Below are 55,760 nucleotides of genomic sequence, written 5' to 3' on the forward strand. Positions count from 1 at the left end.
ACTTTAGATTCACGTGACTAGATTGAGGCGGTGCCCGAGCACCGCAAGTCAGCTCTCCGCGCTCTTGCGCCGATACGCGAGCAGCAGCGCGATCGTCGAGCCGATGAAGTAACCGGCAGTGGCGCCGGAGATGGCGCGTCCGGCGATGATGGCCATCGCGCGATCGCTGGCGTCGATCGCCGAGATCACCCCGACGGCATATTGCGCCGAGAATACGATGAGGTTGCGGATCAGGGCAGACGCGCTCCCCGGACGGATCATCAGTCCGCTGGTGTGATCGACCTCAAACGGACGAGGCGTCACCACGCCAACGGGCAACAGCACCAATGCTGCCACGATCCAGGCGACCAGCGGCCACGCATTGCTCTGATGCCCGAATCCGATCCGCGAGATTCCCCAGGCGATGAAGACGACCGGCACGATCAGCGCACGCCAGATCGGAATCGTGCGCGGCTGCATTGCCTTGATGCCCTGCCAGACCAGATAGGCGAACAGGATCCAGACCCAGGGCGGGGTGTGGATCAGGATCTGATAGACGAACGTCATGACGACCTCCGGATCACAGCGGCGCCGCGCTCTCGCCCTGCGAGCTCGACAGCTTTGAGGCGAGCGAGGCAATGACGATGACGACCGCGATCAGGGCGATCACCAGCGTGCAGATCGCATTGATCTCGGGCTTCACCCCCAGTCGCACCTCGGAATAGATCCGGATCGGCAAGGTTGCCGATCCTGGCCCCGTGGTGAAGCTGGCAATCACGAGATCGTCGAGCGAGAGGGTGAAGGCGAGCATCCATCCGGCAACGATCGCTGGCGCGATCAACGGCAATGTGACCGACAGGAAGGCGCGGACGGGGGCGCAGCCGAGGTCCATCGCCGCCTCCTCCAGCGAGCGGTCGAGCGAGCCCAGGCGCGACTGCACGACGACGGCGACGAAGCACATCGTCAGCGTGGTATGGGCGATCGTCACCGTCCAGAAGCCGCGCTCGGCGTTCAGCGCGACGAACAGCAGCAGCAGCGACAATCCCGTGATCACCTCCGGCATCACCAGCGGCGCATAGAGCATGCCGGAAAACAGCGTACGCCCGCGAAAGCCCTCGCCGCGCGACAGCGCCACCGCGGCGAGCGTACCGATCAGCGTGGCGATCGTCGCGGACGCAACCGCGACCCGCAGGCTCATCCAGGACGCCTCGATCATGGCCCGGTCGCCAAAGAACTCGTGATACCAGCGCAGCGACCAGCCTCCCCACACGGTCACCAGTCGCGAGGCGTTGAAGGAATAGATGACGAGAATGAGGATCGGCAGGTAGAGGAAGGCGAGCCCGAGCGCGAGCGAGGCGATGTTGAAGCGGGACAGGCGAGAGATTTTGCGCATCTCACCGCTCCTCCAGCTGCCGCCGCTGCAGCCGCTCATAGAGCAGGAGCGGCAGCAGCAGCACCACGAGCAATATGATCGCCGCGGCAGACGCAACCGGCCAATCCTTGTTGGTGAAGAATTCGAGCCATAGCGTCTGGCCGATCATCAGCGAATTGGAGCCGGCGAGAAGATCCGGGATCACGAACTCGCCGACGATCGGGATGAAGCACAAGAGCACGCCGGCGCCGACGCCCGGCAGCGACAGCGGGAAAGTCACCAGCCAGAACACCTGCCATGGCGGTGCGCCGAGATCGCTGGCCGCCTCCTCCAGCGCCGGCTCCATCTTGGCGAGCGTGGCGTAGAGCGGCAGGATCATGAACGGCAGATAGGAATAGACGATGCCGATATACATCGCAGTGTCGGTGGACAGCCACACCACCGGCTCACTGACCAGATGCAGCGCCAGCAGGATCCGGTTGAGCAGGCCGTCGTGCTGGAGGATGTTGATCCAGGCATAGATGCGGATCAGGAACGAGGTCCAGAACGGCACGATCACCAGCACCATCGCGACCGCCTGCCGGCGCTTCGGCAGCCGCGCCATGCCGTACGCGATGGGATAGCCGATCAGCAGCAGCAACGCGGTCGCCGTCACCGCAACGGTGAGGCTGCGCAGATAGGCGAACACATAAAGGTCGTCGGAAGAGAGCAGCTTGAAATTGTCGATCCCCAGCGCGGCAAAGGCCGCCCGGATCGCCGTCCACCCGGCCGTCAGGTCGAACACCGGCTCGTAAGGCGGCTGCGCGATTGCCGTCTGCGACAGGCTGATCTTCAGCACGAAGCCGAACGGCACCAGGAAGAACAGCAGCATCCAGATGTAGGGCGCGATCGCGGCGAAGCGCGCCGGGCGCGCGAATATCCGGCGCGCGCTCATGACGGCAGCACCACGCAGTCGTCCGGCGAGAACCAGGCGACGATTTGCTGGTTCAGGCTATAGGCATCGACATCGAGGCGCGCGCTGTTGGCGACGGACGCCTGCACCACGCCGCCGGCATCGAGCTTCACCTTGTAGGTGGTGGTGCCGCCGAGATAGCAGATGTCGGCGATCACACCGTCCAGCCGGTTGATCGCGGTTTCATGGCCGGCCTCGCTCGCGGGACCACGACGCGACAGCTTGACCTTCTCGGGCCGGATCGCGACTGAAAACCTGCTCTCGCCGACGGGCTGGCGCGGCTCGGCCACCACCAGCGTGCCTGCATCGCGCGTGCCAATGACCAGGCGATGACCGTCGCGCAATTTGGACTCGGCGTCGAACAGATTGACGTCGCCGACGAACTGCGCGATCCAGCGCGAACGCGGCGCCTCGTAGAGCTCGCGGGGGCCAGCGACCTGGGCGAGCTTGCCGGCATTCATCACGCCGATTCTATCAGCCATCGTCATCGCTTCTTCCTGGTCGTGGGTGACGATGATGAAGGTCATGCCGAGCCGGCGCTGCAGCTCCATCAGCTCGCCCTGCGTATTTTCGCGCAATTTCTTGTCGAGGGCTGCGAGCGGCTCGTCGAGCAGCAACAATTGCGGCCGCCGCGCCAGCGCGCGGGCCAGCGCGACACGCTGCCGCTGGCCGCCGGAGAGCTGGTCGGGCTTGCGCTTCTCCAGCCCGTCGAGCTTCACCAGCGCAACCATCTCCGCGACGCGCGTTGCGATGTCGGCACGCGCCATGCCGGCGCGCTTGAGGCCAAAGGCGATGTTGTCGCGCACCGAAAGATGCGGAAACAGCGCGTAATTCTGGAACATCATGTTGATGGGGCGCTGATGCGGCAGCGCCTGCGCGATGTCCTTGCCGCCGAGCAGGATGCGTCCCTCGTCCGGCGCCTCGAAGCCAGCGAGCATGCGCAACAACGTGGTCTTGCCGCAACCGCTGGGGCCAAGCAGCGCAAAAAACTCACCGGCCTTGATGTCGAGCGATACGCCGTCGACCGCGCGGAACGTCCCGAACGTCTTGGCCACGCCCTCGATGCGCAGCAGCGGTTCGCCCGCGGCCGGATGCGCATCTCCAGCCGCATTGGCCGCGGTATCCGTCCTGGGCAACTCGTCAGTCATCGTCCCTGCCAACCCCAATGCCGCCGCACGCTAGCGGCGGATCGGCCTTTGCTCAACCGGTTCGATGCGGATCGTCCATGAACGCAGCCAGCGCCTCACGGTCCGCGGCCGGCATGGTCAGGCCGAGCTTGGAGCGGCGCCACAGGACGTCCTCCGGGAAGCGCGCCCATTCGCGGCCCATGAGATAGCGTACCTCGGCGCCGGTCAGGTCGGGGCCAAAGGCCGGTCCCAGCTCATCGCGCGTCTTCGCGTCGCCCAGCACGGCCGGCAATCGCGAGCCATAGGCCGCAACCAGGCGCCGGGCCTGCGGCTCGGAGAGAAAGCGCCAGCGGTGGCGCGCGAGGTCGATTTCGGTCTCGAAACGATCCCAGGCAAAATCTCCGCCGGGGAGCGCTGCTCTGGCGGTCCAGCGCGGCGACATTGGATAGAACGGCGTCAGCCGCGTCACCGCCTGCTCGGCGCGCAGCCGCGAGGTGGTGACGTCGCCGCCGAACATCGTGAGCAGCGGCGCCTTGCGGCGGCGTGCGTGGAACAGCGTCGTGCCGTCGCGTCGCCGAGCGGACGCGGGCGTCAAATTGACGCCCGAGACCGTGCGCACCACGTCGGTCGGAGCAACGCGCTCGCGGAAATAGCGGCTCACGGCCTCGCAGAGATAGCTGACATCGGCGCCCGACATCGCGACGATTGCGGGATCGCCGGTGAAATCGTGCGTGACCGTGCCGACCAGCGTGAAATCACGCTCGAACGGGCCGGCAAAAATCAGCCGTCCGTCGCTGTTCTGGAACACATAGACGTTATCGGACTCGAACAGCCTGGGCACGACGATCTGGCTCATCTGCATGGCCGCCATGGCCGGCTGCGGCTGCCGCAGCACGGTCTCTGCGACCATCGACGTCCAGCCGCCGGTGGCATTGGCCAGCGCACGTGCCGTGACGACGCGGCGATGGCCGCGATCAACCAGCGCGAGCCGCCAGATCTCGGTCCTGTCGGCGCGCACGCAACGTGCCCCGGTCCGGATCGCGGCGCCGCGCTCGGCGGCATCCAGCGCCGTGAGCACCACCAGGCGTGAATCGTCGACGACGCAGTCGGAATATTCGAACGCGACGCCGAACGGCCGTTTCAGCGCGTTGCCGACCGGATGATGCGTGATGTCGAGGGTGGTCGATCCGGGCAGGCCGCCGCGGTTCGTGAGAGCGTCATAAACATACAAGCCCGCGCGCAACAGCCATGGCGGGCGTTCGTCAGAATGGGCGGGGATCACAAAACTCATCGGCCGCACCAGATGCGGCGCGATCCGGAGCCAGGTCGCCCGCTCTGCCAATGCCCGGCGCACCCGCCAGAAGCGACGCCGCTCCAGCACAGACAAATCGCCATGGATCAATCGCGGTGTCGCCGACGAGGCAGCACCGGCGAGATCGCCCTGCTCGACCAGGATCACCCGCAGCCCGCGGCCTGCGGCATCGCGCGCGAGGCTGACACCGTTCAGGCCGCCACCAATGATCGCGAGGTCGTAATCCGCCATGAAGCCGTCGAGTGGAAGCGAAGCAAACGCGCCACATCACTAGCCGGTCTTGAGCGCAAGCTCCATGGCCTCGACGCGGCCGACGAGGCCGGCATATTTCCCGATGGGCAACGGCTTGCCGAGCAAATAGCCCTGCACGCCGTCACAGCCTTCCCTGGCAAGGAAAGCGAGCTGGTCGATGGTCTCGACGCCCTCGGCGATGATCGACATTTCGAGGCCGTGACCGAGGTCGATCACGGCGCGAACGATCGCGGCCGATTGCGGATTGCGACCGAGATTCATGATGAAGGTGCGGTCGATCTTGATCTTGTCGAACGGGAACGCCTGGAGATAGCTCAGCGAGGAATAGCCGCTGCCGAAATCGTCCATCGAGATACGGACGCCCAGCGCTTTCAGGCGGCGCAGCAATGCCAGGCCGCGATCGAAGTCCTCGATCAGCACGCCCTCGGTGATTTCGAGCTCGAGCCGGCCGGGGGCAAGCCCGGTCTCGATCAGGATCGCATGGACGAGCCCGACCACGTCGCCGTGCATGAACTGCGCCGGCGACAGATTGACCGCAACCTGCATCGGCTTCGGCCACGACGCAGCCTCGCGGCAGGCCTCGCGCAGGATCCATTCGCCCATCTCGACGATCAGGCCGCTTTCTTCCGCGATCGGGATGAATTCGGCCGGCGAGACCTGGCCACGCACCGGATGCGCCCAGCGCGCCAGGGCCTCGAAGCCGATGATCTCGCTCTCGGCGACGCTGTTGCGCGCGATGCCCTGGGGCTGGAAGGCCAGCGACAGCTCGCCGTTCTTGATCGCCTTCGACAGATCCTGGTGCAGCACCCGGCGGTCGCGGATCTGCTGGTCCATCTCGGGCTGATAGAGGCTGATCGTGCCGCGCGATTTCTGCTTGGCGCGGAACAGGGCGGCGCCGGCATTGGCGAGCAGCGAGGCACCGTCGGGGCCGTTGTGCGGGAAGATCGACATGCCGGTGGTGATGCCGGCGCGGACCGCGCGGCCGTCGATGTGGAATTCGGGCGCGAGCGCCTCTCCGAGCTGCTGCGCCAGCGCGAGGCCGGCGTCGGGCTGCTTGCCGTCGATGATCAGGCCGAATTCGTCGCCGGAGAGGCGCGCCACCAGGCCGCCACGCGCGGTGTCCTGGAACCGCTGGGCCACCTCGATCAGCAGCTTGTCGCCAAGCGCATGGCCGAACACGTCGTTGACTTCCTTGAGGCCGTCGAGATCGACGCAAAGGACCGCAAATTCCTCGTCGGTCCCCTCGCAGGCCTCGATCATCTGGTTCAGCGCTTGAAGGAAGGCGGCGCGGTTCGGCAAATCGGTGAGGCCGTCATGATAGGCCATGTGCGCCATCCGCGACTCGGTCTGCCGGCGGTTGGTGACGTCCTCGTGGGTCTTGATCAGATATTGCGGCTCGCCGGCGTCGTTGAGCACCGTGGCGCGCCGGGTCAGGAACAGGCGCAGGCCGTCCTTGGTGGAGATCGGATGCTCCTCGGTGATCATCCCGCGCTTCTTGATCGCGGCCTCGTCGCGCGCGATGATCAGCTTGGCTTCCTTGGCATTGAAGATATCGGAGGCGGTCAGGCCGGTGGCTTCCTCTCGCCTGCGGTTGAGGATCGTCTCGGCACTGCGGTTGGCGAGCAGATAGCGGCCATCCTTGACCTGCTCCACGATCAGCGCCACCGGGATGTTGTCGACCACGAGCTCGAGGAATTTCTTGGTGCTTTCCAGCTCCATCGACAGCGATTGCCGATCGGTGATGTCCTCGAACACCACCAGCAGGAATTCCGGCTTGTTGCTCTCGTTGCGGACCACGATGCGGATCGAGGCCACCATGCGCCGGGCCTGATCGCGCTGGACGTCGACCTCGAATTCGTTGCGATACTGTCCTTCCGGCGCCAGCAGCGCGGCCCGGTCGGTCGCCTCGATGCTCGCCGCCGATTTCGGGCCGAACAGCTCGCGCGCATTCTTGCCGACGACCTGGTCGCGCGAAAAGCCCCAGAACCGCTCATAGGCGCGATTGGCGAAGATGTAGCGGCCGTCCTCGATGTTCTTCGCGGCCACGCAGGCCGGCACGTTGTCCAGCACCGTTTCCAGGAATTGCTTGGTCGAGGCCAGCTGCCGCGACAGCTTGCGCTGCTCGCTGACGTCGAGATGGGTCGCCACCGAGCCGCCGTTCGGCAGAATGAAATATTTGACCAGGATGGCGCGGCCGTCCGGCAGTTCGCTGATCAGGCCGTTGGAGCTTGACGCCTTCTCGTAGAAGTCGTCGTCGGAGACGGCGAGGACGCCGCGCTGGCGCCGCAGCTCGAGGATGTCGTAGCCGGTCATGCCGGTCCACAGGTCCGAGCGCGTCAAGCCGTAGATCTCGAGATAGCGGTCGTTGCAGAAGATGATGCGCCGCTGCGCATCCGTCATCACCACGCCCTGGTTGAGATTGTTCATGGCGGAGGAGACGAAGGCGTTGCGCCGCAACTGCGAACGCTTGCTCCGGCGCAGCGCGGAATGGATCCACAGCGCGATGGCGGCCAGGAACGCGCAGACGACAATGCCGCAGATCAGGGCTTCCCAGATCAGATTGGGGTCGAGATTGCCAAGATAGCTCGGCGGAATAAGGCTGTCCGCGTGGGCACGCGAAGGCGCGACCGCGCTGGCCAGGCACACGACGGCCTGCACAGCAATCGGAAGCATGCTGCCTTCGTGCCAGTTCTTCTCAGCCATCAGCCACCCGCGATTTCAACTGCGGATTGTCTGGCTTCGTGAGTTTGGATCGGGTAAACGCCTGTACGCCCAACAGAAAAATGTGATGCGAAATACGGCAATTGCCCTGACATGATAAATGCTTCCTTAACGGACAACGACCGCGCGACGCGTTTCCCAGGCAAACCGGCCCCCTCTGCAACTTCAACGGGACGTCTGCACGACCATGGATAGGGTCGACTGCGTCGTCATCGGAGCCGGCGTGGTCGGGCTCGCGGTGGCCCGGAAGCTGGCCCAGGCCGGGCGCGAGGTGATCGTGCTCGAGGAAGCCGAGGCCATCGGCACCATCACCTCCTCGCGCAACAGCGAGGTGATTCATGCCGGGATCTACTACCGCTCCGGAAGCTGGATGGCGCGCATGTGCGTCAGCGGCAAGCACGCGCTCTACCGCTATTGCGGCGAGCGCGGCATCCCGCACAAGAATTGCGGCAAGCTGATCGTCGCGACCAATGCCAGGGAAACCGAGAAGCTGCAATCGATCAAGGCGCACGCCGAGGCCAACGGCGTACTCGACATGCAGTTGCTCTCGGGCGAAGCCGCGCGCGCGCTGGAGCCGGCGCTGGCCTGCGACGCCGCGCTGCTCTCGCCGTCGACCGGCATCATCGACAGCCATGCCTACATGCTCTCGCTGCGCGGCGAGGCCGAGGCAGCCGGCGCAGCCTTTGCGTTTCACACGCCGCTGATCCGCGCCAAGGCAGAAACCGGAATGATCGAGATCGAAGCCGGCGGCGAAGCGCCGATGACGCTGCAATGCGGCCTGCTCGTCAACGCTGCCGGGCTGTCGGCGACGACCGTGGCGCGGCACATCGACGGCATGCCGATCGACCGGATTCCACCGGCCTATCTCGCCAAGGGAAACTATTTCAGCTGCAACGCGCGCGCGCCGTTCTCGCGCCTGATCTATCCCGTGCCCGAGCCCGGCGGGCTCGGCGTGCATCTCACGTTGGACATGGCAGGACAGGCGCGCTTCGGCCCCGACGTCGAATGGATCGAGACGATCGACTATGAGGTCGATCCGTCGCGTGCCGACCGCTTCTATCCCGCGATCCGCAAATACTGGCCAACGCTTCCCGACGGCGCGTTGATGCCGAGCTATTCGGGCATCCGCCCGAAGATCGTGCCGCCGGCCGTGGCAACGCAGGATTTCTTGATGCAGGGTCCGCGCGACCATGGCGTCGCGGGTTTGATCAATCTGTTCGGTATCGAATCGCCGGGACTGACATCGTCGCTCGCGATCGCAGACCACGTCGCGGAGCTCGCAGAAATCTAGATCGTTTTCGAGCGACGTGGATATCGGTTCGCGTCAAGCAAACGCGTCCAGGCAAAAGCTGACGCCCGCGCAATTGCGCGGCGCACACCTGACAGCAGGGATGAGCGCAAAGGCTCTCATCCCTGGCTGAAAGGATACGATCAAACTCTACACTGTTACGGGGTTTACTAGTGAAGCGTGTCGCCGGTGTGCTTCAGTCGCTCGATTTGGTCCTTGACCAACAACTTCCGGCGCTTCAACTCAACAATTTGCAGGTCGTCTGTTGAAAGGTGCACGAGAGCTTCGTGCAGTTCGTGTTCGAGAGTTTTGTGCTTCCGTTCCAATTCAACCAGATGTGCCTGAATTGTCATTCGAAACCTCCTCGGTGGGGGTAAACCTTGGATTCGATCCGGGCAGCGAAGTCTACATCACCGATTCGTTCTGTCGATGGGTATCCGTCGTCGCACCGACATTTTTGAAAATTCATATGTAACGAAGCGTGAGTAAGGAACCACGCGGTGAAAAATCCATGATATCAATGTGATTGCGCTACACCGCTGCGAATCGTTCACATATCTTGCGAGAGAGCGGTGCGCGAAGGTCGCAGATCGCTTGCGATCACGCCGCGCAAGGACGATAATTTCCACAGGGCATCCACAGCCTTAATCTCAGCCTATCGGTTTTCGGCCACCGCAAACATGACCAATGAAGACGAGCGTGAGCTCGAAGCCGAGCTCACCCGGTTGCAGCAGGAACACCGAGATCTCGATGCGGCGATCGATGCACTGCATCAATCGCCCGCCCCCGACCTGTTGCGGTTACAGCGGTTGAAGAAACGCAAGCTGTTGTTGCGCGACCGTATCGCCTTCATCGAAGACCAGATCACGCCCGACATCATCGCCTGAGCCGCGAGCAGTCGCGGGTCGCCGCGCATGAATCCGCTTGACTCAAAAAGAACAAAAGAGGAACATTAGTCCCGCCGCCGACGCCCCCCAGGAAACGTCCAGGGAAACGCCCAAGGACAACCCGCAAGGACACCGCAGATGTCAGTCCCTACCCTTCTCGACAACAGCCATTATGAACAGGCCTGCGATCAGGCGATCGCGATGTGCGACGGCAATCTGCGCAGCACCATCAAGGCGCTGATCATGGCCAACGAATACCTCGAAGCCGAGCTGGAAGAATTGAAGGCGGCGATTTCGGCCGGCTGCATTCCCGAGACCTCGCGCAGCAAGATGCGGAGCAAAAGTAGCGCCGCTTGAGCTCAACACTGGAGCAACGCCATGTCGGACGTGACCTACTACGTTGCAATGCCCTTCCTGATCGATGCCGACGGATCGCCTGTCGCGGGCGCCGCCGAGGAATGCCAGAGCTCGACAGCCGCACTGCGGCGCGCCGAGGCACTGGCGCATGGTGCCGGCCATATCGGCGCGGTCGCATTCAGCCGCAGCGGCGATCCCATGACGGGCGAATTCGGTGACGCCACGCTGCTGCGCAAATTCGGCAACGTGCCGGAAGATCTCGCAACGCTCTAAGTCAGCTGCTGACAAGCCTGATTCCGCGGCTCGTGCCGCCGGTGCGCCTTGCGCACATACATGGCAGCGTCGGCTTCCTCCAGCGCGCGGACCGCATCGGACTGCGCACCGAGCGGCGCGACACCGGCGGAGGCGCCCGCGCTCACCTGCTGGCCGCGAAAGACGAACGACAAATCGTCGATCGCCTGCTCGAAGATGACAGCCTTCGCCTTGGCATCGGTCTCGCTGAGATTCCACAACAGCAGGGCAAACTCGTCACCGCCGAGACGGCCGACCACGTCGGAGGCGCGGATCTGCCGTGTCAGCGTCGCGGCGATCGCCTTCAGCACCTCGTCGCCGGCGCCATGACCGAAGGAATCGTTGATCGGCTTCAACCGGTCGACGTCGAGCACGATCAGCGCGCCGCTGGCGCGGTAGCGTTTCATGTAGGCGATGGCGCGCTGGAGCTCGCGCTCGAAGCCGCGCCGGTTGGGTATGTCCAGCAGGAAATCGGTGTCGGCCGCCGCCTCCAGCTCGGCGACGCGCCGCAGCGCCTGGGTGAGCTTGGTCCGCAGGCCGCGGATGGTCGCCTTGCTGTCCTTGCTCGTTTCTTTGGCGGCGCGAACTGCGGGCGCGCGGCGCCGCGGCGCAGCCGCCGCCCGCTTGGGTGCAGTTTTCGTTCGGCGCCCGCTGGCTTTTCGGCCTTTTTTGGCCTTCGCAGCGGTCGCCCTTCTTGGTTTCTTCATGGGCATCCTGCTCAATGAAGGCTTGCGGGGATTCACCAAGACAGGATAGTGCATTCGCTTCTCCTTGCCACCGCCTTGCGAGCCGCCGGCCGGAACCGTTAATCTGGCCTATCTTTCTGTTTTCCGAGCACAATTGACGTCATGACCGCGCCGATCGCCATCATCATGGGAAGCCAGTCGGACTGGGAGACGATGCGGCACGCCGCCGACACGCTCACAGCGCTTGGTGTCACCTCCGACGCCCGCATCATTTCGGCCCACCGCACCCCCGACCGGCTCTTTAGTTTCGCCAAGGGCGCCAAGGCGGCCGGTTTCAAGGTCATCATCGCCGGCGCCGGGGGCGCCGCACATCTGCCCGGCATGGCCGCGGCGCTGACGGAACTGCCGGTGTTCGGCGTGCCCGTCGAGTCCAGGACGCTGAAGGGCATCGATTCGCTCTATTCGATCGTTCAGATGCCCGCCGGCATTCCGGTCGGCACGCTCGCGATCGGCAAGGCCGGCGCGATCAACGCGGCTCTGCTCGCGGCGTCCGTGCTGGCGCTGTCCGATCCAGCCCTGTCCGACCGCCTGGCGACCTGGCGCAAGGCTCAGACCGAGGCGGTTGCCGAGCGCCCGGAGGACAAGGCGTGACTGACGCAAAGCAGGTGAAGCTGAAGCCCGGCGACACCATCGGAATCCTCGGCGGCGGACAACTCGGACGGATGCTGGCCATGGCAGCGGCGCGGCTCGGCCTGCGTTGCCAGGTGTTCTCGCCCGATCCGGATTCGCCGGCCTTCGACGTCGTGCTGAACGCAACCTGCGCTGAATATGCCGACGTCGAGGCGCTCGAGCTGTTCGCCCACGACGTCGACGTCATCACCTACGAATTCGAGAACGTGCCGGCCGCGGCCGCCATGGTGCTTGACGCGCGCCGTCCGGTGCTGCCCAACCGCAAGGTCCTCGAGACCACCCAGGACCGACTGGCCGAGAAGGATTTCGTGACGCGGCTCGGCATCGGCACCGCGGCTTACGCCGACGTCACCTCGGTCGCATCGCTGCGCGAGGCGATCGCCAGGATCGGCCTCCCCGCCGTGCTGAAGACCCGCCGCTTCGGCTATGACGGCAAGGGCCAGGTCATGATCCGCGATGGCGACGACATCGCGAAGATCTGGACCAGCCTCGCAACCAAATCGGCGATTCTGGAAGCCTTCGTGCCGTTCGAGCGCGAGATCTCCGTGATCGCCGCACGCTCGGCCGCCGGCCAGGTCGAATGCTTCGACGTCACCGAAAACGAGCATCGCGACCACATTCTGAAGATTTCCCGCGCGCCTGCGCCGATCCCGGACGCGCTGGCCGAAGAGGCGCGCAGCATCGCCGGCAAGATCGCGACTGCGCTCGACTATGTCGGCGTGCTCGCCGTCGAGATGTTCGTGCTTGCCAACGGCACCGGGCCGAAGGTGCTGGTCAACGAGATCGCTCCGCGCGTGCACAATTCCGGACACTGGACGCTCGACGGCGCGTCGGTCTCCCAGTTCGAGCAGCACATCCGCGCCATTGCCGGCTGGCCCCTCGGCAAGCCGGTGCGCCACGGCGAAATCGTCACCATGACCAATCTGATCGGCGACGAGATCAACGATTACGAGAGCTGGCTGAGCGTGCCGGGCGCGACCGTCCACATCTACGGCAAGGGCGCACCGCGCCCCGGCCGCAAGATGGGCCACGTCACAGAAGTCAGATCTTCAAGAAGCAAGTGAAGGGACCGCAGCAAAGCTGCGATCCCGTTTTTTGGTTAGGCCGTCTTCACGCCCGCGACGGTGCCTGAGGGCTCCTCGCTGAGCCAGCGATAGATCACCCCGCCGAGCGCGCCACCGATCAACGGTGCGACCCAGAACAGCCAGAGCTGCGAAAGCGCCCAGCCGCCGACGAACAGCGCGGGGCCGGTGCTGCGCGCCGGATTCACCGACGTGTTGGTGACGGGGATGCTGACGAGATGGATCATCACCAGCGCAAGTCCGATCGCGAGCGGCGCAAAGCCAGCGGGCGCGCGGCCGTGAGTCGAGCCCATGATGACGAACAGGAACATCATGGTCATCACCACCTCGGTGACGAAGCAGACGACCATGCTGTACTGGCCGGGCGAATGCGCGCCATAGCCGTTGGAGGCGAAGCCCTTGGCGACGTCGAATCCGGGCGCGCCGCTGGCGATCACATAGAGCAGTTCGGCGGCGACAATCGCTCCGCAGACCTGCGCGATCACGTAAGGCAGGATCTGGCCTGGCGGAAAGCGTCCTCCGGCGGCAAGGCCGACCGTGACGGCCGGATTGAGATGGCAGCCCGAGATATGGCCGATCGCATAGGCCATGGTGACGACGCTCAAGCCGAAGGCCAGGGACACGCCGACCAGGCCGATGCCGACTTGCGGAAAGCCGGCCGCGATGACCGCGCTGCCGCAGCCTGCGAATGTGAGCCAGAACGTGCCGATGGCCTCGGCAGCGTATTTCTTCATATCCATGTAGCGTCTCCCCTGATTTCCAAAGATTCCGGAACTATGTCCGTCGCGGCCCCCGTCCTGGCGCCGAATCTCCCAAATCGGGGCCGCGAGAGAGCATTTTCGCCGCATTTAGTGGCTGAACTTGGCCCGAAATCCCGCTTGGCCGGTGGACATCGTGGGTTTTGTCTGATACATCCGCGCGCTCAAGGTTAAGGGCTTGCGCTTTTTGCCGTCCCCCATGGCCTACCAGAATTCAAATCCGATCCACTGAAGAGGATGCCGCGTGCAGGTTCTCGTTCGCGATAACAATGTCGACCAAGCCCTCAAGGCGCTGAAGAAGAAGATGCAGCGCGAGGGTATTTTCCGCGAGATGAAGCTCCGCGGTCACTACGAGAAGCCCTCCGAGAAGAAGGCTCGCGAAAAGGCCGAAGCCGTGCGCCGTGCGCGCAAGCTGGCCCGCAAGAAGCTGCAGCGTGAAGGCCTGTTGCCGATGAAGCCGAAGCCGGTGTTCGGCGCCGGCCCCGGCGGCGATCGTGGCGGCCGCAGCGGCCCGGGTGCAGGTGCAGGTCCGCGCGGACCGCGCTGATCTTGCCGAAGTTGCAGGACTGAGTTTTCAATGACGCGGGCCCCCGGCCCGCGTTATTATTTTGTGAGCAGTGCCTTTCTGGGATGGGGCACTACAGATGCGGCACCAGCGCGAGCGAACCGTAGATGGCCTCCCCTTTCCCCGAGCCCGGCTTGGCGCGGTTGCGCCGGATCTGGCGCCAGCCGCTTGCGCTGACCTTGGTGGGGATCGCATTATGCGGCTGCTCCTTCGACCTGGGCTCGCTGATGCCCGAGAAGGACAAGCCACAGGAAGCGCCCACGGCGGCGGCCACCCCGGATAGCGCAGTCAGCGCCGCCAACGTCACCGAAGCCCAGACCCACACGACAAAAGCCCAGGCACTGGCCAAGTCGGGCGAGACGCAGGCAGCGCTCGACGAGTTCAATCGCGCGGTCGCACTCGATCCTTACAATGCCCAGGCCCTTTATGGCCGCGCCCTGCTCTATCAGAGCAACAATGAGCACGACTTCGCGATCGCCGATTTCGGTGCCGCAAGTGGACTGAATCCACAGAAAGCCGAACCGCTGCTCGGCCGCGCCGTCAGCTATCTTGCCATCGGCAAGGTCAAGGAGGCGGCGGCCGATCTCGACGAGGCCTCCGAGGCCGATCCGCACAACGCCCAGGTCTGGACGATTCGGGGGCAGGCCTATGAGCGGCTGGGCGACAAGACCAAGGCGGCGGCGTCCTACAACAAGGCAGTCAGCCTGCGCCCACGCGATGACGCCGCTCGCAGCGGCTTGGCCCGCGTCGGCGGCTGACGGTCTCTTGGAGCTAATCGGGCGTGGCGCTCTTCGGCAGAACGGCGTGGAACATCGACTTCATGCCCGAGAGCATTTCGTCGGCGACATTGGTCTTCGGCCGTGGCGTGGTCGCGCCGGCATCGGCGCGCAGATCGAGCGGCGGCGCGATCATCGGGACCGGAATATCGGCCGGCGGCGTCAGCCGATTCGGGTCGTCATTGCCGACTGAGGCCGTGTAAGAGGGATTCGCCTGCGACGCGCCGCCATTGCCATAGGCCTCAGGTGACGGCGTCGACACATTGATCGGCGGCGGCAACGGGCGCACCATCGACGGCACCGCAGTCACAACGCGGGGCGCTTCCGGGGTGCGGGAGGCTTCCTGGACGGCAGGCTCTGGCGTCCTCTCGGTCGCCTTGGTTTCAGAAGCCTTGGTTTCAGAAGACCTGGTTTCAGAAGACCTGGCCTCGACGGGCTTGATTTCGGAAGATTTGGCCTCTGCGGCCTTCTCAGCAGCCTTGCCCTCAGGCGACTTGCGCAGGCGCTCGATGGCGGCCCGTGCCAGATCGTTGGCATCGGGAGTCGCTGCCGGGGAAGCCGCAGCCGCCGCCGAATTGGCCTCGACCACCGGCGCGGCGGTCGGCGCAGCCGGGGTGGACTTGGCCACTGCCTTCTCATGGGCCGCGGTACGGCTGTGCGAAGCGGTCTCGCCGGGCGCCACGTCCGCAGCCTTGGACTCGGCAGGTTTGGACTCGGCAGGTTTGGTCTCGGCAGGCTTCTCGGCCGCCGGCTTGTCCGACGCGCTCTTGTCGGAAATGCTCTTCTCGGAGACGCCCTTGGCCTTGACGCCGGGGGCCGGGAGGTTGGCCACATCGGCGGGTTTGCCGCTCTTGCCGGCATCGGCAGGCGCCATCACCGAGGCTGGCGTATCCGCCGCCGGCCTGGCGTTGATGTAATGATTGACGATGTAGGCCCCGATGATCGTCGCGAGCACCGAGGGGAAAATATCCATCGAAATTTTAGCGAGGTATTTCAACATTTCTCGGCCACTCCCCGCGCGATCTGATGCGGGAACTTTGGGGCATTGTAAGGGATCAACTGCGACGGATCGATGGCAAAGGTTACGCGTACCTTGGCTTCAGCTCAATCTCAAGGAACACGATCTCGGTTGCGGTTTCGTTAAGCACGTCGTGTTGGACGCCGGCCTTGCGGAAATAGGATTTTCCGGCCGCAAGCTGCGCCTTGGAGCGCTCCCCATTGGGCGCCACGATGGTCATTTCGCCGGCCACGACGGGAACGATCACGTAGTCCATTCCGTGGGTGTGATGCCCGGTCGCGCTGCCCGGGGCAAGCCGCCATTCGGTCACCCGGACCTCGTCATTGTCGACCTGAACCTCGGACTTGGCCTCGGACTTGGCGGCAAGCATCGGAACCCTCCTGGGGAATCGGGTCAGGGTACGAAAACCATGAACACGTAGACGGCAAATACCACCATATGGACCAGCCCGAACAGGACATTGGTCCTGCCGGTGCCGAAGGTCAGCATGCTCAACAGGAATGTCAGGAACAGCAGCGCCGTGTTCGCGGGGTTCAAGCCCAGCACGAGTTGCTGGTCGAGTGCGTAGGTGGCGATCCCGACCGCCGGGATGGTCAGGCCGATGGTCGCCAGCGAGGAACCGAGCGCCAGGTTAATGCTCTTCTGGAGGTCGTTCTTGCGGGCCGCGGCGATCGCGGAGACGCCCTCCGGCATCAAGATCAGAAGCGCGACCAGAAGGCCCGCAAACGCCGGCGGCGCGCCGATCCTGTCGGCGACGGCGTCCACCACCAGCGAAAACTTCTTGGCGAGGAGAACGACGGCCAGCAGCGAGATCAGCAGCAGCGCGATGCTGAGGGCCAGCATCTTGCCCGACAGATGGGCGGTCCCGCTCTCGCCGTCCACCCGCTCGTGAACGAAGTAGTCCTTGTGCAGGACGGTCTGGGTATAGAGAAACACGCCATACAGCACGATCGTGACGACATCGACAAAGCCGAGCTGAAGCGCCGAATAGACCGGGCCGGGCGTCGTGAGCGTGTAATTGGGCATGATCAGTGTGATGGTCGCCAGTGCAATCAGCCCACTGAGATAGACGTTGGCGCCGGAGACCTGAAAGCCCTGCTCGCGGTAGCGAAGTCCGCCGATGAAGACGCAGAGGCCGACGAGGCCGTTGCAGACGATCATCACCACCGCGAAGACGGTGTCGCGCGCAAGCTCCGGCGCCGGCTTGTCGCCCAGCATGATGGTGGTGATCAGCGCGACCTCGATGATGGTGACCGCGAGCGTGAGCAGCAGCGTGCCGAACGGCTCGCCGATCCGCTCGGCGATCACCTCGGAATGATGCACGGCCGCGAACACGGTGCCGAACAGGATCACCAGCAGGACGATCGCGAACAGGCCGCCGCCGGCCGTCAGGGTGAAGCCGTAGCCGGTGGCGGTGACGATCAGGAATAGCAGCACCGCGAGGGCGGGGAAGATCCAGGACGACCGCGGCATCGGTCCGTGTGCGCTCATGCCAACAATTCCTTCAAGCAATTGGGGGCAGAGTATGCGCGAGAAGATCGCGCGCGTCAGCCCTCAACCGCCGTTGACGAATTGCCGCGCCGTTTCCAACGCCCCGAAATCATCGAGATTTTCGTGTCCCCCGCCGGGAAACCGCACCAGCTGCTTGGGGCCGCGGGCGAGCGCAAACAATTGCTCTCCGAATCTGATGGGAATCACCTGATCGCTGGTGCCATGCATGATCAGAAGCGGCATCGCGACGCGTGCGATGCGCTCATCGGAGTGAAACTGATCGCGCATCAGGAGACGAACCGGGATGAAGCGAAACAGCGGCGCGGCGATGTCGACCGTCGAGGTGTAGGGCGCCTCCAGGATCAATTTACCGACTGGATGCTCAGATGCGATTGCGACCGCAACGCCGGTCCCGAGCGAGAACCCCCACGCCACGATCCGCGCTGCGTCATAGCGCTCTGTCGCAAAGGCATAGGCGGCCGCGGCGTCCCGCAGCAGGCCCTGCTCGCTCGGCGCGCCGGTCGAGCCGGCATAACCGCGATAGGACAGCGCGACGAGACCGGTGCCGTCGGCAATGATGCCCTTGAAGCGGCTGACGCGTCCGGCGAGGAAATCGCCGTTGCCGGGAAAGAACAGCACCACGCGACGGCCAGACCTGGCCGGCGCGTGCCAGACGATGACCTTCTCGCCGTCGGATGTGGTAAGGACGTGCTCCTCAGCCTCCGGAAGCCCCGCAGCGGCCGGCGCCTTGCGCTCGGTCGTCGGGATCGGAAACAGCATGTCGCGCTGCTTCACGTAGAGCAGGACGAGACCTGCGAGATAGCCGGCGGCAACGACGATGGCGATCCATTTCAGGACTGTCATCGCTGCGCCGGCTCTCCGGCTTACATCGCCTTGACGATGTTCTCGGTAACCTTCTTGGCGTCGCCGAGCAGCATCATGGTGTTGTCGCGGTAGAACAGCGGATTGTCGATACCGGCATAACCCGACGCCAGTGACCGCTTGATGAACATCACCGTGCCGGCCTTCCAGACCTGGAGCACGGGCATGCCGTAGATCGGCGAGGTCTTGTCCTCTTCGGCCGCCGGGTTGGTGACGTCGTTGGCGCCGATCACGAAGGCGATATCGGCCTGCGCGAATTCGGAGTTGATGTCCTCGAGCTCGAACACCTCGTCATAGGGCACGTTGGCCTCGGCCAGCAGCACGTTCATGTGGCCGGGCATGCGGCCCGCGACGGGATGAATGGCGTACTTCACCTCGACGCCTTCCTTCTTCAGGATGTCGCCCATTTCCCGCAGCGCATGCTGGGCCTGCGCCACCGCCATGCCATAGCCGGGCACGATGATGACCTTCTGCGCGTTCTTCATGATGAAGGCCGCGTCATCCGCCGAGCCGAGCTTGGCGGGCTTCTGCTCGCCCGAGCCACCGCCACCAGCGGCTGCCGTCTCGCCGCCAAAACCACCAAGGATGACCGAGATGAAGGAGCGGTTCATCGCGTGGCACATGATGTAGGACAGGATCGCGCCGGAGGAACCCACAAGCGCGCCGGTGATGATCAGCGCGGAGTTGCCCAGCGTGAAGCCGATGCCGGCCGCGGCCCAGCCCGAGTAGGAGTTCAGCATCGAGATCACGACCGGCATGTCGGCGCCGCCAATCGGGATGATCATGAGCACGCCGAGCGCCAGCGCCAGGATGACGATCATCCAGAAGTCGAACGCGCTGCCGGTTAAGACCAGACCGACGATGAAGAACACCAGCGCCGCGGCGAGCGCGATGTTGATGATGTGGCGGAACGGCAGGATGATCGGGGCGCCGCTCATACGCGCGGACAGCTTCAGGAACGCGATCACCGAGCCGGTGAAGGTCAGCGCACCGATGGCGACGCCGAGCGACATTTCGACCAGGCTCTGCGCATGGATGTTGCCGGGCGTGCCGATGTCGAAGGCCTCGGGCGCGTAGAACGCGCCGGCGGCGACCAGCACCGCCGCCATGCCGACCAGCGAGTGGAAGGCGGCGACCAGTTCCGGCATCGACGTCATCGGCACGCGACGCGCGATCACCGCGCCGATCGCACCACCGATGGCGATGCCGACGATGACGAGTACCCAGGCGAGACCGTCCGCGGGCGGATGGTTGGCCAGCGTGGTGGCGACCGCGATCGCCATGCCGATCATGCCGAACAGATTGCCCTGGCGCGACGAAGCGGGGCTCGACAGCCCGCGCAGCGACAGGATGAACAGCACTCCCGCCACGAGATACAAAAATGCAGAGAGGTTAGCGCTCATCTCAGGTCCCCATTGATCCCATCAGCCCGAGGTGGCCGCTTACTTCGACTTCTTCTTGTACATCGCCAGCATGCGCTGGGTGACAAGGAAGCCGCCGAAGATGTTGATGCAGGCAAAGATCAGCGCGACGAAGCCGAAGGCGCGCGCCCAGCCCGAACCGCTCGATACGTTGGCGACGCCGCCGGCAAGCAGCGCGCCGACCACGATCACCGAGGAGATCGCATTGGTCACGCTCATCAGCGGCGTGTGCAGCGCCGGTGTCACCGACCACACCACGAAATAGCCGACGAAGACGGCGAGGACGAAAATCGACAGCCGGAAGACGAAGGGGTCGACGACCTGTGCAACATGCTCCATGGCGGCTCTCCTTAAACCCGATTAAGATGATTTGGGCCGGAAGTTCGGGTGGATTACGGCGCCGTCCCTGGTCAGCGCGGTGGCTTTGACCAATTCGTCGTCCCAGTTCACGGCCAGGGCCTTGCTACCCTTGTCGACCATGGTTTCGATGAAATTGAACAAATTTCGCGCATAGAGACTGGAAGCGGACGCCGCCACGCGGCCGGCAACGTTGGTGTAGCCGACGATCTTGATGCCATCGAGGTCGACGACCTCACCGGCCTTGGCACCCTCGACATTGCCGCCGCGCTCGACGGCGAGATCGACCAGCACCGAACCCGGCTTCATCGACTTGACCATCTCGCCCGAGACGAGCTTCGGCGCGGGCCGGCCCGGAATCAGCGCGGTGGTGATGACGATGTCCTGCTTCTTGATGTGCTCGGCGGTGAGCGCGGCCTGCTTGGCCTGATATTCCTTGGACATCTCCTTGGCGTAACCGCCGGCGGTCTGCGCGTTCTTGAACTCCTCGTCCTCGACGGCGAGGAATTTTGCGCCCAGCGATTCGACCTGCTCCTTGGTCGCGGGCCGCACGTCGGTGGCCGTGACGATGGCGCCGAGACGGCGCGCGGTCGCGATCGCCTGGAGACCGGCGACGCCGACGCCCATCACGAACACCTTGGCAGCAGGCACGGTGCCGGCGGCGGTCATCATCATCGGGAAGGCGCGGCCGAAGGCCTCGGCACCCTCGATCACGGCGCGGTAGCCGGCGAGGTTGGCCTGCGACGACAGCACGTCCATCACCTGCGCGCGGGTGATGCGCGGCATCAATTCCATCGCGAAAGCGGACACGCCGGCATCGGCGATCGTCTTCAGCGCGGCCTCGTTGCCATAGGGGTCCATGATGGCGATGACGAGCGCGCCGCGCTTGTATTGCGAAAGCTCGGACGCCTCGGGGCGCTTCACCTTGATGATGATGTCGGCGTCAACAAGCGCATCGGCGCTGACCGTGGCGCCCACGGCGGTGAACTCGGAATCCGGCAGGCCCGATTTGAGGCCGGCGCCCGGCTCGACGGCGATCTCGGCGCCCAGCGCCTTAAACTTCTTCACCGTATCAGGCGAAGCGGCAACACGCGGCTCCGACGGATCGATTTCCTTGGCAACGGCGATCTTCATAGGCCCTCCGGCGACGCGCGAAAAAGCGCGCGCGCAAACTTAGCGTTACTCCCGCAACGTTGGATACCGGTTTTGGGACCGGCTTGGATGCAAATATTATGGGCACCGGCAACGCTGGCGGTGCGGCAGGCGGCAGATCAGGTCAGGAAGATCGCCATCAGGATGACGATGAGCGCGACCGAGGCCGTGCCGTACTTCACCAGCTTGATGAAGCCCTCATAGGTCTGCTCGTGGGCAACGTAGTCGTTGCCGTCGGCCGTGGTGTAGGCCACTTCGCTATGGTCAGCCATGGATCGTCCCCAGTCGAAAGTCGAATTCAAGGCTGGCAATAGCGCAAACAATCGGGCAGGGCAACGGCACGGAAGAGCGGTTTTCCCGCAAATCAGGTCATTTGGAATCCAGATTGTCGCGGATCCAGCGCGCAAGACTCTGCTCGCTGACCTCGCCGGCGGCGAGGGAGAGGATGATGGTCGTCGCTTGCGCAGGATCGGGACCGAAGGCCACCCCATTCTTGTGAAGGAAGATCATCATCGCCGTGAAGGCGATACGCTTGTTTCCATCGACGAATGCGTAGTTCTTCGCGAGCCCGAATGCATAGGCTGCAGCGAGTTCATCGAGCCCGGCCTGCTCATAGCGCCATCTGTTGATGGGCCGCTCCAGCACCGAGCGCAGCATGCCTTCGTCGCGCAATCCCGGCGCACCGCCAAATCGGCGCAGTTGCCGGCTGTGAATTGCGATAGCCTGCTTGCAGGTGACCCAGAGCGGCTCTTGGGGCTCGCTCATTACCTCGCGAGCGCGGCAAGCGTGTCGCGGTACTTGTCCATGATCTCGTCGGCGATTTCCATCGTCCGCTCGAAATCAGGATCGTATGGCAGCGCCTGAAAGCCGCCGCCCGGCAATTCCACGATGTGCAATTGCTGTCCGCGCTTGAGATCGAGCCGCTGCATCAACTCGCGCGGCAGCAGCACACCATCCGAATTGCCGATCTTCTTGATCTCAATCTTCATGGCCTTCCACCCACTGAACCGTCATCCAATGATCTGTGTTGTACATATGTATAACACAGATCGGATGGCGGTTCAACAGATGTTTTACATCGATTCATCCGCAAAAAAACGGCGCTCCGCCACCTCAGCCCATCGCCTCCAGCTCATCGATCATGCCGGCGATGACCGAAAGCCCGCCGTCCCAGAATTTCGGGTCCTTGGCGTCGAGCCCGAACGGGCGCAGCAGCTCGGAGTAGTGCTTGGTGCCGCCGGCGGCGAGCATGTCGAGATAACGCTCGGCAAAACCCTCGGCCGCGTTCTCGTAAACGGCATAGAGCGAGTTCACGAGGCAATCGCCGAAGGCATAGGCATAGACATAGAACGGCGAGTGAATGAAGTGCGGGATGTACATCCAATAGTTCTCGTAGCCCGCCTTGATCTCGATCGCCGGCCCCAGGCTCTCGCCCTGCACCGATAGCCAGAGCTCGCCGAGCCGCGTCGCGGTGAGTTCGCCGTTCTTGCGCTCGGTGTGGACCGCGCGCTCGAACGAATAGAACGCGATTTGCCGCACCACGGTATTGATCATGTCCTCGACCTTGCCGGCGAGCAGCGCCTGGCGCTGCTTTGCGCTCTTGGTCTGCGCCAGCAGCCGCCGGAAGGTCAGCATCTCGCCAAACACGCTGGCGGTCTCGGCCAGTGTCAGCGGCGTCGGCGCCATCAGCGCGCCGTTCTTCGCCGCCAGCACCTGGTGCACGCCGTGGCCGAGCTCATGCGCGAGCGTCATCACGTCGCGCGGCTTGCCCTGGTAGTTCATCAGCACGTAAGGGTGTGCCGACGGCGTGGTCGGATGCGAGAAGGCGCCAGGCGCCTTGCCCGGGCGCACCGGCGCGTCGATCCAGCGGTCGGTGAAGAAGCGCTCGGCGATATCGGCCATTTTTGGCGAGAAGCCGCGATAGGCCGACAGCACCATGTTGCGCGCATCAGGCCAGCCGATGGTATCGGTCGCGGCGAACGGCAGCGGTGCGTTGCGGTCCCAATAAGCCAGTCGCTTCTTGCCGAACCACTTCGCCTTCAGCGCGTAGTAGCGATGCGACAGTTTTGGATAGGCCGCGCGGACCGAGGCGACCAGCGCATCCACCACCTCGCGCTCGACGCGGTTGTTCAAGTGGCGGGAGTCCGCGACATCCTTGAAGCCGCGCCAGCGGTCGGAGATGTCCTTGTCCTTGGTGAGCGTGTTGGTGATCAGCGCGAATGTGCGCTCATTGGCCTTGAAGGTTTTCGCAAGCGCTTCCGCCGCCGCCTTGCGCTTGGCACCGTCGCGGTCCTGCAGGAGGTTCAGCGTCGGCTCGATCGCGAGCTCCTTGGGCCCGACCTTGAAGCGCAGGCTGGAGATGGTCTGGTCGAACAGCCGGTTGAAGGCCGAATAGCCGGTTTGCGCCTTCTCGAGGAAGAGCTGCTCGAGCTTGTCGTCGAGCTGATACGGCTTCTCCTTGCGCAGATCCTCGATCCACGGACGGTAGTGCGCGAGCTCGGCGGCTTGCATCGCGCGGTTCAAAATATCGTCATCGACGCGGTTGAGCTCGAGCGCAAAGAACAGAAGATGCGTCGACGCCGCCGTCAGCCGCTCGGAAACGTCGCCGTAAAACTTTGAAATCGCAGGGTCCACGCTGTCGCCGGCGTGGACGAGGCCGGCAAAGGAGCCGAGACGGCCGGCGAGATCGTCGATCGCCTCATAGCGTCGCACGGCTTCCGCGAGCCATTTTCCGCCATCTTCGTTTGCTGTGCCTGTTGCGAGCTTGCCTTTGTAGTCCGTCTCGAAGGCGACGCAATCGGCATCCATCGTTTCGAGATCGCGCGCCACTTCCGGCGCATCGATCCCGGAATAGAGATCGGCAAGGTTCCACTCCGGAAGCTTGCCGGTCTTGCCCGCAGACTTTGCGGGCGAAGATTTGGAGGGCTTTGCCTTGACGGCAGATTTCTTGGCAGCGGATTGCTTGGTGGCTGGTTTGCGAAGAGCAGTCTTTTTAAGAGCGGTCTTGCTAAGGGCGGTCTTGTTAAGGGCGGTCTTGGAGCGCGAAGTCATTGTGTGGGAAACCTGTGTTCAACAAACGCTGCGGCGGGCGAGGGCATCAAGGTTTAAGAGTGCGTTAATCGGCTTCGGCCAGAGTGACCCGATTCGAGACAGATAGTAGTAGCGTGCGGGGAGCACCATGGCTGCCAGTATTTTGATCGCCGACGACGACGCCGTGGCCCGCCGTCTGGTCGAGAACATGGTGCAGAAATGCGGCTATGAGACGATCGTCGTCGAGTCCGGCGACGCCGCGATCGCAGCCCTCACCGCGCCCGATGCACCCGTTATCGACGCCGTGATCCTCGATCTCGTCATGCCCGGCCTCGATGGCATGGGCGTACTGGCGAAAATCCGCGAGGCGGGCCTCAGCGTCCCTGTCGTCGTGCAGACCGCCCATGGCGGCATTGACAACGTGATCTCGGCGATGCGCGCCGGCGCTGCCGATTTCGTGGTCAAGCCCGTCGGCCTCGAGCGGCTTCAGGTCTCGTTGCGCAACGCGCTCAACGCCTCCGCACTCAAGGGCGAATTGCAACGCATCCGTCACAGCCGCGAGGGCCGGCTGACCTTCTCCGACATCATCACGCGCGCCGAAGCGATGGCGAGCGTGATGCGCGCGGCCCAGAAGGCGGCGAACTCCTCGATCCCGGTGCTGATCGAAGGCGAGTCCGGCGTCGGCAAGGAGATGTTCGCACGCGCCATTCACGGCAGCGGCGAGCGCAAGGCAAAGCCGTTCGTCGCAGTCAATTGCGGCGCGATCCCCGACAACCTCGTCGAGTCCATCCTGTTCGGCCACGAGAAGGGCGCGTTCACCGGCGCGACCGAGCGGCATACCGGCAAATTCCTCGAGGCCCATGGCGGCACGCTGTTCCTGGACGAGGTCAGCGAGCTGCCGCTGACCGCGCAGGTCAAATTGCTCCGCGCACTGCAGGAAGGCGCAGTCGAGCCGGTCGGCGGCCGCAAGCCCGTGAAGGTCGACGTCCGCATCATCTCCGCGACCAATCGCAAGCTTCTGGACCGGGTGAAGCAGGGACATTTCCGGGAGGATTTGTTCTACCGCCTGCATGTGCTGCCGCTGACGATCCCTTCACTCAGGGCCCGGCGCGAGGACATCCCGCATCTGCTGCGGCATTTCCTGGCGCGCTTTGCCGCCGAGGAGAACCGCCCCATCTCCGGCGTTAGCGGCGAGGCCATGGCGCATCTCGCCCAGCTCGACTGGCCTGGCAACATCCGCCAGCTCGAAAATGCGGTCTACCGCGCGGTGGTGATGAGCGAGAGCGACCAGCTCGGTCTCGACGATTTCCCGTTGCTAGCCTCGCATCCGCCCACCGCAACGGAAATTCCGACCGCGCCGCTGATGATCGAGCCGACCGCAGCGCCCTCGCTGGTCTCGGGTAATGAAATACCGATCGTGCCGCTGCCGCTGGCGGGGTCTCTCTCGATGTTGACCTCCACCGGCGATGTCCGACCATTGGAGGACATGGAGAACGAGATCATCCGCTTCGCGATCTCGCACTACCGCGGACAGATGTCCGAGGTGGCGCGTCGCCTCAAAATCGGCAGGTCCACGCTCTATCGCAAACTCGACGAAGCCGGGGTTCCCGGCCATGGCGGAAAAAGCGGCGAGGAGACGCACTGAACCTCATGCGAACAGAGGTTCGCGCGGCCAGACATTGTGCCCGCAACCCGTTGAATTACGGCAAAATTCGGCAGCAAGCCAAACCGTGACTTGGAAGTGACAGAGACCGGGAAAAGCACGCGATGAAGCCGCACAATCCGTTGCAAACAGGCTTCCTTGACGTCAGTTTGTCGTGAGTTGTCCCGGGTAGCGCTGGCCGCAAAAACGGGGCCCGTATATCGTCTGCGTAGGAATCGTTGCGTGCAGGCGTGCGACTTTCGAGGCCGGCGCGATTCAGCCGAAACTCAATCAGGCGATAACGAAAGCTGTTCCACGAGGGGCAGTTCACCCAAGGGGTGCGACACAATGCGTGACTGTTTGAACCACCGTGCAGGCTTCGACCGTGTCTTGATGACGGTCGCGGCGACCTTCTTCACGGTATCGGCCGGCTCGGCGCTGGCACAGGATCAGGCGCGCAGCAGCGCCGCCGAGCTCGCGATCGAAGCCGCGATCCCGCGCCCCGAGCCTGCAAACGTCCCGCCCCCGACCGCATCCGACATCAAGCTCGACGCCACCGCCACCGTCCAGGACGCGCCGAAGGAAGCCACCAAGGAAACTGCGAAGGAGCCCGCGAAGGCCGAAGCCGCTCCGGCCCCCGGGAAGGTCGAGACCAAGCCGTCCGACGTCGCCACGACGCCCGCAGCCGACGCTCCGAAGAGCGAGACGGCCAAGACCGAATCCGCAAAGACCGAATCCGTAAAGACCGAACCCGCGAAGGCCGAGCCCGCCAAATCTGAAGCCGCCCAATCCGAGCCGGCCAAATCTGAACCTGCCAAAGCTGAATCTGCCAAACCTGAATCTGCCAAGTCTGATACCGCAGCAGCACCGGCGGCCACCCCCGCTGCACCTGCGGCGGCAGCAGCGACCCCGGCCGCCGAGCCCGTGAAGGCCGCAAGCAACGTTCCCGCTGCCGACCAGCCGGTCGCCGACAAGCTCAAGGACGCCTTGGGCGCCAAGACTTCGCGCTATCTCGACCGCAAGAACGAGCGCGCCGCCGTCGAGAAGTTCTACGGCGCCCGTGACTTCGCGCCGGTCTGGACCCAAGCCGGCAACCTCACTGCTGCGGCCAAGGGCGTGATCGCACGGCTGAAGGATGCAGCCTCCGACGGTCTTAATCCCGCCGACTATCCGGTGCCGGATTTCGCCGCCGCCACGACGCCCGATGCGCTCGCCGATGCCGAGCTGAAGCTCACCGCCAGCATGTTCGACTATGCGCGCCAGGCGCAGAGCGGCCGCATGCACTGGTCCCAGGTCAGCGCCGACATCCTCTATCCCGAGCATCCGGTCGATCCGAACGAAGTGCTGACCAGGGTTTCGACGGCAGCCGACGCCTCCGCCGCGCTCGACAGCTACAACCCGCCGCAAAAGCTCTACAAGGAGCTGAAGGCGAAGCTCGCGCAGCTGCGTGGCCAGGGCGACGGCCCGGTGATCGAGATCACCGACGGCCCGGCGCTGAAGTACACGCCCGCCAAGGGCAAGAAGCAGGCGGAAGCCGTGATGCAGGATCCGCGCGTGCCGCAGCTGCGCGCCAAGCTCGGTATCAGCGAGAACGCCAACGACGATCACTACGACGCCACGGTCGCCGAAGCCGTGCGAAAGTTCCAGGACGGCGCCGAGATCAAGGCCACCGGCGTGCTCGATGCGCCGACCGTGAAGGCGATGAACAGCCCGAAGCGCGACAAGCAGATCGACACCGTGCTGGTGAACATGGAGCGCTGGCGCTGGCTGCCGCGCGACCTCGGCGCGCCCTCGCTGGGCGATGCCTATGTCATCCTCAACATTCCCGACTACACGCTGAAGGTGATGCAGCGCGGCCAGCAGCTCTGGACCACCCGCGTCGTCACCGGCAAGCCGGGCCAGCACGCGACGCCGCTGCTGACCGAGACGATGAAGTACATCACGGTCAACCCGACCTGGAACGTCCCGCCGTCGATCGTCTATGGCGAATATCTGCCGGCGCTGCAGCAGGACCCGACCGTGCTACAGCGCATGGGCCTGAAGCTCGAGCAGAACCGTGACGGCTCGGTGCACATCTCGCAGCCGCCCGGTGAAGCCAACGCGCTCGGCCGCATCCGCTTCAACTTCCCGAACAAGTTCCTGGTCTATCAGCACGACACGCCGGACAAGAACCTGTTCGCCAGGGAAGATCGCGCCTTCAGCCATGGCTGCATGCGCGTGCAGAATCCGGATCAGTACGCCTCCGTGCTGCTCAACATCACCATGCCGGGCGAGAAGTACACGCCGGAGCGCGTGCGCAGCATGTACGGCTCGGGTGAGGTGGACCTGAAATTCCCGACCCCGATCCCGGTCAACATCACCTACCAGACCGCCTTCGTGGATGACGGCGGCAAGCTGCAATTCCGCAAGGACGTCTATGGCCGCGACGCGACCATGATCAACATCTTGAAGAACGGCCGCGGCAAGGACCTCGAAAACGTCGTGGCGCACTCGCAGCCGAGCTATTCGCGCCCGGCGACGACGCTGCCGGCCGGCGTGGCGGTGGCCAATAATGGCGGCGGGTTCGGCTCGTCCGGTCCGAACTTCTTCGAGCGGCTGTTCGGGGCCCCGACCCCGCCGCCGGCTCCGGTCGGCCGCCGGCCTCAGCAACAGCGGGTGTTCACCCGCTGAGCTGCCTCAGCACATAAAATTCTTCAATGAGATCAACGACCCCGTCCCATGGACGGGGTCGTTTAACGTTAACCATTCGCCACCCGGGTTCGGGCAGCGGGCGTTTTTTCGCCACACTGAGCCGGTTAGGATCGCAACCTGACTTGGTTTTGGGGGCGGGAAGGTCAACCTCGAATTAACCTTCTCGCTTTAACAAAGCGTTCATCCTCTTTCGCGCGCTAACGGGGTTGGCGGGAGGGTCCATTTTGAACGCTCGTCGACTGGGTGGGCTCATACGTGCTGGCTGGTTTCGCACGCCAATTCGCTGCGGTGTCTTTGTCCCATGCGGGAGTGAAGGTCGGATCTCGGATCGGCCTCGCCTCGCTGGTGCTGCTTGCGGCTGCCGGTTCGGTCCATAACGCCGCCGCGCTGAACGAGACCAAGACGCTCTCCTTCCACCACACCCACTCCGGCGAAGATCTCACCGTCACCTTCAAGCGCGATGGCCGCTATGACGAAGCCGCGCTGAAGACGCTCAACCATTTCCTGCGCGACTGGCGCACCCAGGACGAGACGGTCATGGACCGTCACCTCTTCGATATCCTCTGGGAAGTCTATCGCGACGTCGACGGCAAGCAGCCGATCCAGATCATCTCCTCCTATCGCTCCCCCGCCACCAACGCCATGCTCCGCCGGCGCTCCTCGGGCGTGGCGCGCTTCAGCCAGCACATGCTGGGCCATGCGATGGACTTCTACATTCCGGGCGTGCCGCTGGAGCAGATCCGCTTTGCCGGCCTGCGCCTCCAGCGCGGCGGCGTCGGCTTCTACCCGACCTCCGGCTCGCCCTTCGTGCATCTCGACACCGGCAGCATCCGGCACTGGCCGCGCATGACGCATGACCAGCTCGCCCGCGTCTTCCCCGACGGCCGCACCGTCCACGTTCCGACCGACGGCACGCCGCTGAAGGGATATGAGCTCGCCAAGGCCGACATCGAACGGCGCGGCGATGACACCGCGACCGTCGGCAAGCCGAGCTTCCTCGCCGCCTTGTTCAAGGGCAAATCAGCTCCCGCGACCAGCAGCGACGAGGACGACGAGGGCGCGGCCGAGAAGCCCGCGGCACCCACCGTGGTCGCAGCCGCCGCCAAGCCGGCCGATCCGGTCCCGACGCCCCGCGCCAAGCCGTCAGTCGCCGCCACGATCCAGCTCGCTTCGGCCGATGCGCAGCTCGTTGCGCCGCCCAAGCCGAAGCCCGCGCCCGTCGCTGACAAGCCGGCTGCCGGCAAATCTTCTGACGGAAAGCCCGAGACTCCGGCCGACATCATCAATGCCCGCGGCTTCTGGGATGCACCCGCCACGCCGCAGCAGGCGACGCCCGCCCAGGTCGCAGCCCTGAGGGCGCGCCAGGCGCTTGCCGCCGCCACCGATCCGCAGCCGACCGCGAGCGTCTCCAACGCCGCCTATCAGGCACTGGCCTATGCGCCGGCTTCCGCCTCCCCGGTCGACCGCGCCAACGTCGTCGCCGCCTCTGCGCCGATCCCGCGCGGCGTGCGCCCGGTGTCCGCGGCCCGCAACGCCGCGCCGGCCACCGAGATCAACACGGTCGTCGGCAAGAGCACCGGCGGCATGATCGCCACCGCGACCCGGCTCTCCGCCGCCAAGGGCGAGAGCATCTGGCTCAAGATCGTGATGCTGTCGCCAAGCGCCAGCCGCGCGATGTCGGTGACGCTGATGGGCGAGCTCGATACGGTTGCGTTGCGCGGTTATTTCGTGAAGCCGCAGGCCGTGATCGCGATGGGTTTCAGCGACGATCCCATGCAGGGCCTGTCCAGCGACAGTTTCTCGGGCAGCGCCACCGCCAAGCTCGAGACGACGTCCTTCGTCGTCCGCACCGCCGCGTTGCGCTGAGACTGACAGCCTAGCGCGCCTTCTTTTTTCCTCGCCGATCCAGATGATAGGTCAGCGCCAGCGACAGGCAGGCTGATAGTTCCTGCTTCGGCAGCTTGCCGGACAATGGCAGCAACAGCGCCCGGGTCTGCCGGTATTCGAACTGATCGGGAAAACGCTCGCGAAACGTATCGACCAGCGTCGTCTTGCAGTTGAACAGAATCGCGGCGTGGTCGGAGTCCTTGAGGCGGCCAAGCCGGATCGTGGAGCCGCTGCCGGTCTGCTCCGTGAGATAGGCAGGCTCGTTCCATTTCAGCGTTTCGGTGAGCCGGCCGACTTCGGCATGCGCCTTGGCCGTCGCCAAGATGAGCTTGCGCACGTCGAGAAGGCGCCGGCGGATCGGCGGCGGAAAAGCCTCGAAGACTCGGCTCACCTCGCGCGGCAACGGCGGTTCGCTCACGGATTCCTCCTGGATGGATCGAGGATCAGGCGGGCAGGCTTGCTCCCAGAAGGCCTGCCTCGTAGCGCTGACGGTCGACGTCGCGCTTATAATGCTGGGTGGAGAGATGATTGGCCACTGAAAATGCCGGCTCGCGCTTGAGAACCTCGGCTGCATGAGCGCGGGCCGCAATCGCGTTGCCCATCTGCGCAAAGATCGCGGCGAGGAACGCGTGATGGGTGTGATCGGGGCGCGTGATCCGTGAGATGGCCTCGGCAGCTTCGGCGTATTTCTCGGCACAATAATAGGCACGTCCGAGATGGCTCCAGAAGCGTTCGGGGTGATACGGGTTGAGCCGCATCGCCTTCCTGATCCAGTCGATGCCCTCTTCAGGCCGGCCCAGCCAGGTCAGCAGTTCGCCCTGCTGCACCACCACGAGGTCGTAGTTCGGGTTGAGCGCGAGCGCCCGCTCCTGATGGTAGGTGGCCTTGTCATGGTCGTCGCGGTTCAGATTGAGCGCCGCGAGAATACGGTGAACGTCGCTGTCATTGTCGTCGAGGGCCAGCGCGGTCTCCAGCTCCGAAGCCACCTGCTGGAAGGTGGCATCGCGATCCGCGCACCAGCCATAGACCCAGGTCTGGCCCAGGACGCACGCCTTCCACGCGTGCGCGTGAGCATAGTTCGCATCGAGTTCGACCGCCCGGTCGAGCAGAAGTTGCGCCCGCGCATTGTCTTCGCGATTGGAGCGATGGTGCAAGACCTTTGCGGCCAGCACGCATTCATAAGCCGCCATGTTGTCCGTGGGCTTGCGGTTCGCCCGATCGTGCGTGGCCGCCTCGACGCGGCCGGGCAACGTGGCCGCGATCGCCCGGGTCATCTCGTCCTGGATGGCGAAGATGTCCTTGAGCTCGCCGTCGTAGCGTTCGGCCCAAATGTGCCGGTCGGTTTCCGCATCGATCAGCTGCACGGTGACGCGGACGCGATCTCCGGCCTTTCGCACACTGCCCTCGATGACATAATCGACGCCGAATTCGCGGCCGACGTCCTGCACCTTGACCGCCTTGCCCTTGTACACAAAGGTGGAGTTGCGGGAGATCACCAGCAGGTCGTGGAAACGAGAAAGCTCGGTGATGATGTCTTCGGTCAGGCCATCCGCAAAGAACTCCTGCTCCGGGTCGCCGCTCATGTTGGCGAAGGGCAGCACGGCGATGGACGGCTTCTTCGACTTGCCGGTCGCCTTCGCAGCGCCCCTCGTGCCGTCAGATGCGCTTGCCGGACTCTCCTCCAGTCGTATCCGGTAGACGCGGATCGCACGGACGATGTTCTTGACGTTCTGCTCGCCGATATCCTCGAATGCAACGCCATCAAGGCGCTCGCCGAGCTGGTCGCGCACCGCGCTCGAGATGCAGATGCCTCCAGGCTCGGCCAGAGCCTCCAGCCGTGCCGCGACGTTGACGCCGTCGCCGAAAATATCGTTCTGGTCGACGATCACGTCGCCCAGATTGATGCCGATGCGGAATTGTATCCATCGCGGCGGCGGGACGTCGGCATTGCGTCGCCCCATCCGGTTCTGAATTTCAGCAGCGCACAGCACCGCGTCGACAACGCTATGGAATTCGACGAGCATGCCGTCGCCCGTCGTCTTGATGATGCGGCCGCGGTTTTTGGCAATGGCCGGATCGATCAGCTCGATCCGGTGGGTCTTGAGGCGCGCAAGCGTGCCAGCCTCATCGGCCTCCATGAGCCGGCTAAAGCCGACCATGTCGGCCGCGAGGACCGCTGCGAGCCTACGCTCAGGTCCAGGCACATCCATTGCTCGGTCCCTTCACCGAGCACTCTAGCAGACGAGCGGATTTTGCCCAAGCTGGGTGCGCTGCAAATCGCAGCGGGACGAGGTATCCTACCGCCGACGCGGCGGCCTGATCGCCTCAGATCATCCCAAGCGCCTGCATATAGGTCTCGAGAATCGTCTCGGCCTCTGCGCGCTCGTTCGGGTCCTGCTTGCGCATGCGTACGATGGTGCGCAGCGCCTTGACGTCGTAGCCGTTGCCCTTGGCTTCGGCGAAGACGTCGCGGATGTCGTCGGAGATCGCCTTCTTCTCTTCCTCCAGCCGCTCGATGCGCTCGATGATGGATTTGAGCTGGTCCTTGGCAAATTTCGTCGCGGGCTCGTCGTCGCGGACGGCGGCGGAGGTGGCCATCTTGGTACTCCCAATGGAACTGGCAAAACGAGGTGACGCCGGCATCCTCACCGCGCGTGCTGGTGAGACCCTTAGGGTTGGCGCCGATTGCGTTCAAGCGAGCATCGCGCTCGTCCACAGCGCGCCCACACCTTCCTGCGGGGAAGCGAAGAAAGCTGTTGTGTGGTGCGACTCAAGCCGCGGGCCCCGGACAGTCCGCTCAGCGGCTGTGGGGATGGACCTTCTTCATCGCCTCGAGCTGCTCAGGGCTGGCCGTGCCCTGATGCTTCGCCTTCCAGGCCTCGTAGGGCATGCCGTAGACGGCCTCGCGGCTCTCGTCCTTGCTTAAGCTTACGCCCTGGGCGTCGGCAGCGTCCTTGAGCCAGTTGGACAGGCAGTTGCGGCAGAAGCCGGCGAGATTCATCAGATCGATGTTCTGGACGTCCGTCCGCGTCTTCAGATGGTCGACCAGGCGCCGGAAAGCGGCCGCCTCGAGCTCCGTTCTGGTTTTGTCGTCGATTGCCATGGCTGGATCCCCTTGGCCTTTCTCTTGGCTCTGATCTTGATGGTGGTCACCCTTTACGGGATCAGGTGGGGTCCCGTCACAGATTTTGCCATATCGCGGCGCAAACGGCCTCGAAGCAGCCCAGGGGGCAGTTCCCCGGCTCTACGCCAAATCGTCAATCATCTGGTATACGTTCCGCGACAATGATCGCCGAATCTCCCCGCTCCGCCCTTCGCCTGCTCGCCCGGTTGGTCCCGGCGCTGGCGGTTGCTTTGCTGTGCCTCTGGGCCAGCCCGGCCTCGGCCGATTTCCGGCTTTGCAACAACACCTCGAGCCGGGTCGGCATTGCGCTTGGCTACAAGGACGCCGACGGCTGGACCACGGAAGGCTGGTGGAACATCTCGTCCCGCTCCTGCGAGACCCTGCTGCGGGGAACGCTGGTCGCCCGCTACTATTACATCTACGCGATCGACTATGACCGCGGCGGCGAATGGTCAGGGCAGGCCTTCATGTGCTCGCGCGACAAGGAATTCACCATTCGCGGCACCGAGGACTGCCTGGCGCGCGGCTATGACCGGACCGGCTATTTCGAGGTCGATACCGGCGAGCAGCGGGCCTGGACGGTACAGCTCACCGATGCCAACGAGCAGCCCGCCCAGCAACGTGTCCCCGGGATGCCCGGCCCTGTTGGCCCTGGTGGCGGCGTTCCAGGTTTGCCCAATAGCCCGCCCGGTGGTACGCCCCCCGCCGCGCCTGGCCTTCCGCCAGCCCCCTCACCACCGTCTGGAAATAAGCCATGAGGCGTCTTCGCCGTATCAAGATTCTCGCTACGCTCGGACCCGCTTCTTCTGACCTCGCGATGATCCGCCGCCTGTTCGAGGCCGGCGCCGACGTTTTCCGCATCAATATGAGCCACACCCCGCATGACAAGATGCGGGAGCTGGTGGCGACGATCCGCAATGTCGAGAGCAGCTACGGCCGCCCGATCGGCATCCTGGTCGACCTGCAGGGCCCGAAGCTCCGGCTTGGCGCCTTCGCGGAAGGCGCGGTCCAGCTCCAGAACGGCCAGATCTTCACGCTGGATTCCGACAAGAGCCCGGGCGATACCACCCGCGTCAATCTCCCGCATCCGGAGATACTTGCTGCGCTGCGGCCCGGCCATGCCCTGCTGCTCGACGACGGCAAGGTACGTCTGATTGCAGAGGAGACCACGAAGGAGCACGCGGTGACGCGCGTCGTGGTCGGCGGCAAGATGTCCGATCGCAAGGGCGTCAGCCTTCCGGATACGGACCTGCCGGTCTCGGCGATGACGCCGAAGGACCGCGCCGACCTCGAGGCCGCGCTGGTTACCGGCGTCGACTGGATTGCGCTCTCCTTCGTGCAGCGCGCCGACGACGTGATCGAGGCCAAGAAGATGATCCGCGGCCGGGCCGCGGTCATGGCCAAGATCGAGAAGCCGCAGGCGATCGACCGCCTCGCCGACATCATCGAGGCCTCCGACGCGCTGATGGTGGCGCGCGGCGACCTCGGCGTCGAGCTGCCGCTGGAGCGCGTGCCGAGCCTCCAGAAGCAAATGACGCGCATGGCGCGTCGCGCCGGCAAGCCGGTGGTGATCGCGACCCAGATGCTGGAATCGATGATCCAATCGCCGGTGCCGACCCGCGCCGAAGTCTCCGACGTCGCCACCGCGGTCTACGAGGGCGCCGACGCCATCATGCTGTCGGCGGAATCGGCGGCCGGCAAATTCCCGGTTGAGGCGGTCTCGACCATGAACCGCATCGGCGAGGAGGTCGAGCGCGACCCGATTTACCGCTCCGTGTTGACGGCCCAGCGCCCCGCACCGGAATCCACCGCCGGCGACGCCATCGCCGATGCCGCACGGCAGATCGCCGAGACGCTGGACCTGCCCGCCCTGATCTGCTGGACCAGCTCGGGCTCGACCGCGGTGCGCGTGGCCCGCGAGCGGCCGAAGCCGCCGGTCGTGGCGATCACGCCGAACATCCAGGCCGGACGGCGGCTCGCGGTCGTGTGGGGCGTACACTGCGTGGTGGCGGAAGACGCGCGCGACCAGGACGACATGGTGAGCCGCGCCGGCCAGATCGCCTTCCGCGACGGTTTCGTCCGCGCCGGCCAGCGCGTGATCATCGTCGCCGGCGTGCCGCTCGGCATTCCCGGCACCACCAACATGGTGCGCATCGCCTCGGTCGGCCCCGAGGGCAATTCGGATATCTAGGTCCGCCATCGCCGGACCAACAAAAACGCCGAAAACAACCCCATGCACAGTAGCCGGCCGATCCGGCGGGCGTGCTCGGGTTTCTCGAAAAAGCGTGCTCAGGCAATGGCTTGGGTACGATCAGGTCGCAGCCCCGATCGCACCGGCATTTCAGGCCCCGACCAGCGCCTTGGCCGTCGGCAGCAGCGTCTGCTGCACCACCAGACCGCGGGCGCGGGCGTCCATGACGCCGACGGCGCGCAGCGCAAGCAGCGTCACGGTCTGCACCGCATCGCGCATCTTGACGGGATCTTCGAGATTGTCGGGTGCGAGCGGCCCGACCAGCGCCTCGTGCAGCGCACCCAGCAGCGCGGTCGCGGCCAACGCGGTGTCCTGCGCCGGCAGATGACCTGCACGCACGGCAGCGTCGATCCGGGCAGCGATCTCGCCGGCAATCTCACGGCGGCTGGCAAGCCTGGAGGCGCTGACATCGACATCGACAGGCTCGGCCAGGATGCCCCAGGCGAGGCGCCGCTGCGACAGCGTATGGACGGCCACCGTAGTCACGGCCGCCGCCAGCGCGGAGGACGGGCCAGGCGCGGCATCGGCCGCGCGCCGGATCGCCGCGAGCTCGTCGCGGGAGACCTCGGAGATCAATTCGGAGATCAGCTCGGCCTTGGAAGGGAAGTAGCGATAGACGGTGCCGGCCGCGACATTGGCCCGGACCGCGACCGGTGCGATCTGCACCGCCGCCATGCCCCCTTCGGCTGCGGCTTCCCTTGCCGCCGCCAGGATGGCGCTGCGTCGAGCCGCAAGGCGCTTAACCACTTGATGCGTTCGCCGATAGACCATGGCGCGCTTCCTGTCCCACACGCTTGCCGCACGCCCGCGGCCGAACGCTTCGTCACTGCAATTGCAAATCGCCCCGCAAGGACTGAACAACTATTCAGGGGGGATGACAAGAAGCAAATGCGTGATGCCGGTTTTCGCGCTTTCCGGCACAGATTCATGCAACTTTAACTGGCCGCCCTTAGTCCTACGGTGTCCATCGGAATCGGCAATGCGCGCCACCAGCGTACTTTCTGCGTCACGCCCCGTTTTCGGAAGAGGCTGCGACCATCAGCTCATGGCGCCTTGATGCTGCAACGCACGACAACCGCCGCTGACTTGCCCGAAGCCATGTCCATGCCGGCGGCCGGAGGTTTGCTGCGATCATCGATGGCGAACCTGCGCGGCAAGGCGCTTGTACCCCTCGCCGTTGTCGTCTGCTCGATGCTGGCGGGCGCGATTTACACCTTCGCGATGGGCGAGGATGTCAACTGGGATTGGCAGAACTACCACGAATACAATGTCTGGGCCGTGCTCAACGGCCGCTATGGCGTCGATGCGGTGCCGCCGGGCTTTCAAACCTACTTCAATCCGATCGTCTATTTCCCCGTCTATTACCTTCGGCACTATCTGCCGTCGCCGTATGGGCTGATGATCATCGGCGCAATTCACGGCCTCAACCTCGCGCTCATTTGGCTGTTTGCACGCCTGGTGCTGGGACGAACCGCGACCTTCGCTGCGATCGCGGCGGCTGTCGCAATCGCGGCCTCGGGTCCGATGACGCTCTCGGAAGTCGGCACGAGCTTTTCCGACGTGCTGCTGGCATTGCCCGTGATCGGCGGTTTCCTTCTGATCCTGGTTGCGGATCGCCGGCCCGCAGTCCGCTATCTGCTGGCCGGGCTCCTGATCGGCGCCGCGGTCGGGCTGAAGCTGACCAATGTCGTCTACGCGATCGGGGCAGCCGCAGCACTGCTCGCCGCCGCCCGTCCGCTTCGGGCGACCATCCTGCTTGGGCTCGGCGGTATTGTCGGCGCGGCACTCACCGGCGGCGAATGGTGCCTGATCGCCTGGCGCGATACCGGCAATCCGATCTTTCCGCTGTTCAATGCCGTCTTCCAGTCAGGCGAGGTCGCGGCCGTCAATCTGATGGACGCGCAGTTCATGCCGCACAGCGTGTCCGACGCACTGGCCTATCCGTTCTACTGGCTGATAGGCGACCACAGAGGCGCGGAGCATCCGTTCCGCGACGCGCGCTTCGCGGTCGTGGCGGTCCTGCTCGTGCTCGGCCTGTTTGTGCGCATGAGGCGCGACAGCGCGATCCTCACACGACGTGACGTGCAGCTGGTGGTGCTGTTTACAGTCTCGTACCTGGCGTGGCTCGGCCTGTTCTCGATCCAGCGCTATGCGGTCGTTCTCGAATTGTTGTGCGGCCCGATCATCGTTCTGCTGCTCGCGCGCCTCGCTACGCGCGCGAGGCCGGCATGGCCCGCGACGTCCTCGGCTCCACTGAACGCGCTGATGTTGACGGTTGCGGCAGGGATCGCACTGTGGTCGCAGCCGGCGGATTGGTGGCACCGCCCCTGGTCAGAGATCTACCGGCCGAAGATCGCCGGCGAGCTCGATCAGCCCGCGACCTACTTTATCCTCGGCAAGCCGCTCGCCTATATCGCGCCGCAGCTTCCGCCGCAGTCGCGCTTCTACCTGCTCGCCGATATCGGTGTGCCCATCGTCCCCGGCGGCATCTTTGACCAGCGCATCCGCGCCGGGCTGAAGGCTCCCCTGCCCGGCGGTCTCCGCGAATTGCACATGCGCGGCGAACCGGACCGCAGCGCGCTGCTGGATCGCTACGCGCTTGCCATCGACGCCAGTAGGCCCTGTGTCGCCATCGAGGGCGCCCGCCCCGGCACGATCCTCGAAAGCTGCCCGCTGATTGAACGGGCCTCGCGTTAGCGTCTCCCGGCAGACCCCGATCGGAGCTTGCCCGGGCTTCTCAGTTCGTTGATGTTGCCGCGAGCTGCATCGATGCAGCCTCGGCAGCCCGCCAGGCTGCGCAGCGGCCGAGGATCAGCCCGAACACGATGAGGATCGCCGGGAAGCCCACCGGCTGCCCGAGAAACAGGAAGGTCGCAAGCAGCGCGAACACAAGGGCCAAGGCCATCACCTCATGGCGCGCGAAACCTTCATCGAGGCCGGCGCGGATGAGAAAGGCCACCGCGATGCCCAGCGCAACCAGATCATACATGAAGAGATAGGGCGTCGTGAGCAGCGTTGCCGCCGCGAGCATCGCCGCCTTCAGCGCGTAGGGCAGCCTGCTCCGCCACATCACGACCAGCACGACGGCAACCGCGGCCGTCAACACCCACTGGAAGATCCAGCCGAGCTGCTCGGTGCCGCCGACATAGCGCACCAGCGCGAAGATGCTCTGCATCTTGAACCAGGGTGCCCGTCCTTCGGTCAGGAAGGCCTGCGAGAACATCGGAATCCAGTGGAAGAAGGCCTGCCAGCTTTCGGTCCCGAATGCGAGCCAGGATGCCCCCGCGATCGTCACGGTGACGATGGCGGCGGTGAAAAGCACCGTCCATTCGGCGGCGGCGATCAGCACCAGTGGAAACAGCAATCCGTATTGGGGTTTGTAGCTCAGAAGGCCCAAGCAGATTCCAGCCAGCACCGGCCGCGTCGGCAGCAGATAAAGCATGCCGCCGATCAGGGACGCCGTGAGGAAACCGTTCTGCCCGACCAGGATGTTGATGAAGGCGGCGGGAAATCCAATCGCAAGCACCAAGCCCGCGTTGCGCCCGATGATGGCGCGCATGACGGCGAGATAGGGCACCATGCTGAACGCGGCCCAGCCGATGAAAGCCACCGCATAGGGAAACTGCGCGAGGAGAGAGGCGACGAACAGGAAAGGCGGTGGATAGTGCCAGGCGAAATGGCCGACAAAATCCTGCTTGAGCAGCGCCAGCTCAACCTGCTTCTGGATGTCCCAATCCCAGGCCTGCGCGGGATGGCCCTCGAGCGCCAGTTTTCCGGCCGCCCACACATTGACGAAGTCCGTCGGGATGCCGCGGCCGTCCGCGCCGAAGATCCACACATGCGTGAGATAGGCCGTCGGAAAATACGCCAGCGTGACAATCGCCAGCACGAAGGAGATGTTGAGGAGCGTCGCAGGGAGTACGCCGTGACGAGCAACAGCAGGCGGGGCGGACGAGGCTTCGGCCATGCGGCTTCCTTTGACGCAATACGGTAACGCGGATGCGTTCAAGCCATACACCCGAGGGGCTTGAAGGAGGCTTAAGCCTGATTGTCGAATGCCCGCGCCGATGCTGCGGGCACGCAAAAAGAGCCCCGTCGATGACGGGGCTCTTCGCTATTCCGTTGATCGTCCGGCTTACTTGAGGCTGGACGAGATCGAGCCGAACTTGGCGTTCAGCGTGGTGCCGAGGTTGTTGACGACGGTGATGATCGCCAGCGCGATGCCGGCGGCGATCAGGCCGTATTCGATGGCGGTGGCGCCGGATTCGTCTTTCACGAAACGCGAAATGAGGTTCTTCATAGACTGCTCCAAAGGATACACGTGGCTTCAACTGGTCTGGTCTTTTCGGCTTCCCAGCGCCGCCCGACCATGGAACCCAACGTAAGGGCAAAGACTTGCGCCGCAGTTAATTCGACTGCGGAAATACGGAACCGTTTGTATGTATTCGCCGATGGTAAATCGAAATTGAAAACAATCGGTTAAATTGCCGGGACACAAAGCCGCGCCAAACGCTCCAGTTGCACCGATTTACGGGAAGTTATGACCGCCATGGTCAAATGCCGCCCGCTCGGTCAATCCGACAAGAACAAGACGAGGCGGCATGTCCCTATCCTTCACCAACAGCATTGCGGTGCAGAGCCGCGCGCGGGCGCTGGTGCCGCTGTGTGTCGGCGCGGGCGCCTATCTCTTCTTCCTCTATATCGGCGACACGCTGCTTCAGGACTCCGACTCGTTCTGGCAGATCAAGATTGGGCAGTGGATCCTCGATCACCACACCCTGCCCTATACCGACTTCTATTCCTTCACGCGGTCCGGCGAGCCCTGGATCTCGACGTCCTGGCTGTCGCAAATCCTGTTCGCGGCCTCCTACGCGCAATGGGACTGGGCCGGACCGGTGGTCCTCACCGCGGTCGCGATTGCGGCGTCGGCTGCGATCTTGGTCTATCTCCTCGATGCGCATCTCGAAATTCCGCGCTCGGTGCTGTTCGCGATGCTGGCCGTGCTGCTGTCGCTGCACCACATCCTGGCGCGGCCGCACATGCTGGCGCTGCCGGTGATGATCGCGTGGGTCGGCATTCTCATGAATGCGGCCGACCGCAAGGTCACGCCGTCCTGGGTCTGGCTGCCGCTGATGTCGCTGTGGGCCAACCTGCATGGCGGCTTCGTGCTCGGCCTCGCGCTGATCGGCCCGATGGCGATCGAAGCAATCTGGACGCTCGAGTCCGGCAAACAGATACGGCTGCTCGCGCGCTGGTTCCTGTTCGGCGTCGCCGCGATGCTCGCTGCCTGCGTCACGCCCTATGGCTGGCGCACGCTGCTGGGCGCGACCAACATCCTCAATCTCGGCGAGCTGCTGTCGGTCATCTCGGAATGGATGCCGGCGAATTTCGCCTCGTTCTCCGCCTTCGAAGGCGCGATCCTCGGCCTCATCGCAATCGGCCTGTTTCGCGGCCTCACGCTGTCGCCGCCGCGCATCCTGCTGATCCTGCTCTTCACCTGGATGGGGCTCACCCATGTCAGGAGCATCGAGGCCTTTGCCTTCCTGGTGCCGCTGGTGCTGGCCAAGCCGCTCGGTGAGACATCGCCGCTGCCGCAGATTGACGCGCAAACCAGCGAGAGCTGGGCAGCGCGCTACGTCACCATCACCGGCGCGCTGATGATCGCGGCCGCGGCCTGGACCACGACCTCGATCTACATGTCGCATCACCGCTTCACCTTCACGATGGACCAGACTCCGGTCGCCGCCGTCGACCTGCTGCAGCAACGCAAGGCGCAGCGGATCTTCAACGCCTACCAGTTCGGCGGCTATCTGATCTCCCGCGACATCCCGGTCTTCGTCGACGGCCGCGCCGAACTTTATGGCGAGAAGTTCGTGATGGACTTCTTCAAAGGAGTCGAGGCCAAGAAGCTCGATAACCTGACGCGGCTGCTGGAAGAGTACAAGATCGACGCCACGCTGATGGTCGCCGACAGCCCGGCCGCCCAGGTGCTCGATCATATCATGGGCTGGAAGCGGCTCTATGCCGACAACGTCGCCGTGATCCATGTGCGGGATGGCGTGGGCGATGCGGCCGCGCCGGCCAGGCCATGACCATCGCGGCCAGCCTCCCGATCGCGCGAGCCCGGCGCAATCTGGCGCCGCTGTGCGTCACGGCCGCGACCTTTCTGCTGTTGCTGGTGAGCGGCGACAGCCTGCTGCACGATCCCGACACGCTCTGGCAGATCAAGGTCGGCGCGTGGATCCTCGACCATCGCGCCGTGCCCTGGACCGACCTCTATTCGTTGACGCGCCAGGGTGATGTCTGGCTCTCGACCTCATGGCTGTCGCAAGTCTTGTTCGCGGCCACCTATTCGCATTGGGGATGGGCCGGGCCCGTCGTGCTGACCGCGGCCGCGATCGCGCTGACGATGGGATTGCTGCTGACCTTCCTGCAGCGGCATCTCGAGCTGCCCTATGCGCTGGTGTTCTGCCTGCTGGCGATGACGCTGGCCGCGCCGCATCTGCTGGCCCGCCCGCACGTGCTCGCATTGCCGGTCATGGTTGCCTGGACCGGCGGCTTGATGGCTATGGCCGATCGCAGCCGCGCGCCCTCCTTCCTGCTGCTGCCGCTGATGGTCCTGTGGGCCAATCTTCATGGCGGCTTCGTGCTCGGGCTCGCCTTGATTGGCGCAATCGGCCTCGAAGCGCTCTGGCGCGCGGCGCCGCCGCGCCGGCTGGCGCTTGCGATGCGCTTGGCCGCGTTCGGGCTCGGCGCCCTGGTGGCGAGCTGCTGCACGCCCTATGGCCTCGACACGCTGCTCGGTGCCGCCCGCATCCTCAGCCTCGGCAAATCCTTCTCCATCATCGCCGAATGGCGTCCGGCCGATTTCAGCTCGTTCAGCCCGTTCGCGGGCGCGCTGCTCGGCCTGCTCGGTCTCGGCCTCATACGCGGCCTGACCCTATCGCCGCCGCGCGTGCTGCTGATCCTCGGCGCCACCTGGATGGCGCTGGCGCATGTCCGCAGCATCGAGACCTTTGGCGTGCTGGTGCCTCTGGTGCTGGCGCAGCCGCTGAGCGGCTGGATCAGGCCCGCGTCGGACGCACCGCGCGGCTTGCGGATGGCTCCCGGCGCCCCGGCGGCGCTGGCCGCGGTGGCCATCGTGCTCGCGACCGCAAGCGCGACCGCGACCTTTGCGGCGCGTCACACCTTCGAATTCTCCACGGCGCAGACGCCGGTTGCGGCAGTCGATTTGCTGGCTGAGCGCAAGGCCGCGCGCATCTTCAACTCCTATGGTTTTGGCGGCTACCTCATCGTCCGCGACATCAGGCCTTTCGTCGACGGACGGTCGGAGCTATATGGCGAAAAATTTCTGATGGACTATTTCGCCGCCGAAGATGGCCGCAACGTCTCCGGCCTGCTGCGGATGCTCGACGACAACGGGATCGACGCAACGCTGCTGACGCCGGATTCGCCGGCGGCCCAGATTCTGGATCACATCAAGGGCTGGAAGCGGGTGTATGGCGACAAGATCGCGGTTGTCCATGTGCGCGACGATACGGAAGGCGCAGCCGCTGTGCCATCGAAGTGAAGACACAGCAGCTCCAGGAGAGCCGGTCATTCATCTTCGATCACGAAAACAGAAAGGTCCCGATCAGCAGGCCCGCAGCGAACGCGAGAAGCCCCAAGGTGGAGGCTGAAACGATGCGGATGAGGATGCGAACCTGCTCCTCGTACTCCTGTTCTGCGGTCTTGTGGGACTGAGCCGCCATTACAACTGCCCTGCCATCGCCCAGATCGGGCGAATGTACGCGCGAGATTATGGCCAACGCGAGGCAATTTTGGCCCCGCGCGATGCCCTGTTCGTGATGTGGCCGGCATTTGTTCTACGGGGAGTATGGTTGAAGCCTCCTTTGAGGTTCGTTCGGCGGACGCTTATCGGACTGAATTTGCCCAGTTTGTGTTTTCGCGTTTTGATTCAAGCTGTCATGAAGCCGCGCGACCAGCTAGAGGTGCCGGAAGGCCCAATCGCAGAACTGCTCGCACTATGAGCTTGGGCTTGCAAGCCCGCTGAGCGGCCGGTTCAACTCGTAGAGGTGATAGATGAGCGCTGCAGGTGTATTCGGCGGCGCATGTCCCGCATAGACCTCTCGCGCCGTCCAGCCCACACCTCGAAGGCCCTCAACGAAATGGAATCTCTCGTCCCAATCCTGTAGCACCAGCAGATATTGCGGCTGGAATGCTTCCGCGATCTCTGCGACCGCTCTGGATCGTTGCAGACCGACGCTCGGGTAAGTCGTTCGCTTGTGAAAATCCATCGCGGCAGGCGTCTTGAGTCCCACCAAATCGACCAGCGCAGCATGACCGGCGTAGGCGACGTAGCCGGCGTCGTGAACCATGACCATTGGCCGATCCGGCAAATTTGCATTCATCCATCTCACCACATCGGCAAGGCTTTCCTGGAAGCCGACGATATGGGTTCTGTAGTCCTCGAGTTGCGCCACAAATCCCTGCGGCAGGAACAAGATCGAAATCGCGACCATGCAAAGCGTTTGCTTGCGAAACGCCGAGGTGAGGCCACACGCAGTGCCAAACAGTACGAGCGGCGCCAGAACAAACAGATAGCGTCCGCCATTGTGCACCAGGCCACTCGGAAATCTCCAGAAATAGGCACCAAGAAAGACGGCAACAAAGAGCGCAAGCATACGTCCAACCGCAACCGGTCGCATGAAGCGGAGACACAGGAAGAGAGGAAAGCTCATCAGGGCGCCTTGAGAAACTGCTGAAAGCATCAACAAGGATTTGTCCGACCAAGCCAGGTAGCGTTCGGCGAAAAAGAACATCTTCGCGCTGATGGTGTTGGGCACCAATGAGCCGGTATCGATCCAATACCAGAGCAGGAAGGGCAGAGAAGTCAGGGCTGCGACCGCCGCGGCGGCAATTTTGAAGCCATTGGCAGCATCCTTTTCCCAGAACACGATGAGCATTGACGCAGCCGACAGCAAGCTGAGTTCCGGCCGAACAAACGGCATGACGCCGCATAGGGCCGGAAGCCAGAAGGTGCGCCTTTTGTCCGTAAGCAGTTTGATGTCCCACGCCACCGCGGCCATTGCCAGTCCGGTGTCCATCCCATTCAGGACTTGAAACAACGTACCGGCGAACACGAGGCTGCCCAAGGCAATCAGCGCCGCTTCCAGCCGAGGACATCCGATGTTGAGGCACATATAGAATACGCCGAGCACATAGGTGACCGCACTGAGCGAGCTGAGCACATACAGCGCGGCAGTATCGGGATGCACCAGTTGCTCGAAAACCAGAAGCAGTGCGAGATGCGCGCCGCTCGTCGCCCCGACAAGAGCCGGCACTCCCTCATAATTCTGGTCTCGGCCAAGACGCAGAACCTGAGCGTTGTGCAGGTTGATGAAGGCATCGTCTGTCGGAAATGCCGCGCCTCCGTTCACGTAGTAGACGATCGCAAAGATGGCGATTGTGATGAGCGCGCAGGCTCCAGCATCGGTCCAGCGGCTCCTCAGTTCGCTCGTCATATGTCAGGCGATCCCGTTACCCTCTGTGGACTACAATCTAAGGTAAAACATTTTGTTAATACACCAATCGTTCCTCAGGTGATGAGCCCGCAAATCGGGGATCTAAGTTAGTGATGGAAGGCTGGGAGCGGCCGCGAAGTGAGACATCGTAGGGTGGGCAAAGCGACAGCGTGCCCACCACTTCTATCGCGATGCCGAGAGATGGTGGGCACGGCACAAGCGCGCCTTTGCCCGCCCTACGAGGCGGCACCAAGTTATTCGAGCTCATCAGCAGCGCGCGTCCCTCGCGTGTCCCGGACGCGCTGCAACGCTCTTGGCGTTGCTGCGCAGAGCCGGGACCCAGAAGGCCACGCGAACCGCTGCGGTATGGGCCCCGGCTCTGCAGCGCACCGTCAAAGAGGCGCTGCGCTGCGTCCGGGGCACGAGACCCGCCCAACAAAAAACGCGGCGTTTCCGCCGCGTTTTTCAATTCGATCTGCCGCTTGCGTCAGGCCTGCGGCTGCGGCTCCAGGCCGGGATCCGGATCGGGCCGCGGGCGCGGCTTGCCGGCCGGGGGCACGGCGGAGGCGCGCGGCGTGGCCGGCTCGAGCACGGACTCGCGGTTCGGCTTCTTGCCCTTGAGCAGGTCGATGATCTCATCGCCGCTCAGCGTCTCGAACTCGAGCAGGCCCTTGGCCAGCGCCTCGAGGTCACCGTGCTTCTCGGTGAGGATGCGGGTCGCTTCCTTGTAGCCTTCCTCGACCAGGCGGCGGATCTCTGAGTCGATCTTCTGGACCGTCGCCTCGGAGGCATTCTGCGTCCGCGACACCGACATGCCCAGGAACACCTCGTCCTGGTTCTCGCCATAGGAGACGGTGCCGAGCTCTTCCGACAGGCCCCAGCGCGTCACCATCATGCGGGCAAGGCGGGTGGCCTGCTCGATGTCGGAGGCCGCACCGGACGTGACCTTCTCGCGGCCGAAGATCAGCTCTTCGGCGACGCGGCCGCCCATCATGATGGCGAGGCGCGAGGTCATCTGCTCCAAAGACATCGACAGCTTGTCGCGCTCGGGGAGCTGCATGACCATGCCGAGTGCACGGCCGCGCGGGATGATGGTCGCCTTGTGGATCGGATCGGTCGCGGGCACGTTGAGGCCGACGATGGCGTGGCCGCCTTCGTGATAGGCCGTCAGCAGCTTCTCTTCCTCGGTCATGACGAGCGACTTGCGCTCGGCGCCCATCATCACCTTGTCCTTGGCTTCCTCGAACTCGGCCTGGGTCACCATGCGCTTGTTGCGGCGCGCAGCGGTGAGGGCGGCTTCGTTGACGAGGTTCATCAGGTCGGCGCCGGAGAAACCGGGTGTGCCGCGCGCGATGGTCTTGAGGTTGATATCCGGCGCCAGCGGCACCTTGCGGACGTGAACCTTGAGGATCTGCTCGCGGCCGACGACGTCGGGATTCGGCACCACGACCTGGCGGTCGAAGCGGCCCGGACGCAGCAGCGCGGGATCGAGCACGTCGGGACGGTTGGTCGCGGCGATCAGGATCACGCCCTCGTTCGCCTCGAAGCCGTCCATCTCGACCAGCAGCTGGTTCAGCGTCTGCTCGCGCTCGTCATTGCCGCCGCCGAGACCGGCGCCGCGGTGACGACCGACCGCGTCGATTTCGTCGATGAAGATGATGCAGGGCGCGTTCTTCTTGGCCTGCTCGAACATGTCGCGGACACGGCTGGCGCCGACGCCGACGAACATCTCGACGAAGTCAGAACCGGAGATGGTGAAGAATGGCACGTTGGCTTCGCCCGCGACCGCGCGCGCGATCAGGGTCTTGCCGGTGCCGGGAGGGCCGACCAGCAGCACGCCGCGCGGAATGCGGCCGCCGAGGCGCTGGAATTTGCCGGGGTCGCGCAGGAATTCGACGATCTCCTGCAGGTCCTGCTTGGCCTCATCGACGCCGGCGACGTCCTCGAAGGTGACGCGGCCATGGGCCTCGGTCAGCATCTTCGCACGCGACTTGCCAAAGCCCATCGCCTTGCCGGCGCCGCCCTGCATCTGCCGCGACAGGAAGATCCAGACGCCGATCAGCGCAATGAACGGGAGCCAGGAGACCAGCAGCGAGACGAACCACGGCACGTTGTCGCCGGGCGGCTTCGCGGTGATCTGGACCTTGCTGTCGTACAGGCGCTTCACCAGCGTCGGGTCGTTCGGCGCATAGGTCTGGAAGCTGGAGCCGTTGGTGAAGGTGCCGTGGATGTCGGGACCCTGGATCACGACGTCGCGGACTCGGCCCTGGTCAACCTCGCTCAACAGCTGCGAGAAGGCGATGTCCTGCGAGGAGGCCCGCTGGCCCGGATTCTGGAAGAGCGTGAACAACGCCAACAGCAGCAAAACAATGATGACCCAGAGGGCGAAATTGCGCAGATTGGCGTTCATCGATCTTCCTTCGTGGTCGCGCGGATCGCGGCCTCATCCTTGGGCAGACTAGAGAAAATCCCCAAGGAATCCTCTCGGTTGGACGTATACAATTTAGGTGCCGCCCCCGTCGCTGCCAAGGGAACGAGATGGGACTATTTATCCCATCTTAGGCCGATTCCCGCTGAAATAATGGCGTCGAGGCCGGGGTTTTTCCTGCCTGGTTAAGGTGTCCTGACGGCGGGCGGTCGAAACGGCCGGTGTCATGATCCGCTCTTCTGCGCCCCTCTGCGCCGCCGGACCGGCGCCGGCGCGACGTGGATACGCCCTCCGGCAAGGCTGATCAAGGCTCCCGCCAGCGTCTGCTTCAGGATGGGACGGCCATTTCTGGATGCACGGGCGCCCACTGCAATGGCCTGATCAAGCGCGGCCAAGAGAGTTTCGACCTTGCCGAGTTCCGCCGGGCCCTCATGCCCGAGCGCGTCGATAGCCCGCAGCAGGAGCCGCAGCCGGACTTCTTCCGGCAGGCTCGCGAAGGCCGCAGCCTCGAAGCTGCGAACGCCCGGCTGTGGCGCATCGCCGCGATCCCGCAAACGGAGGAAGCGCTCGGCGCCGTCGGCCAGCACCTCGACTGCCGCGTTCGCCCGGGCGAGCCGCGCCGAAAGACGGACCAGCGTGCGGGCGTCGCCGCCCTCGGCTGCGAGCTGCGGCAGCAGCGCCCGCAGCCGCGGCCGCGTGAAGGCCGCGTCGCGGTTGGTGGGATCGTCCGCAAAGCCGATCCTGGCCCGCTTCAGCGTCGCGATGAGCTGCGATTTCGGCACGTCGAGCAGCGGGCGCGCCAACACGAGGCCGTCGCGCGTCGAAAGGCGCGCCATCGCCGACAGCCCGGCGATGCCGCTGCCGCGGAGCAGCCGCATCAACAGGGTCTCGGCCTGGTCGTCGCGGGTGTGGGCGGTCAGCACATGGCTCGCGCCGGCCGAGCGCGCGGCCTGCGCAAGCAGGCGGTAGCGGGCTTCGCGCGCTGCCGCCGGCAATCCCGTTGTCGGCTTTGCACCGCGCCAGCGCAGGGTCCGGTGCGTCAATCCGAGCTCAGAGGCGAGCCGCTTGACCTCGCGCGCCTCGCGCGCCGCCTCTGCCCGCAAGCCATGATCGACGGTGACGACGGTGAGCTCCGGGCCGCGCGCGAGGCTGCGCCGCCAGCGCGCGGCGAGCCACATCAGCGCGATCGAGTCGGGCCCGCCGGAGACCGCGAGCACCAGTGCGGGGGCAGCTTTCAGCTCGGCGAAGAGCCGCTTCGCCGCGCGTGCGGAGATCGGAGAATTGTCGTCGTCGGACATGACACTGCCTGGCAATCGTCAGACCGTTTAGCGCAGCACGATCCACCTTGTCAGCGTGTGGTGCGGCGCCTCAGCACTTCACCCGCTTCTGCTCGCGATCGACGGCGGCTTTGACACCGGCGGAGGCGCGCGGATATTTGCGGCCGACCTCGCCGAAGGCGGCGCAGGCGGCTTCCTTCTCCTTCAGCGCGGCGAGCGACTGGCCGAGCCGCAGCAGCGCATCCGGCGCCTTGGCCGATTTGTCGTACTTGGTGGTGACAGCGAGGAAGGCTTCGGCGGAATCGCGATATTGCTGGCGCTGGAAATAGCTTTCGCCGAGCCAGTATTGCGCGTCGCCGAGCAGCGGGTCACCAGGATACTTCGCCGCAAAATTCTTCATGGTCTGCTCGGCGAGCGCGTAGTCCTTGCGCTGCATGTAGCCGATGCCGAGGTCGAACTCGTCGCGCGGCGTCGCCGAGGGCGGCAGTGTCGCGAGCCCGGTGCCGCCGGCTTGCGGCGGATAACCCTGTTGCGCCGGTGGAGAGCCGGGCTGGGCCGGTGCCGCTGCCTGCGGATAGCGCCCGCCGTTGTTGGAGAGATCGAGCGGCGCCCCCGCCGGCATCGGCTGCTGACCGCCACCGAGCGCGCGCGGCGCGCCGGGCGCATTCGGTGTCTGGCTCGGGTCGAACGCATCACCACGGCGGCGCATGCCGGGCGCGCCGGGGCCCGGCTGCTCCTGAACGATCGGCGCGGGAGCCGCGATCTGCGGCTGCTCGTAATTCGGCTGCGCGGTCTGCTGCTGCTGCGGAGGCTGCTGGCGATAGGCCGGCGCGACCTGGGCCGGCGGCACGGCCGCGGCGTTAGGCTGTGCCGGCACCTGTCCGGGTGTGCCCTGCGCGCCGCCCTCGAGCGCCCGCAGCCGGTCTTCGAGCTGGCGGTTGCGATATTGCAGCTCTTCGTTCTGGCCGGTGAGCTGGCGCAGCTGGTTCTCCAACCGCTCGATCCGCATTTCGGGGTCGCCGTCGTCCGACTGGGCGAATACGGGCGAGCACAAAGAGAGCAGCGCGGCGATCGCCACGGTGCCGTTAATTGCCTTGAATTTGGATGACATCTTGCCCTGACGACGAAAACAAAATCTGCGACGGAACATGCGACGCGCCACACTTTGAAAGGCAGTACGCCAAAAATGTGACTGGCACCACGGGGTTTCTGTCACAGATCGCTGAAACGAAACCGGCGCCCGAGAGGGCGCCGGCATATTCGGTTTCCAAAGATGAACGGCTGCTGACTAAGTGTCAGGAGCTCGCGTTCAGCACGGTCACGGCGCGACGGTTCTGCGACCAGCAGGAGATATCGTTACACACGGCCACCGGGCGCTCCTTGCCGTAGGAGATCGTGCGCATGCGGTTGGCATCGATGCCGCGCGAGGCGAGGAACGAGCGCACCGACTGGGCGCGGCGGGCGCCGAGCGCGATGTTGTATTCGCGGGTGCCGCGCTCGTCGGCGTGACCTTCGATGGTGAAGGAGTAGCGCGGATAGGTCTGCAGCCACTGCGCCTGCTTCTCCAGCGTCACGATCGCCTGCGGGGTCAGATCGGTCTGGTCGCTCTCGAAGAACACGCGGTCGCCCACGTTCACGACGAAGTCCTGCTGGCTGCCCGGCGTCGCCGCGCTCGCATTCGCGTCCATACCCACGTTCTTGTTGGCGCAGGCGCCCATTGACAGAGCGATGGCAAGCACCGCGGCCAGCTTCAATCCCTGGAGGATACGCATAGGATATTTCATTCCGGAGCCTCCACGCTCACGTTCGTCCACTGCTGTCCGGTCTACAGGGGGTTGGTTAAGCGAACGTTCCGTCAACCTTGACGGAACCTTGCCTCAGCCGGTCAAATGCCCCCAACCAGCGAAAAGCACCCATTGTGGTTAATGGGTTGTAAATGTGGCGCGAGGGTGAAGGCAAGCCGCGTTAGCCGGCAAAATCCCCGGCTCCGCTGGAATTTTGGGCGCGGGGACTCCGGCGGGAACCGGCGTGGCCCGATCAGGCCACGGTAATGGCCGGAACGAGCACCGGCCGGGACACGGCCTGGGTCTGGGCGGCACGGTCGAACAGCATCCTTCGCTCAAAGGCGCTCGAGCGCATGATGGGAAAGCGGGTCAGGACCCGCTCCCGGAGTTTTGCGAAATCGGAGGCCATCAGGACCACCTTCCTCGAATGCCAGCCCGGGAACGGACGCGGCTCGGTGAGGGTCTCATGCAGGAAGATCCGGCGATAAAACGCCTGGTGATCGGTACGCACCATCGCCAGTCCGAGATCGGCATTGAAATGATCGCAGGCGAGATAGGCCAGCCGCAGCGTCAGATAAGGGAGCTCGTGAAACCGCTGACTCGTGTCCGGATCTGCTGCAAAACGCGCGGGATCGACGAAAACTTCGCCTCGATCGAGGCGAGAGTTGAGAACATCGCCGAACAATTCCGTGGTGTAGGACATCCGCCGTTCTGACGTCAGGACGTGAAGGCGCAGAGAACTGCAGAGTTCTCCGTCGAGATAGATCCCGAAGATCCAGGCGTTGGGTGCATCGTCGTAAGTGTCGATGATCCGTTGAGATGCCGATGGTGAGATCAGCCCGCCGTGCAGATACGCCCTGTAGCGCATCGCGTAGACGGCATCACGGTCCTCGGGAGTTTCGATGAGGCGATAGTCGAGGCGGTCGAACAACCCCGCCCCTCGCATTTCGAGCGGCGCGCGCGGCTCGGCTCCTGACTTCATCTCATACTCCCGCCCACTCAGGGCAACTTCCGCGAGTGTGGGCGAGATTAATGACTCCTTAACCGAATTGCAAAGGGTTCGAACCGTTAGGGTTAAGGATCATCGCCCGCAAAACTCCGGGGAAATACAGGGAAACATGGAGGAAATGGCGACGGCCGGGAGCGCGACGCTAGCCAAACGACCGCGAGGAGATCGAGACGATCTGAGCGTCTCCGATGCGGCGACCATGCGAGGCGTCGAGCAATTGACGGATCCGGACCGCCGGAACGGGCCGGCTGAACAGGTAGCCCTGCCCTTCGGAGACCGTGCCGTCGGCGCTCACGAGCTCGAGCTGCTCGTTGGTCTCGATGCCCTCGACGACGACCGCCATGCCGAGGTCGGCCGACAGCCGCGCCACGCCGCGGAGCAGCGTCAGCGGGCGGTCGGTGTCGATGCCCTCGAGGAAGGAGCGGTCGATCTTGACCTTCTGCATCGGGAAGTTGTGCAGGTAGCTGAGGCTCGAATAGCCGGTGCCGAAATCGTCCAGCGAGATGCGCACGCCGAGCGCGTGCAGCTGCGACAGGATATCATGGGTGAGCTGGGTATTGCGCAGCAGCGAGGATTCGGTGATCTCGATCTCGAGGCGGTGCGCGGGCAGGCCCGAGACTTCGAGCGCGTAGCGGATCTCGCTCAGCACGTCGCGCTGGTGGAATTGCTGCGGCGAGAAGTTGACGGCGACGCTGACGCCATCCGGCCACTTCATGCATTCCATGCAGGCGCGGCGCAAGATCCAGCGACCGAGATCGACGATCAGGCCCATGTCCTCGGCGACCGGGATGATGTCGACCGGCGAGACCGTGCCGCGCACCGGATGATTCCAGCGCAGCAGCGCTTCGCAGGTGGAGATCTTGCCGGTCTTCAGATTGACCAGCGGCTGGTAGAACAGCTCGAACTCCTCGTTGGCGAGCGCCTTGCGCAGGTCGAGCTCGAGGATGCGCCGGGCCTCGACGGTGGCCGCCATCTCGTCGCGGAAGAAGCAGAACGTGCCGCGGCCGTCGGCCTTGGCGCGGTAGAGCGCCATGTCGGCGTTCTTCAAAAGCGTGTCGGCGCTGACGCCCTCCGGCGAGGTCAGCGCGATGCCGACGCTGGCGCCGATCTCGACCAGATGATTGTCGATGCGGTAGCGCTCGCTCAGCCGTTCGACGATGCGGCGGGCAAGGCTGGCGGCATCCTCGGCCGCATTGATGTTCTGCTGGAACACGACGAACTCGTCGCCACCGAAGCGGGCGACGAAATCCTCCGGCCGCAGCATCTCGCGCAGCCGGTTGGCCACCGCGCAGAGCAGCTGGTCGCCGCAGGGATGACCGAGCGTATCGTTGACCTGCTTGAACTGGTCGAGGTCCACGAACAGCAGCGCGGAGAGCCGGTCGGAATGACGCGAGGCCGCCAGCAAGGAATCGATCTCGTTGCGGAAATGGACGCGGTTGGGGAGCGCGGTCAATTCGTCGTAACGGGCAAGATGGGTGATCTTGGCCTCGGCATTGCACCGCTCGGTCACGTCTTCGAGCAGCAGCACTGCGCCGCCGTCGGCCATCGGCTGGACCGTCCAGGACAATGACCGATTTCTCTCCGCGTCCGGATCGACGGTCACGATCTCGTTCGCGTGCGAATTCTCGATCTCGGTGACGATCATCTCGCCGCTCGCGGCCGAGATCGAGCCTGAGCTGACGCACGCGGCCAGGATATCACGCGCGCTGATGCCGTTCCGGGCGAGATCGCTGGGGAGGTCCAGCATCTCGCTGAAGCGGTGATTCATCACCGCGAGCTGCCTGTCGACGCGGAACATGCACAGACCGTGCGGCATGTTGTTCAGGGCGGTATCGAACTGGCCCGCAAGCGCCGCTTCGCGCTCCCGAGCCACGACCGCGCGCATGAATATTCTGTGCAGATTGGCCGAGAGCTGCATGATCGCCAGCAGGAATGCGGCGCTCACGAGGGCCATGGCGATGTAGTAGGGCGTACCGTGCGACGCGAGCGCGATGACGGCGGGACCGAACATCAGGCCGGCCTGCAGATGGTATATCGACGGCCGTCCGTAGGCTCGTCCAGCGCCTCCTCCGACGATCCCGGTGGTGATGGAGAGGGCGATCATGTGGACGACGGCGTCGTCAGTGCTCACCAAAGCGAGCCCGCACCACGTTCCAATCGCACCGGCCTGGATCAGCGCGCCGATCAGATAGCGCCTTTGCCAGAGCACGGCTTCTTCGGCGGTCAGGGTGGCTTTGCGCGGCAGGAAGCGTCGCAGATCGAACAACCGGAGAGCTCCGGCCAGGATGATCAGTGCCACCGTCGCCCAGGTCAGGTTTTGTCCGGTCCTCAGCGCCGTGATGGCGGCCCCGATGGCGACGAAGACGATACCCGCAAGCAGCGGACCGGGCGCTTCGAACAGGGAATCATTCAGCGCCGCCGACACCGGGGGCGCCGTCTGTCCTCGATCGGATTTTCCGGTCTGGTTTGCGAACTGCATTTTGGTTTTGTACGCGCGTCCTGTTTGACGGGTACTTTTACCCAGACCAGATGAAGCCTTTCTGAGGGAACATCGTTAAAGTCGAGTTGTTTTTCGGCAATAGCGAAACTGTTTCTGCTGGAATATCAAGCAACTAGGCAAGCCTTGCCGGGCTCAAGGTGAATGAAAGCTTGCCGCGCACGCAGAAACCCGAAAAATCGGCGCTTCTTTTCGAAAAACATCGCGCGTTGCGGGACGCGCGCGATCTATTGACCTGCAGTCGCGGACAGCAGCGGCGACCACGCCGGATCGGAGGCGAAGCCCGGCGTCGGCACCTTCAACTCGTTGCGGCCGGAGATGTCGACGGAGAACAGCGACGGCCCGCCATTGCCGCCGGGGTCGCGGAAGAACATCAGCACGCGGCCGTTCGGCGAGAAGGTCGGGCCCTCATTGTGATAGCCGGAGGTGAGGAGCCGCTCGCCGGAGCCGTCCGGCTTCATGACGCCGATCGAGAACTGCCCGCCGCCCTGCCTGGTGAAGGCGATGTAATCGCCGCGCGGCGACCATACCGGCGTCGAGTAGGTGGCGTTGTTGTCGTCCTTGGAGAAGGAGATGCGCTGCGCCTGTCCGCCGCCCGCCGCCATCACATAAATCTGCGACCTGCCGCCGCGATCGGACTCGAAGCAGATGCGGGTGCCGTCCGGCGAGTAGGACGGAGACGTGTCGATCGCCGGCGTGTCGGTGAGGCGCGTGGTCGAGCGCGAGCGCAAATCCATCACGAACAGGTTGGAATTGCCGCCCTGCTGCAGGCTCATAATGACGCGCTGGCCGTCCGGCGAGAATCTTGGGGCAAAGGTCATGCCCGGGAAATTGCCGACGATCTCGCGCTGGCCGGTCTCGATGTTGAACAGATAGACCTTCGGATCGCCCTGGCCGAACTCCATATAGGTGATCTCTTGCGAGTTCGGCGAGAAGCGCGGCGTCAGCACGAGGTCGGCGCCACGTGTCAGATAGCGCACATTGGCGCCGTCCTGGTCCATCATCGCGAGCCGCTTGACGCGGCGCTCCTTCGGCCCGGACTCGTCGACGAACACGACGCGGCTGTCGAAATAGCCTTTCTCGCCGGTCATCTGCTCGTAGATCTGGTCGGAGATGATGTGGGCGATCCGGCGCCAATATTCCGGCGAGGTGAAATATTGCTGGCCGGCGAGCTGCTGGCCGGTGACCACGTCCCACAGG

General features: G+C 64.5%; 51 protein-coding genes and 1 pseudogene (1 of these 52 running past the window's edge). 16 read left to right on the forward strand and 36 right to left on the reverse strand.

The genetic code is table 11. The features are described 5' to 3' along the window. Window positions 1-48 precede the first annotated feature (48 nt). Genes FXB38_RS26890 through FXB38_RS26915 form a run of 6 tightly spaced genes read right to left on the reverse strand, consistent with a single transcriptional unit; the run spans window position 49 to window position 7,697 of the window. On the reverse strand, window positions 49-546 hold the full coding sequence (locus FXB38_RS26890) for a DUF6622 family protein (RefSeq protein ID WP_148753959.1): 498 nt from the start codon (window positions 544-546) through the stop codon (window positions 49-51). Between the two features lie 13 nt (window positions 547-559). Then, the gene (locus tag FXB38_RS26895; protein ID WP_148753960.1) at window positions 560-1,372 is read right to left on the reverse strand and encodes an ABC transporter permease; all 813 of its coding nucleotides are present in this window, start codon (window positions 1,370-1,372) and stop codon (window positions 560-562) included. Between the two features lies 1 nt (window position 1,373). After that, window positions 1,374-2,285 (reverse strand): ABC transporter permease, encoded by a 912-nt coding sequence (locus FXB38_RS26900; protein ID WP_148753961.1) that lies wholly within the window; start codon window positions 2,283-2,285, stop codon window positions 1,374-1,376. Further along, complete coding sequence (locus FXB38_RS26905) at window positions 2,282-3,451, reverse strand: ABC transporter ATP-binding protein (protein ID WP_148753962.1); 1,170 nt, start codon at window positions 3,449-3,451, stop codon at window positions 2,282-2,284. Before FXB38_RS26905 ends, FXB38_RS26900 begins: the two co-directional genes overlap by 4 nt. A 52-nt stretch (window positions 3,452-3,503) precedes the next feature. Further along, window positions 3,504-4,973, reverse strand: coding sequence for a glycerol-3-phosphate dehydrogenase (locus tag FXB38_RS26910; RefSeq protein WP_148753963.1), 1,470 nt, complete (start codon window positions 4,971-4,973; stop codon window positions 3,504-3,506). A gap of 39 nt (window positions 4,974-5,012) precedes the next feature. Continuing rightward, window positions 5,013-7,697, reverse strand: coding sequence for a sensor domain-containing protein (locus tag FXB38_RS26915; protein WP_148753964.1), 2,685 nt, complete (start codon window positions 7,695-7,697; stop codon window positions 5,013-5,015). Window positions 7,698-7,902: 205 nt separating this feature from the next. On the opposite strand from FXB38_RS26915, the gene FXB38_RS26920 reads away from it, so the two are divergent. Next, the gene (locus tag FXB38_RS26920) at window positions 7,903-9,006 is read left to right on the forward strand and encodes an NAD(P)/FAD-dependent oxidoreductase (protein WP_148753965.1); all 1,104 of its coding nucleotides are present in this window, start codon (window positions 7,903-7,905) and stop codon (window positions 9,004-9,006) included. A gap of 167 nt (window positions 9,007-9,173) precedes the next feature. On the opposite strand, the gene FXB38_RS26925 is transcribed toward FXB38_RS26920, so the two are convergent. Continuing rightward, window positions 9,174-9,356, reverse strand: a complete 183-nt coding sequence (locus FXB38_RS26925; protein WP_148753966.1) for a YdcH family protein — start codon at window positions 9,354-9,356, stop codon at window positions 9,174-9,176. A 327-nt stretch (window positions 9,357-9,683) separates the two neighbouring features. On the opposite strand from FXB38_RS26925, the gene FXB38_RS26935 reads away from it, so the two are divergent. The 3 genes from FXB38_RS26935 (at window position 9,684) to FXB38_RS26945 (ending at window position 10,520) form a co-directional block, all read left to right on the forward strand. Continuing rightward, complete coding sequence (locus FXB38_RS26935; RefSeq protein WP_008546179.1) at window positions 9,684-9,890, forward strand: YdcH family protein; 207 nt, start codon at window positions 9,684-9,686, stop codon at window positions 9,888-9,890. Window positions 9,891-10,028: 138 nt separating this feature from the next. Next, window positions 10,029-10,247 carry a hypothetical protein gene (locus FXB38_RS26940; RefSeq protein ID WP_148753967.1) on the forward strand — a complete coding sequence of 73 codons (219 nt, stop codon included), beginning with the start codon at window positions 10,029-10,031 and terminating at the stop codon, window positions 10,245-10,247. A gap of 21 nt (window positions 10,248-10,268) precedes the next feature. Next, entirely contained in the window at window positions 10,269-10,520 is a 252-nt protein-coding gene (locus FXB38_RS26945; RefSeq protein ID WP_148753968.1) for a hypothetical protein, read from the forward strand. A 1-nt stretch (window position 10,521) separates the two neighbouring features. Here the strand turns inward: FXB38_RS26945 and FXB38_RS26950 are convergent. Beyond that, window positions 10,522-11,245 (reverse strand): annotated as a pseudogene (locus FXB38_RS26950) (GGDEF domain-containing protein). A gap of 141 nt (window positions 11,246-11,386) precedes the next feature. On the opposite strand from FXB38_RS26950, the gene purE reads away from it, so the two are divergent. Then, window positions 11,387-11,875, forward strand: a complete 489-nt coding sequence (gene purE, locus FXB38_RS26955; protein ID WP_148753970.1) for a 5-(carboxyamino)imidazole ribonucleotide mutase — start codon at window positions 11,387-11,389, stop codon at window positions 11,873-11,875. After that, window positions 11,872-12,978 (forward strand): 5-(carboxyamino)imidazole ribonucleotide synthase, encoded by a 1,107-nt coding sequence (locus FXB38_RS26960; protein WP_148753971.1) that lies wholly within the window; start codon window positions 11,872-11,874, stop codon window positions 12,976-12,978. Before purE ends, FXB38_RS26960 begins: the two co-directional genes overlap by 4 nt. 35 nt (window positions 12,979-13,013) lie before the next feature. Here FXB38_RS26960 and aqpZ read toward each other — a convergent pair whose 3' ends face one another. Next, window positions 13,014-13,736 carry an aquaporin Z gene (gene aqpZ, locus FXB38_RS26965; protein ID WP_148753972.1) on the reverse strand — a complete coding sequence of 241 codons (723 nt, stop codon included), beginning with the start codon at window positions 13,734-13,736 and terminating at the stop codon, window positions 13,014-13,016. 262 nt (window positions 13,737-13,998) lie between these two features. On the opposite strand from aqpZ, the gene rpsU reads away from it, so the two are divergent. Together rpsU and FXB38_RS26975 are read left to right on the forward strand one after the other, a co-directional pair. Beyond that, window positions 13,999-14,301 carry a 30S ribosomal protein S21 gene (rpsU, locus tag FXB38_RS26970; RefSeq protein ID WP_071909764.1) on the forward strand — a complete coding sequence of 101 codons (303 nt, stop codon included), beginning with the start codon at window positions 13,999-14,001 and terminating at the stop codon, window positions 14,299-14,301. Window positions 14,302-14,426: 125 nt separating this feature from the next. After that, window positions 14,427-15,077 carry a tetratricopeptide repeat protein gene (locus tag FXB38_RS26975; protein WP_148753973.1) on the forward strand — a complete coding sequence of 217 codons (651 nt, stop codon included), beginning with the start codon at window positions 14,427-14,429 and terminating at the stop codon, window positions 15,075-15,077. A gap of 13 nt (window positions 15,078-15,090) precedes the next feature. Here the strand turns inward: FXB38_RS26975 and FXB38_RS26980 are convergent, their stop codons facing one another. The 11 genes from FXB38_RS26980 to FXB38_RS27030 all read right to left on the reverse strand — a co-directional run bounded on the left by FXB38_RS26980 (window position 15,091) and on the right by FXB38_RS27030 (window position 24,467). Beyond that, window positions 15,091-16,095, reverse strand: a complete 1,005-nt coding sequence (locus FXB38_RS26980; protein ID WP_148753974.1) for a hypothetical protein — start codon at window positions 16,093-16,095, stop codon at window positions 15,091-15,093. 82 nt (window positions 16,096-16,177) lie between these two features. After that, on the reverse strand, window positions 16,178-16,483 hold the full coding sequence (locus FXB38_RS26985; RefSeq protein WP_148753975.1) for a cupin domain-containing protein: 306 nt from the start codon (window positions 16,481-16,483) through the stop codon (window positions 16,178-16,180). A gap of 23 nt (window positions 16,484-16,506) precedes the next feature. Beyond that, complete coding sequence (locus FXB38_RS26990; protein WP_148753976.1) at window positions 16,507-17,604, reverse strand: calcium:cation antiporter; 1,098 nt, start codon at window positions 17,602-17,604, stop codon at window positions 16,507-16,509. 63 nt (window positions 17,605-17,667) lie between these two features. After that, complete coding sequence (locus FXB38_RS26995) at window positions 17,668-18,468, reverse strand: alpha/beta hydrolase (protein WP_148753977.1); 801 nt, start codon at window positions 18,466-18,468, stop codon at window positions 17,668-17,670. Between the two features lie 20 nt (window positions 18,469-18,488). Continuing rightward, window positions 18,489-19,889 carry an NAD(P)(+) transhydrogenase (Re/Si-specific) subunit beta gene (locus FXB38_RS27000; RefSeq protein WP_148753978.1) on the reverse strand — a complete coding sequence of 467 codons (1,401 nt, stop codon included), beginning with the start codon at window positions 19,887-19,889 and terminating at the stop codon, window positions 18,489-18,491. Window positions 19,890-19,928: 39 nt separating this feature from the next. Continuing rightward, complete coding sequence (locus FXB38_RS27005; RefSeq protein ID WP_063981116.1) at window positions 19,929-20,246, reverse strand: proton-translocating transhydrogenase family protein; 318 nt, start codon at window positions 20,244-20,246, stop codon at window positions 19,929-19,931. 21 nt (window positions 20,247-20,267) lie between these two features. Then, window positions 20,268-21,398 (reverse strand): Re/Si-specific NAD(P)(+) transhydrogenase subunit alpha, encoded by a 1,131-nt coding sequence (locus FXB38_RS27010; protein WP_148753979.1) that lies wholly within the window; start codon window positions 21,396-21,398, stop codon window positions 20,268-20,270. Window positions 21,399-21,535: 137 nt separating this feature from the next. Beyond that, window positions 21,536-21,688 carry an aa3-type cytochrome c oxidase subunit IV gene (locus FXB38_RS27015; protein WP_008136857.1) on the reverse strand — a complete coding sequence of 51 codons (153 nt, stop codon included), beginning with the start codon at window positions 21,686-21,688 and terminating at the stop codon, window positions 21,536-21,538. Between the two features lie 97 nt (window positions 21,689-21,785). After that, window positions 21,786-22,181 (reverse strand): type II toxin-antitoxin system death-on-curing family toxin, encoded by a 396-nt coding sequence (locus tag FXB38_RS27020; protein ID WP_148753980.1) that lies wholly within the window; start codon window positions 22,179-22,181, stop codon window positions 21,786-21,788. Further along, on the reverse strand, window positions 22,181-22,405 hold the full coding sequence (locus tag FXB38_RS27025) for an AbrB/MazE/SpoVT family DNA-binding domain-containing protein (RefSeq protein WP_148753981.1): 225 nt from the start codon (window positions 22,403-22,405) through the stop codon (window positions 22,181-22,183). Before FXB38_RS27025 ends, FXB38_RS27020 begins: the two co-directional genes overlap by 1 nt. Window positions 22,406-22,529: 124 nt before the next feature. Further along, window positions 22,530-24,467: a M3 family oligoendopeptidase gene (locus FXB38_RS27030; RefSeq protein WP_148753982.1), complete on the reverse strand. Its 1,938-nt coding sequence runs from the start codon at window positions 24,465-24,467 to the stop codon at window positions 22,530-22,532. Window positions 24,468-24,594: 127 nt separating this feature from the next. Between FXB38_RS27030 and FXB38_RS27035 the strand changes: the two genes are divergently transcribed. From FXB38_RS27035 to FXB38_RS27045, 3 genes are all read left to right on the forward strand, one after another. Then, complete coding sequence (locus FXB38_RS27035) at window positions 24,595-26,091, forward strand: sigma-54-dependent transcriptional regulator (protein ID WP_148753983.1); 1,497 nt, start codon at window positions 24,595-24,597, stop codon at window positions 26,089-26,091. Between the two features lie 345 nt (window positions 26,092-26,436). Next, window positions 26,437-28,758, forward strand: coding sequence for a L,D-transpeptidase family protein (locus FXB38_RS27040; RefSeq protein WP_148753984.1), 2,322 nt, complete (start codon window positions 26,437-26,439; stop codon window positions 28,756-28,758). Window positions 28,759-29,022: 264 nt separating this feature from the next. Then, window positions 29,023-30,645, forward strand: coding sequence for a peptidoglycan L,D-endopeptidase MepK (locus tag FXB38_RS27045; protein WP_148753985.1), 1,623 nt, complete (start codon window positions 29,023-29,025; stop codon window positions 30,643-30,645). Window positions 30,646-30,655: 10 nt separating this feature from the next. Here FXB38_RS27045 and FXB38_RS27050 read toward each other — a convergent pair whose 3' ends face one another. The 4 genes from FXB38_RS27050 to FXB38_RS27065 form a co-directional block, all read right to left on the reverse strand. Further along, a complete protein-coding gene (locus tag FXB38_RS27050; RefSeq protein WP_148753986.1) occupies window positions 30,656-31,084 on the reverse strand; it encodes a DUF1801 domain-containing protein in 429 nt (142 codons plus the stop codon). Window positions 31,085-31,109: 25 nt separating this feature from the next. After that, the gene (locus FXB38_RS27055; RefSeq protein ID WP_148753987.1) at window positions 31,110-32,876 is read right to left on the reverse strand and encodes an adenylate/guanylate cyclase domain-containing protein; all 1,767 of its coding nucleotides are present in this window, start codon (window positions 32,874-32,876) and stop codon (window positions 31,110-31,112) included. A gap of 115 nt (window positions 32,877-32,991) precedes the next feature. Beyond that, complete coding sequence (locus FXB38_RS27060) at window positions 32,992-33,264, reverse strand: DUF2312 domain-containing protein (RefSeq protein ID WP_007596286.1); 273 nt, start codon at window positions 33,262-33,264, stop codon at window positions 32,992-32,994. A 199-nt stretch (window positions 33,265-33,463) separates the two neighbouring features. Continuing rightward, the gene (locus FXB38_RS27065; protein WP_148753988.1) at window positions 33,464-33,769 is read right to left on the reverse strand and encodes a DUF1244 domain-containing protein; all 306 of its coding nucleotides are present in this window, start codon (window positions 33,767-33,769) and stop codon (window positions 33,464-33,466) included. A 182-nt stretch (window positions 33,770-33,951) separates the two neighbouring features. Between FXB38_RS27065 and FXB38_RS27070 the strand changes: the two genes are divergently transcribed. Both FXB38_RS27070 and pyk read left to right on the forward strand, forming a co-directional pair. After that, on the forward strand, window positions 33,952-34,548 hold the full coding sequence (locus tag FXB38_RS27070; RefSeq protein WP_148753989.1) for a DUF1036 domain-containing protein: 597 nt from the start codon (window positions 33,952-33,954) through the stop codon (window positions 34,546-34,548). Further along, window positions 34,545-35,981, forward strand: coding sequence for a pyruvate kinase (gene pyk / locus FXB38_RS27075; RefSeq protein WP_148753990.1), 1,437 nt, complete (start codon window positions 34,545-34,547; stop codon window positions 35,979-35,981). Before FXB38_RS27070 ends, pyk begins: the two co-directional genes overlap by 4 nt. Window positions 35,982-36,131: 150 nt before the next feature. Here pyk and FXB38_RS27080 read toward each other — a convergent pair whose 3' ends face one another. Beyond that, window positions 36,132-36,812, reverse strand: a complete 681-nt coding sequence (locus tag FXB38_RS27080; protein WP_148753991.1) for a TetR/AcrR family transcriptional regulator — start codon at window positions 36,810-36,812, stop codon at window positions 36,132-36,134. A gap of 366 nt (window positions 36,813-37,178) precedes the next feature. On the opposite strand from FXB38_RS27080, the gene FXB38_RS27085 reads away from it, so the two are divergent. Further along, window positions 37,179-38,738, forward strand: coding sequence for a glycosyltransferase 87 family protein (locus FXB38_RS27085; protein WP_187435171.1), 1,560 nt, complete (start codon window positions 37,179-37,181; stop codon window positions 38,736-38,738). Between the two features lie 40 nt (window positions 38,739-38,778). Here FXB38_RS27085 and FXB38_RS27090 read toward each other — a convergent pair whose 3' ends face one another. Then, window positions 38,779-40,008 carry a glycosyltransferase family 87 protein gene (locus FXB38_RS27090; RefSeq protein WP_148753993.1) on the reverse strand — a complete coding sequence of 410 codons (1,230 nt, stop codon included), beginning with the start codon at window positions 40,006-40,008 and terminating at the stop codon, window positions 38,779-38,781. Between the two features lie 168 nt (window positions 40,009-40,176). Next, window positions 40,177-40,341 carry a Flp family type IVb pilin gene (locus FXB38_RS27095; RefSeq protein ID WP_148753994.1) on the reverse strand — a complete coding sequence of 55 codons (165 nt, stop codon included), beginning with the start codon at window positions 40,339-40,341 and terminating at the stop codon, window positions 40,177-40,179. 301 nt (window positions 40,342-40,642) lie between these two features. On the opposite strand from FXB38_RS27095, the gene FXB38_RS27100 reads away from it, so the two are divergent. Beyond that, the gene (locus FXB38_RS27100) at window positions 40,643-42,133 is read left to right on the forward strand and encodes a hypothetical protein (protein WP_148753995.1); all 1,491 of its coding nucleotides are present in this window, start codon (window positions 40,643-40,645) and stop codon (window positions 42,131-42,133) included. Next, the gene (locus FXB38_RS27105; RefSeq protein WP_148753996.1) at window positions 42,130-43,611 is read left to right on the forward strand and encodes a hypothetical protein; all 1,482 of its coding nucleotides are present in this window, start codon (window positions 42,130-42,132) and stop codon (window positions 43,609-43,611) included. Before FXB38_RS27100 ends, FXB38_RS27105 begins: the two co-directional genes overlap by 4 nt. A gap of 40 nt (window positions 43,612-43,651) precedes the next feature. On the opposite strand, the gene FXB38_RS43050 is transcribed toward FXB38_RS27105, so the two are convergent. The 9 genes from FXB38_RS43050 to tolB all read right to left on the reverse strand — a co-directional run. Then, complete coding sequence (locus FXB38_RS43050) at window positions 43,652-43,792, reverse strand: hypothetical protein (protein ID WP_187435172.1); 141 nt, start codon at window positions 43,790-43,792, stop codon at window positions 43,652-43,654. A 273-nt stretch (window positions 43,793-44,065) separates the two neighbouring features. Continuing rightward, complete coding sequence (locus tag FXB38_RS27110) at window positions 44,066-45,565, reverse strand: hypothetical protein (RefSeq protein ID WP_148753997.1); 1,500 nt, start codon at window positions 45,563-45,565, stop codon at window positions 44,066-44,068. A 487-nt stretch (window positions 45,566-46,052) separates the two neighbouring features. Continuing rightward, entirely contained in the window at window positions 46,053-47,975 is a 1,923-nt protein-coding gene (gene ftsH / locus FXB38_RS27115) for an ATP-dependent zinc metalloprotease FtsH (RefSeq protein ID WP_148753998.1), read from the reverse strand. A 242-nt stretch (window positions 47,976-48,217) separates the two neighbouring features. Continuing rightward, a complete protein-coding gene (gene tilS / locus FXB38_RS27120; RefSeq protein WP_148753999.1) occupies window positions 48,218-49,291 on the reverse strand; it encodes a tRNA lysidine(34) synthetase TilS in 1,074 nt (357 codons plus the stop codon). Between the two features lie 70 nt (window positions 49,292-49,361). Then, window positions 49,362-50,381, reverse strand: a complete 1,020-nt coding sequence (gene ybgF / locus FXB38_RS27125; RefSeq protein ID WP_187435173.1) for a tol-pal system protein YbgF — start codon at window positions 50,379-50,381, stop codon at window positions 49,362-49,364. 184 nt (window positions 50,382-50,565) lie between these two features. Beyond that, on the reverse strand, window positions 50,566-51,054 hold the full coding sequence (pal, locus tag FXB38_RS27130) for a peptidoglycan-associated lipoprotein Pal (RefSeq protein WP_148754001.1): 489 nt from the start codon (window positions 51,052-51,054) through the stop codon (window positions 50,566-50,568). A 253-nt stretch (window positions 51,055-51,307) separates the two neighbouring features. Beyond that, window positions 51,308-52,036 carry an N-acyl amino acid synthase FeeM domain-containing protein gene (locus FXB38_RS27135; RefSeq protein WP_148754002.1) on the reverse strand — a complete coding sequence of 243 codons (729 nt, stop codon included), beginning with the start codon at window positions 52,034-52,036 and terminating at the stop codon, window positions 51,308-51,310. Window positions 52,037-52,205: 169 nt separating this feature from the next. Further along, the gene (locus FXB38_RS27140) at window positions 52,206-54,542 is read right to left on the reverse strand and encodes a putative bifunctional diguanylate cyclase/phosphodiesterase (protein WP_148754003.1); all 2,337 of its coding nucleotides are present in this window, start codon (window positions 54,540-54,542) and stop codon (window positions 52,206-52,208) included. Between the two features lie 245 nt (window positions 54,543-54,787). Beyond that, a protein-coding gene (gene tolB / locus FXB38_RS27145; RefSeq protein WP_187435174.1) for a Tol-Pal system beta propeller repeat protein TolB crosses the window boundary here: on the reverse strand, window positions 54,788-55,760 show its 3' portion. Its footprint extends 395 nt past the window's final position; only the last 973 of its 1,368 coding nucleotides appear in the window; its start codon lies off the right edge, out of view; the stop codon is at window positions 54,788-54,790.

Origin of the sequence: Bradyrhizobium cytisi (genome assembly GCF_008123515.1) — a bacterium.
Classification (GTDB): domain Bacteria; phylum Pseudomonadota; class Alphaproteobacteria; order Rhizobiales; family Xanthobacteraceae; genus Bradyrhizobium; species Bradyrhizobium cytisi.

What these genes read in the sequence shown, in the direction of transcription:
- FXB38_RS27000 (WP_148753978.1), bottom strand. Translation starts at nt 19,889, where the DNA reads ATGAGCGCTAACCTCTCTGCATTTTTGTATCTCGTGGCGGGAGTGCTG.
- FXB38_RS27030 (WP_148753982.1), bottom strand. Translation starts at nt 24,467, where the DNA reads ATGACTTCGCGCTCCAAGACCGCCCTTAACAAGACCGCCCTTAGCAAG.
- FXB38_RS27060 (WP_007596286.1), bottom strand. Translation starts at nt 33,264, where the DNA reads ATGGCCACCTCCGCCGCCGTCCGCGACGACGAGCCCGCGACGAAATTT.
- FXB38_RS27040 (WP_148753984.1), top strand. Translation starts at nt 26,437, where the DNA reads ATGCGTGACTGTTTGAACCACCGTGCAGGCTTCGACCGTGTCTTGATG.
- ftsH (WP_148753998.1), bottom strand. Translation starts at nt 47,975, where the DNA reads ATGAACGCCAATCTGCGCAATTTCGCCCTCTGGGTCATCATTGTTTTG.
- tilS (WP_148753999.1), bottom strand. Translation starts at nt 49,291, where the DNA reads ATGTCCGACGACGACAATTCTCCGATCTCCGCACGCGCGGCGAAGCGG.
- FXB38_RS27080 (WP_148753991.1), bottom strand. Translation starts at nt 36,812, where the DNA reads ATGGTCTATCGGCGAACGCATCAAGTGGTTAAGCGCCTTGCGGCTCGA.
- FXB38_RS26910 (WP_148753963.1), bottom strand. Translation starts at nt 4,973, where the DNA reads ATGGCGGATTACGACCTCGCGATCATTGGTGGCGGCCTGAACGGTGTC.
- FXB38_RS26895 (WP_148753960.1), bottom strand. Translation starts at nt 1,372, where the DNA reads ATGCGCAAAATCTCTCGCCTGTCCCGCTTCAACATCGCCTCGCTCGCG.
- FXB38_RS27140 (WP_148754003.1), bottom strand. Translation starts at nt 54,542, where the DNA reads ATGCAGTTCGCAAACCAGACCGGAAAATCCGATCGAGGACAGACGGCG.
- FXB38_RS27095 (WP_148753994.1), bottom strand. Translation starts at nt 40,341, where the DNA reads ATGAAGAACCTCATTTCGCGTTTCGTGAAAGACGAATCCGGCGCCACC.
- FXB38_RS26890 (WP_148753959.1), bottom strand. Translation starts at nt 546, where the DNA reads ATGACGTTCGTCTATCAGATCCTGATCCACACCCCGCCCTGGGTCTGG.
- FXB38_RS27015 (WP_008136857.1), bottom strand. Translation starts at nt 21,688, where the DNA reads ATGGCTGACCATAGCGAAGTGGCCTACACCACGGCCGACGGCAACGAC.
- FXB38_RS27070 (WP_148753989.1), top strand. Translation starts at nt 33,952, where the DNA reads ATGATCGCCGAATCTCCCCGCTCCGCCCTTCGCCTGCTCGCCCGGTTG.
- FXB38_RS27035 (WP_148753983.1), top strand. Translation starts at nt 24,595, where the DNA reads ATGGCTGCCAGTATTTTGATCGCCGACGACGACGCCGTGGCCCGCCGT.
- ybgF (WP_187435173.1), bottom strand. Translation starts at nt 50,381, where the DNA reads ATGTCATCCAAATTCAAGGCAATTAACGGCACCGTGGCGATCGCCGCG.
- FXB38_RS27020 (WP_148753980.1), bottom strand. Translation starts at nt 22,181, where the DNA reads ATGAGCGAGCCCCAAGAGCCGCTCTGGGTCACCTGCAAGCAGGCTATC.
- FXB38_RS27055 (WP_148753987.1), bottom strand. Translation starts at nt 32,876, where the DNA reads ATGGATGTGCCTGGACCTGAGCGTAGGCTCGCAGCGGTCCTCGCGGCC.
- FXB38_RS26980 (WP_148753974.1), bottom strand. Translation starts at nt 16,095, where the DNA reads ATGTTGAAATACCTCGCTAAAATTTCGATGGATATTTTCCCCTCGGTG.
- FXB38_RS26975 (WP_148753973.1), top strand. Translation starts at nt 14,427, where the DNA reads ATGGCCTCCCCTTTCCCCGAGCCCGGCTTGGCGCGGTTGCGCCGGATC.
- FXB38_RS26925 (WP_148753966.1), bottom strand. Translation starts at nt 9,356, where the DNA reads ATGACAATTCAGGCACATCTGGTTGAATTGGAACGGAAGCACAAAACT.
- purE (WP_148753970.1), top strand. Translation starts at nt 11,387, where the DNA reads ATGACCGCGCCGATCGCCATCATCATGGGAAGCCAGTCGGACTGGGAG.
- FXB38_RS27065 (WP_148753988.1), bottom strand. Translation starts at nt 33,769, where the DNA reads ATGGCAATCGACGACAAAACCAGAACGGAGCTCGAGGCGGCCGCTTTC.
- FXB38_RS26945 (WP_148753968.1), top strand. Translation starts at nt 10,269, where the DNA reads ATGTCGGACGTGACCTACTACGTTGCAATGCCCTTCCTGATCGATGCC.
- FXB38_RS26985 (WP_148753975.1), bottom strand. Translation starts at nt 16,483, where the DNA reads ATGCTTGCCGCCAAGTCCGAGGCCAAGTCCGAGGTTCAGGTCGACAAT.
- FXB38_RS26920 (WP_148753965.1), top strand. Translation starts at nt 7,903, where the DNA reads ATGGATAGGGTCGACTGCGTCGTCATCGGAGCCGGCGTGGTCGGGCTC.
- FXB38_RS26905 (WP_148753962.1), bottom strand. Translation starts at nt 3,451, where the DNA reads ATGACTGACGAGTTGCCCAGGACGGATACCGCGGCCAATGCGGCTGGA.
- aqpZ (WP_148753972.1), bottom strand. Translation starts at nt 13,736, where the DNA reads ATGGATATGAAGAAATACGCTGCCGAGGCCATCGGCACGTTCTGGCTC.
- FXB38_RS27010 (WP_148753979.1), bottom strand. Translation starts at nt 21,398, where the DNA reads ATGAAGATCGCCGTTGCCAAGGAAATCGATCCGTCGGAGCCGCGTGTT.
- FXB38_RS26915 (WP_148753964.1), bottom strand. Translation starts at nt 7,697, where the DNA reads ATGGCTGAGAAGAACTGGCACGAAGGCAGCATGCTTCCGATTGCTGTG.
- FXB38_RS27110 (WP_148753997.1), bottom strand. Translation starts at nt 45,565, where the DNA reads ATGACGAGCGAACTGAGGAGCCGCTGGACCGATGCTGGAGCCTGCGCG.
- FXB38_RS27105 (WP_148753996.1), top strand. Translation starts at nt 42,130, where the DNA reads ATGACCATCGCGGCCAGCCTCCCGATCGCGCGAGCCCGGCGCAATCTG.
- FXB38_RS27085 (WP_187435171.1), top strand. Translation starts at nt 37,179, where the DNA reads ATGGCGAACCTGCGCGGCAAGGCGCTTGTACCCCTCGCCGTTGTCGTC.
- FXB38_RS26935 (WP_008546179.1), top strand. Translation starts at nt 9,684, where the DNA reads ATGACCAATGAAGACGAGCGTGAGCTCGAAGCCGAGCTCACCCGGTTG.
- FXB38_RS26940 (WP_148753967.1), top strand. Translation starts at nt 10,029, where the DNA reads ATGTCAGTCCCTACCCTTCTCGACAACAGCCATTATGAACAGGCCTGC.
- pyk (WP_148753990.1), top strand. Translation starts at nt 34,545, where the DNA reads ATGAGGCGTCTTCGCCGTATCAAGATTCTCGCTACGCTCGGACCCGCT.
- FXB38_RS26995 (WP_148753977.1), bottom strand. Translation starts at nt 18,468, where the DNA reads ATGACAGTCCTGAAATGGATCGCCATCGTCGTTGCCGCCGGCTATCTC.
- pal (WP_148754001.1), bottom strand. Translation starts at nt 51,054, where the DNA reads ATGAAATATCCTATGCGTATCCTCCAGGGATTGAAGCTGGCCGCGGTG.
- FXB38_RS27005 (WP_063981116.1), bottom strand. Translation starts at nt 20,246, where the DNA reads ATGGAGCATGTTGCACAGGTCGTCGACCCCTTCGTCTTCCGGCTGTCG.
- FXB38_RS26900 (WP_148753961.1), bottom strand. Translation starts at nt 2,285, where the DNA reads ATGAGCGCGCGCCGGATATTCGCGCGCCCGGCGCGCTTCGCCGCGATC.
- FXB38_RS27100 (WP_148753995.1), top strand. Translation starts at nt 40,643, where the DNA reads ATGTCCCTATCCTTCACCAACAGCATTGCGGTGCAGAGCCGCGCGCGG.
- FXB38_RS27090 (WP_148753993.1), bottom strand. Translation starts at nt 40,008, where the DNA reads ATGGCCGAAGCCTCGTCCGCCCCGCCTGCTGTTGCTCGTCACGGCGTA.
- FXB38_RS27025 (WP_148753981.1), bottom strand. Translation starts at nt 22,405, where the DNA reads ATGAAGATTGAGATCAAGAAGATCGGCAATTCGGATGGTGTGCTGCTG.
- FXB38_RS27135 (WP_148754002.1), bottom strand. Translation starts at nt 52,036, where the DNA reads ATGAAGTCAGGAGCCGAGCCGCGCGCGCCGCTCGAAATGCGAGGGGCG.
- FXB38_RS26990 (WP_148753976.1), bottom strand. Translation starts at nt 17,604, where the DNA reads ATGAGCGCACACGGACCGATGCCGCGGTCGTCCTGGATCTTCCCCGCC.
- FXB38_RS43050 (WP_187435172.1), bottom strand. Translation starts at nt 43,792, where the DNA reads ATGGCGGCTCAGTCCCACAAGACCGCAGAACAGGAGTACGAGGAGCAG.